General features: G+C 42.4%; 49 protein-coding genes (2 of these 49 cut by a window edge). 33 read left to right on the top strand and 16 right to left on the bottom strand.

Going from position 1 to position 57,671, the window contains the following annotated elements; translation table 11 throughout:
* The 5 genes from WFY05_RS17165 to WFY05_RS17145 all read left to right on the top strand — a co-directional run.
* On the top strand, positions 1-2,684 hold the 3' portion of the coding sequence (locus WFY05_RS17165; RefSeq protein WP_340114141.1) for a WD40/YVTN/BNR-like repeat-containing protein. It extends 457 nt beyond the left edge of the window; only the last 2,684 of its 3,141 coding nucleotides appear in the window; its start codon lies off the left edge, out of view; its stop codon occupies positions 2,682-2,684.
* Positions 2,685-3,056: 372 nt separating this feature from the next.
* Positions 3,057-5,318 carry an aconitate hydratase gene (locus WFY05_RS17160; protein ID WP_340114140.1) on the top strand — a complete coding sequence of 754 codons (2,262 nt, stop codon included), beginning with the start codon at positions 3,057-3,059 and terminating at the stop codon, positions 5,316-5,318.
* 309 nt (positions 5,319-5,627) lie between these two features.
* On the top strand, positions 5,628-6,854 hold the full coding sequence (locus tag WFY05_RS17155) for an NADP-dependent isocitrate dehydrogenase (protein ID WP_340114139.1): 1,227 nt from the start codon (positions 5,628-5,630) through the stop codon (positions 6,852-6,854).
* A gap of 144 nt (positions 6,855-6,998) precedes the next feature.
* Complete coding sequence (gene icd / locus WFY05_RS17150; RefSeq protein WP_340114138.1) at positions 6,999-8,264, top strand: NADP-dependent isocitrate dehydrogenase; 1,266 nt, start codon at positions 6,999-7,001, stop codon at positions 8,262-8,264.
* Between the two features lie 32 nt (positions 8,265-8,296).
* Positions 8,297-9,616: a citrate (Si)-synthase gene (locus WFY05_RS17145; RefSeq protein WP_340114137.1), complete on the top strand. Its 1,320-nt coding sequence runs from the start codon at positions 8,297-8,299 to the stop codon at positions 9,614-9,616.
* A 73-nt stretch (positions 9,617-9,689) separates the two neighbouring features.
* Here WFY05_RS17145 and WFY05_RS17140 read toward each other — a convergent pair whose 3' ends face one another.
* The 5 genes from WFY05_RS17140 to WFY05_RS17120 form a co-directional block, all read right to left on the bottom strand.
* Positions 9,690-10,271 carry a nitroreductase family protein gene (locus WFY05_RS17140; protein ID WP_340114136.1) on the bottom strand — a complete coding sequence of 194 codons (582 nt, stop codon included), beginning with the start codon at positions 10,269-10,271 and terminating at the stop codon, positions 9,690-9,692.
* 2 nt (positions 10,272-10,273) lie between these two features.
* Positions 10,274-10,993, bottom strand: a complete 720-nt coding sequence (locus WFY05_RS17135; RefSeq protein WP_340114135.1) for a pirin family protein — start codon at positions 10,991-10,993, stop codon at positions 10,274-10,276.
* Positions 10,994-11,054: 61 nt separating this feature from the next.
* Positions 11,055-11,222 (bottom strand): hypothetical protein, encoded by a 168-nt coding sequence (locus WFY05_RS17130; protein WP_340114134.1) that lies wholly within the window; start codon positions 11,220-11,222, stop codon positions 11,055-11,057.
* Positions 11,223-11,259: 37 nt separating this feature from the next.
* Positions 11,260-11,868 carry a YceI family protein gene (locus WFY05_RS17125; protein WP_340114133.1) on the bottom strand — a complete coding sequence of 203 codons (609 nt, stop codon included), beginning with the start codon at positions 11,866-11,868 and terminating at the stop codon, positions 11,260-11,262.
* 94 nt (positions 11,869-11,962) lie between these two features.
* Complete coding sequence (locus WFY05_RS17120; RefSeq protein WP_340114132.1) at positions 11,963-12,535, bottom strand: Crp/Fnr family transcriptional regulator; 573 nt, start codon at positions 12,533-12,535, stop codon at positions 11,963-11,965.
* Between the two features lie 297 nt (positions 12,536-12,832).
* Here WFY05_RS17120 and WFY05_RS17115 point away from each other — a divergent pair, with 297 nt between their 5' ends.
* From WFY05_RS17115 to WFY05_RS17060, 12 genes are all read left to right on the top strand, one after another.
* Positions 12,833-15,073, top strand: a complete 2,241-nt coding sequence (locus WFY05_RS17115; RefSeq protein WP_340114131.1) for a GH92 family glycosyl hydrolase — start codon at positions 12,833-12,835, stop codon at positions 15,071-15,073.
* 29 nt (positions 15,074-15,102) lie between these two features.
* Complete coding sequence (locus tag WFY05_RS17110) at positions 15,103-17,352, top strand: GH92 family glycosyl hydrolase (protein ID WP_340114130.1); 2,250 nt, start codon at positions 15,103-15,105, stop codon at positions 17,350-17,352.
* Positions 17,353-17,421: 69 nt separating this feature from the next.
* A complete protein-coding gene (gene ilvA, locus WFY05_RS17105) occupies positions 17,422-18,681 on the top strand; it encodes a threonine ammonia-lyase (RefSeq protein ID WP_340114129.1) in 1,260 nt (419 codons plus the stop codon).
* A 13-nt stretch (positions 18,682-18,694) separates the two neighbouring features.
* A complete protein-coding gene (locus tag WFY05_RS17100; RefSeq protein ID WP_340114128.1) occupies positions 18,695-20,236 on the top strand; it encodes a T9SS type A sorting domain-containing protein in 1,542 nt (513 codons plus the stop codon).
* A 74-nt stretch (positions 20,237-20,310) separates the two neighbouring features.
* The gene (locus WFY05_RS17095; RefSeq protein ID WP_340114127.1) at positions 20,311-20,937 is read left to right on the top strand and encodes a hypothetical protein; all 627 of its coding nucleotides are present in this window, start codon (positions 20,311-20,313) and stop codon (positions 20,935-20,937) included.
* Positions 20,938-21,004: 67 nt separating this feature from the next.
* Positions 21,005-21,301: a winged helix-turn-helix domain-containing protein gene (locus tag WFY05_RS17090; RefSeq protein WP_340114126.1), complete on the top strand. Its 297-nt coding sequence runs from the start codon at positions 21,005-21,007 to the stop codon at positions 21,299-21,301.
* 45 nt (positions 21,302-21,346) lie between these two features.
* Positions 21,347-22,669: a cell envelope integrity protein CreD gene (gene creD / locus WFY05_RS17085; RefSeq protein WP_340114125.1), complete on the top strand. Its 1,323-nt coding sequence runs from the start codon at positions 21,347-21,349 to the stop codon at positions 22,667-22,669.
* 262 nt (positions 22,670-22,931) lie between these two features.
* A complete protein-coding gene (gene rpsF, locus WFY05_RS17080) occupies positions 22,932-23,288 on the top strand; it encodes a 30S ribosomal protein S6 (RefSeq protein ID WP_340114124.1) in 357 nt (118 codons plus the stop codon).
* Between the two features lie 3 nt (positions 23,289-23,291).
* Positions 23,292-23,561, top strand: a complete 270-nt coding sequence (gene rpsR / locus WFY05_RS17075) for a 30S ribosomal protein S18 (protein ID WP_340114123.1) — start codon at positions 23,292-23,294, stop codon at positions 23,559-23,561.
* 12 nt (positions 23,562-23,573) lie between these two features.
* Positions 23,574-24,020, top strand: a complete 447-nt coding sequence (gene rplI, locus WFY05_RS17070; RefSeq protein WP_340114122.1) for a 50S ribosomal protein L9 — start codon at positions 23,574-23,576, stop codon at positions 24,018-24,020.
* A 676-nt stretch (positions 24,021-24,696) separates the two neighbouring features.
* Positions 24,697-25,458, top strand: coding sequence for a hypothetical protein (locus tag WFY05_RS17065; RefSeq protein WP_340114121.1), 762 nt, complete (start codon positions 24,697-24,699; stop codon positions 25,456-25,458).
* Positions 25,459-25,573: 115 nt separating this feature from the next.
* The gene (locus tag WFY05_RS17060) at positions 25,574-26,983 is read left to right on the top strand and encodes a capsule assembly Wzi family protein (RefSeq protein ID WP_340114120.1); all 1,410 of its coding nucleotides are present in this window, start codon (positions 25,574-25,576) and stop codon (positions 26,981-26,983) included.
* 159 nt (positions 26,984-27,142) lie between these two features.
* Here the strand turns inward: WFY05_RS17060 and WFY05_RS17055 are convergent, their stop codons facing one another.
* The 5 genes from WFY05_RS17055 to WFY05_RS17035 all read right to left on the bottom strand — a co-directional run bounded on the left by WFY05_RS17055 (position 27,143) and on the right by WFY05_RS17035 (position 32,428).
* The gene (locus tag WFY05_RS17055; RefSeq protein WP_340114119.1) at positions 27,143-27,952 is read right to left on the bottom strand and encodes a hypothetical protein; all 810 of its coding nucleotides are present in this window, start codon (positions 27,950-27,952) and stop codon (positions 27,143-27,145) included.
* Between the two features lie 199 nt (positions 27,953-28,151).
* Positions 28,152-28,430, bottom strand: a complete 279-nt coding sequence (locus WFY05_RS17050; RefSeq protein WP_340114118.1) for a hypothetical protein — start codon at positions 28,428-28,430, stop codon at positions 28,152-28,154.
* Between the two features lie 20 nt (positions 28,431-28,450).
* A complete protein-coding gene (locus WFY05_RS17045; protein WP_340114117.1) occupies positions 28,451-29,563 on the bottom strand; it encodes a glycerate kinase in 1,113 nt (370 codons plus the stop codon).
* Between the two features lie 19 nt (positions 29,564-29,582).
* The gene (locus WFY05_RS17040) at positions 29,583-31,769 is read right to left on the bottom strand and encodes a RelA/SpoT family protein (protein WP_340114116.1); all 2,187 of its coding nucleotides are present in this window, start codon (positions 31,767-31,769) and stop codon (positions 29,583-29,585) included.
* A gap of 146 nt (positions 31,770-31,915) precedes the next feature.
* The gene (locus WFY05_RS17035) at positions 31,916-32,428 is read right to left on the bottom strand and encodes a ferritin (RefSeq protein ID WP_340114115.1); all 513 of its coding nucleotides are present in this window, start codon (positions 32,426-32,428) and stop codon (positions 31,916-31,918) included.
* Positions 32,429-32,812: 384 nt separating this feature from the next.
* Here WFY05_RS17035 and WFY05_RS17030 point away from each other — a divergent pair, with 384 nt between their 5' ends.
* The 6 genes from WFY05_RS17030 (at position 32,813) to WFY05_RS17005 (ending at position 38,927) form a co-directional block, all read left to right on the top strand.
* Positions 32,813-34,123 (top strand): acetyl-CoA hydrolase/transferase family protein, encoded by a 1,311-nt coding sequence (locus tag WFY05_RS17030; RefSeq protein WP_340114114.1) that lies wholly within the window; start codon positions 32,813-32,815, stop codon positions 34,121-34,123.
* A gap of 211 nt (positions 34,124-34,334) precedes the next feature.
* Entirely contained in the window at positions 34,335-34,736 is a 402-nt protein-coding gene (gene mce, locus WFY05_RS17025) for a methylmalonyl-CoA epimerase (RefSeq protein ID WP_340114113.1), read from the top strand.
* 32 nt (positions 34,737-34,768) lie between these two features.
* Positions 34,769-36,328, top strand: a complete 1,560-nt coding sequence (locus WFY05_RS17020; RefSeq protein WP_340114112.1) for an acyl-CoA carboxylase subunit beta — start codon at positions 34,769-34,771, stop codon at positions 36,326-36,328.
* Between the two features lie 9 nt (positions 36,329-36,337).
* Positions 36,338-36,712, top strand: a complete 375-nt coding sequence (locus tag WFY05_RS17015; RefSeq protein ID WP_340114111.1) for an OadG family protein — start codon at positions 36,338-36,340, stop codon at positions 36,710-36,712.
* 132 nt (positions 36,713-36,844) lie between these two features.
* On the top strand, positions 36,845-37,270 hold the full coding sequence (locus tag WFY05_RS17010) for a biotin/lipoyl-containing protein (RefSeq protein WP_340114110.1): 426 nt from the start codon (positions 36,845-36,847) through the stop codon (positions 37,268-37,270).
* 16 nt (positions 37,271-37,286) lie between these two features.
* The gene (locus WFY05_RS17005; protein WP_340114109.1) at positions 37,287-38,927 is read left to right on the top strand and encodes a sodium ion-translocating decarboxylase subunit beta; all 1,641 of its coding nucleotides are present in this window, start codon (positions 37,287-37,289) and stop codon (positions 38,925-38,927) included.
* An 82-nt stretch (positions 38,928-39,009) separates the two neighbouring features.
* Here WFY05_RS17005 and WFY05_RS17000 read toward each other — a convergent pair whose 3' ends face one another.
* Both WFY05_RS17000 and WFY05_RS16995 read right to left on the bottom strand, forming a co-directional pair.
* Entirely contained in the window at positions 39,010-40,908 is a 1,899-nt protein-coding gene (locus WFY05_RS17000) for a CocE/NonD family hydrolase (protein ID WP_340114108.1), read from the bottom strand.
* 607 nt (positions 40,909-41,515) lie between these two features.
* Positions 41,516-42,556, bottom strand: coding sequence for a GMP reductase (locus tag WFY05_RS16995; RefSeq protein ID WP_340114107.1), 1,041 nt, complete (start codon positions 42,554-42,556; stop codon positions 41,516-41,518).
* A gap of 174 nt (positions 42,557-42,730) precedes the next feature.
* On the opposite strand from WFY05_RS16995, the gene WFY05_RS16990 reads away from it, so the two are divergent.
* Entirely contained in the window at positions 42,731-43,333 is a 603-nt protein-coding gene (locus WFY05_RS16990) for a short chain dehydrogenase (protein WP_340114106.1), read from the top strand.
* A 75-nt stretch (positions 43,334-43,408) separates the two neighbouring features.
* Here WFY05_RS16990 and rimO read toward each other — a convergent pair whose 3' ends face one another.
* On the bottom strand, positions 43,409-44,704 hold the full coding sequence (gene rimO / locus WFY05_RS16985) for a 30S ribosomal protein S12 methylthiotransferase RimO (RefSeq protein ID WP_340114105.1): 1,296 nt from the start codon (positions 44,702-44,704) through the stop codon (positions 43,409-43,411).
* Between the two features lie 208 nt (positions 44,705-44,912).
* On the opposite strand from rimO, the gene WFY05_RS16980 reads away from it, so the two are divergent.
* The 7 genes from WFY05_RS16980 (at position 44,913) to WFY05_RS16950 (ending at position 52,485) form a co-directional block, all read left to right on the top strand.
* Positions 44,913-45,449 (top strand): DUF2975 domain-containing protein, encoded by a 537-nt coding sequence (locus WFY05_RS16980; RefSeq protein ID WP_340114104.1) that lies wholly within the window; start codon positions 44,913-44,915, stop codon positions 45,447-45,449.
* A gap of 3 nt (positions 45,450-45,452) precedes the next feature.
* Entirely contained in the window at positions 45,453-45,659 is a 207-nt protein-coding gene (locus tag WFY05_RS16975) for a helix-turn-helix domain-containing protein (protein WP_340114103.1), read from the top strand.
* 146 nt (positions 45,660-45,805) lie between these two features.
* Complete coding sequence (locus WFY05_RS16970) at positions 45,806-47,092, top strand: glycosyltransferase family protein (protein WP_340114102.1); 1,287 nt, start codon at positions 45,806-45,808, stop codon at positions 47,090-47,092.
* The gene (locus WFY05_RS16965; RefSeq protein WP_340114101.1) at positions 47,049-47,966 is read left to right on the top strand and encodes an HAD family hydrolase; all 918 of its coding nucleotides are present in this window, start codon (positions 47,049-47,051) and stop codon (positions 47,964-47,966) included. The genes WFY05_RS16970 and WFY05_RS16965 overlap by 44 nt, the downstream gene beginning before the upstream one ends.
* On the top strand, positions 47,963-49,417 hold the full coding sequence (locus WFY05_RS16960) for a glycosyltransferase family protein (RefSeq protein WP_340114100.1): 1,455 nt from the start codon (positions 47,963-47,965) through the stop codon (positions 49,415-49,417). The genes WFY05_RS16965 and WFY05_RS16960 overlap by 4 nt, the downstream gene beginning before the upstream one ends.
* A gap of 139 nt (positions 49,418-49,556) precedes the next feature.
* Entirely contained in the window at positions 49,557-50,774 is a 1,218-nt protein-coding gene (locus tag WFY05_RS16955) for a glycosyltransferase family protein (RefSeq protein ID WP_340114099.1), read from the top strand.
* 13 nt (positions 50,775-50,787) lie between these two features.
* Positions 50,788-52,485, top strand: a complete 1,698-nt coding sequence (locus WFY05_RS16950; protein ID WP_340114098.1) for a sugar phosphorylase — start codon at positions 50,788-50,790, stop codon at positions 52,483-52,485.
* Between the two features lie 518 nt (positions 52,486-53,003).
* Here WFY05_RS16950 and WFY05_RS16945 read toward each other — a convergent pair.
* From WFY05_RS16945 to WFY05_RS16935, 3 genes are all read right to left on the bottom strand, one after another.
* Positions 53,004-54,674, bottom strand: a complete 1,671-nt coding sequence (locus WFY05_RS16945) for a ribulokinase (protein ID WP_340114097.1) — start codon at positions 54,672-54,674, stop codon at positions 53,004-53,006.
* Positions 54,675-54,771: 97 nt separating this feature from the next.
* Complete coding sequence (gene araD, locus WFY05_RS16940; RefSeq protein WP_340114096.1) at positions 54,772-55,455, bottom strand: L-ribulose-5-phosphate 4-epimerase; 684 nt, start codon at positions 55,453-55,455, stop codon at positions 54,772-54,774.
* Between the two features lie 280 nt (positions 55,456-55,735).
* Positions 55,736-56,188 carry an Hsp20/alpha crystallin family protein gene (locus WFY05_RS16935; protein ID WP_340114095.1) on the bottom strand — a complete coding sequence of 151 codons (453 nt, stop codon included), beginning with the start codon at positions 56,186-56,188 and terminating at the stop codon, positions 55,736-55,738.
* A 253-nt stretch (positions 56,189-56,441) separates the two neighbouring features.
* On the opposite strand from WFY05_RS16935, the gene trmD reads away from it, so the two are divergent.
* Positions 56,442-57,134 carry a tRNA (guanosine(37)-N1)-methyltransferase TrmD gene (gene trmD / locus WFY05_RS16930; protein ID WP_340114094.1) on the top strand — a complete coding sequence of 231 codons (693 nt, stop codon included), beginning with the start codon at positions 56,442-56,444 and terminating at the stop codon, positions 57,132-57,134.
* A gap of 4 nt (positions 57,135-57,138) precedes the next feature.
* Positions 57,139-57,671 carry the 5' portion of a DUF2817 domain-containing protein gene (locus WFY05_RS16925; RefSeq protein ID WP_340114093.1) on the top strand. The gene runs 109 nt beyond the window's last position, so only the first 533 of its 642 coding nucleotides appear in the window; its start codon is at positions 57,139-57,141; the stop codon falls past the right edge of the window.

Genomic DNA, 57,671 nt, shown 5'->3' with positions numbered 1-57,671 from the left:
CGCGGATCAGGATACATCCAAATAATCCCGACCTCGTTTATGCTGCAGTTCTGGGGCATGTTTTTGGCCCTAACGAAGAGCGCGGCGTTTACCGTTCGAAGGATGGTGGCGACAACTGGGAAAGGATTTTGTTTGTGAGTAAAGATGCCGGTGCCGTTGATCTGATCATTGATCCATTCAATCCGCTGGTTCTTTATGCTTCCACCTGGAAAGTACGGAGAACTCCATACAGTTTGGAAAGCGGTGGTGAAGGATCTGACCTCTGGAAAAGTAGAGACGGTGGCGACAACTGGGAAAAAATAAGCGGGAATAAAGGGCTGCCAAAAGGCACACTGGGAATTATCGGGGTGACATCTTCACCTATAAAACGAAACCGCTTATGGGCCATTGTTGAAGCTGAAAATGGTGGTGTTTTTCGTTCTGACGATGCCGGTAAAAGCTGGATAAAAGTCAACGACGACCGAAACCTGCGCCAGCGTGCATGGTATTACACCCGAATTTATGCCGATACACAAAATGAAGATATAGTCTATGTACTGAATGTACAATTCTGGAAATCGAAAGATGGCGGGAAATCGTTTGAATCGATAAGAACTCCGCACAGCGACCATCACGATTTATGGATCTCACCTTCCGACAATACACATATGATTGTTGCTGACGACGGAGGTGGCCAGGTAACGCTCGACGGAGGCCATAACTGGTCGACCATGATGAACCAGCCAACGGCACAGTTTTACCGCGTAACCACGGACAATCATTTCCCTTACCGTATTTATGCAGCTCAGCAGGATAACTCAACTGTTCGCATTCCACACCGAAGTTTGTCATCGGGTATTTCTGAAGACGACTGGGAACCCACTGCAGGAGGCGAAAGTGGTTTTATAGCACCCGATCCCAAAAATCCTGATATTGTTTACGGAGGGTCATACGGTGGTTACCTCGTTCGGCAAAATCATAAAACCGGAGAAGCCCGGATGATAAATGTTTGGCCCGATAATCCGATGGGTTGGGCAGCAAAAGATTTAAAATACAGGTTTCAGTGGAACTACCCGATCTTCTTCTCCGGCCACGACGAAAATACCTTGTATTGCGCTGCCAATGTATTGTTCAAAACAACAAACGAAGGCCAAAGCTGGACACAGATCAGTCCCGATCTGACCCGAAGCGACACAACAAAAATGGGAGCATCAGGTGGCCCGATCACCAAAGACAATACCAGCGTTGAATACTACGGAACCATTTTTGCCGCTTGCGAATCGGCACTCGAACCCGGAATTATCTGGGCCGGCAGCGACGACGGATTGATTCATGTTACCCGCGACGGTGGCGAGAATTGGGAAAATGTTACACCACCATCTTCGATCATGCACGAATGGACCATGATCAACAGTATCGAAGCTCATCCTTTTGAGAAGGGTGGATTATACGTAGCGGCTACTTCGTATAAAAATAATGATTTCACTCCTTATCTATATAAAACTACGGACTATGGTCGTACCTGGACAACAATCACAAACGGAATTGCGAAAGACCATTTTACAAGGGTGATTCGTGCCGATAAAAATAAAGCCGGTTTGTTATTTGCCGGAACTGAGAGCGGCATGTACATTTCGTTTAACGACGGTGAACTGTGGCAAGCTTTTCAATTGAATTTACCGGTTGTCCCGATTACTGATCTCACCATTAAAAATAACGATTTAATCGTAGCCACTCAAGGTCGAAGTTTATGGATCCTCGATGACATAACTACACTTCATCAACTCAGTAAAGAAACCTTGGATAAGGATTTTGCACTTCTCGATCAAAGTGACTCGTATCGAATTTTAGCAGGACGGGGTGGAAACAACCTTGGAAAAAATCCGCCGGCAGGTGCTGTTATCGATTTTTGGCTAAAAGAAAAAACAGATTCCACAAAAGTTGCACTCGAGATTTTGGATGAAAACAAGGCACTGATCAAAACATTCAGAAATGATGCAAGCGATAAGGAAATAAAAGACAACCCGGCTTTGAGCAAACTGGATGTATCCAAAGGAATTAACCGTTTTGCATGGAACCTGAGTTACCCGGGAGCCAAAGGATTTCCGGGTTTGATTATGTGGAGCGGCGGTTTGGGAGGTCCTGTTGCTGCTCCCGGGACGTATTATGCCAAACTTAGTGTTGATTCCGTTTCCATTGAAAAGCCGTTCGAAATATTAGCTGTACCTACCTATAGCAGCACACCCGAAGATTACCAGCTTCAATTTGATTTTTTGACGGAAGTTCGCGATAAGCTTACCGAAACGCATCAATGCATTCTGGATATCAGAACGGCAAAAGAACAGCTGAATTCAACCAAAGAAAAAATCGACGCTAAAGAGAATCAGGAAATAGTGGATCAAATCAAGTTGCTCACTGAAAAAATGGATACCATCGAAAAATCACTTTATCAGACCAAAAATAAAAGCCGGCAGGATCCGCTGAACTTTCCGATTCGCCTCAACGATAAACTGGCCGGTGTCGCTTCTGTTGTTGCCTGGAGCGACGCACGCCCCACTGATCAGGCAGTGGAAGTTAAAGATGATTTGATTGCAGCTATCGACAAACAACTAAATGCCTTCAAAAAAATAAAGGAGGAAGATATTCCCCAGCTGAATAAATTGATCTGGGAAGCCAAAATTCCGGCCATTCAAATTGAGGATTAAGTTTTCACTTTAAACGATTGGCTGCAATTTGAAAAGAATTATTGCTTTTTGATTTTTTATTTTCGATTTTGTGACACCCTGTTGCAGGTTCAATTTTGGATCACGTAGAACTACGCTAAATCGCCAGATTTTACTATCTTATGCAGCTGTTTTTAGCAGTATTTTGTATGTTATGCAACCATAATGAAATTATGTGATTAATGTTACAAACATAATGTGCTGAAAACGCTTTTTTTATGAAACCAATAAATCGATTAATTTGAACCAAAAGTGTTAAAATCTATCGCGATTGCTTCAACTTTTCAATGAATTTGTTGTTACAAATTGCGACTATTATTGCTTTAGCGACATTCAAAAAAATTATAATACCATATGTTTGATTTAGATCTCATCAAAAAAGTTTACTCGGAACTTCCGGGAAAAGTAAAAAAGGCCAAACAATTATTGAACCGGCCAATGACGTATGCCGAAAAGATTTTGTATGCTCATCTTTTTGAATCACAAGAGTTAGAATCGTTTAAACGTGGTGCCGATTATGTGGATTTTGCACCCGACCGCGTGGCCATGCAGGACGCTACTGCACAAATGGCTCTTTTACAATTTATAAATTCAGGGAAAGCCCGAACAGCTGTTCCTTCAACCGTTCACTGCGATCACCTTATACAGGCGCATGTCGATGGCAAAACCGACCTTACCGTTTCGAAAGGTGCCAACAAAGAGGTATTCGACTTTTTGGAATCAGTTTCAAATAAATACGGAATTGGGTTCTGGAAACCCGGTGCAGGAATTATTCACCAGGTGGTACTCGAAAATTATGCATTTCCGGGAGGAATGATGATTGGTACCGACTCGCACACGGTAAATGCCGGTGGACTCGGAATGGTAGCCATTGGAGTTGGAGGTGCCGATGCCGTGGATGTAATGGCAGGAATGGCCTGGGAGCTGAAAATGCCTAAAATGATCGGTGTTAAACTTACCGGAAAGCTGAATGGCTGGACAGCCCCGAAAGATATTATATTAAAGGTAGCCGGCATTCTAACGGTAAAAGGTGGAACAGGTGCCATTATCGAATATTTTGGTGAAGGTGCCAAATCGCTTTCAGCAACGGGAAAAGGAACCATTTGTAATATGGGTGCTGAAGTAGGTGCAACCACCAGTATTTTTGCATACGACGAAAGTATGGAACGTTACTTGAAAGCCACAGGACGTGCTGATGTTGCAGAATTGGCAAGCGAAATTAAAGAAGATCTGGATTCAGATGCTGAAGTTTATACTAATCCTGAAAAATATTACGATCAGTTGATTGAAATCGACTTGTCGAAACTTGAGCCACATATTAACGGGCCGTTTACGCCTGACAAAGCAACTCCGGTTTCGGAGATGAAAAAAGTAGCCAAAGAAAACGGATGGCCAATGGAAGTTTCAGTAGGTCTGATCGGAAGTTGCACCAATTCTTCATACGAAGATATTTCGCGTGCGGCATCAATTGCCAAGCAGGCCCAAGAAAAAGGCTTGATCACAAAAGCTGATTTTACCATTACGCCGGGTTCAGAGCAGGTACGTTATACCATCGAGCGTGATGGATTCATCGATACTTTTGAGAAAATTGGCGGTCGTGTATTTGCCAATGCCTGCGGACCATGTATTGGTCAGTGGGCGCGAGAAGGAGCCGACAAACAAGAGAAAAATACCATTGTACACTCGTTTAACCGGAACTTTTCGAAACGTGCCGACGGAAATCCAAATACCCACGCTTTTGTGACATCACCCGAGTTGGTAACAGCACTGGCTATTGCAGGTACACTCGATTTTAATCCATTGACCGACACTTTAACCAATAAAGAAGGTGCTGAAGTGAAACTGGATGAACCAAGTGGTTATGAGTTACCAACCAAAGGCTTCGACGTAAAAGATCCGGGATTTCAGGCTCCGGCAGCCGATGGTTCAAGTGTTGTCGTCAATGTGGCCGATGATTCGAACCGACTTCAGTTGCTGACTCCTTTTGCCCCCTGGGATGGAGAGAACATCAGCGGTGCCAAATTGCTGATAAAAGCATCCGGAAAATGTACTACCGACCACATTTCAATGGCCGGTCCCTGGTTACGTTATCGTGGGCACCTCGACAACATTTCGAATAACATGCTGATTGGTGCCGCTAACGCTTTTATTGACGAAACCAACTCGGTTAAAAATCAACTTACAGGCGAATACGACGAAGTACCAAAAGTGCAGCGTCAGTATAAAGAAAAAGGAATCCCGACCGTAGTTGTTGGCGACCATAATTATGGCGAAGGATCATCGCGTGAACATGCCGCGATGGAACCTCGCCATCTTGGAGTAAGAGCTGTGATTGTTAAATCGTTTGCCCGTATCCACGAAACCAACCTCAAAAAGCAAGGTATGCTCGGATTGACTTTCGATAACGAAAATGATTACGATCTCATTCAGGAAGACGATACCTTTAACTTTATCGATCTGGTTGATTTTGCTCCGAACAAACAACTAACGGTTGAAGTGGTGCACGGCGATGGTTCAAAAGATACCGTTAAAGTAAATCACACTTACAATCAGCAACAAATTGAGTGGTTTAAAGCGGGTTCTGCATTAAACCTGATCAAAAAGCAAAACGCATGATAACCATTAAAATGAAAACTTCAGCGTTGTTTCACAAATTTGAAATCCTCACTTACTACAGTAAGTTCCGGTATTCAAATCTGTTCACGCCTTGAATTTTCCTATCTTAATGATTATCGAATAATTGGAAAAAATTCTGAAAAGATTAAACATAAATAACCCCGGGCTTCAGCCCGGGGAACAACTAAAAAGAAAAAGGCGCATCCACGTCGGTAGATTGAAAATCTCACGCAACCATGCGCCGCAAGTATAAAGTAGGATTGAAACGCAATCAAAAATTAAATAACCAGTAAATTAATTAAGTAGACCATGCAAAAAATTAAGGTACAAAATCCCGTTGTAGAACTCGACGGTGATGAGATGACCCGGGTAATCTGGGATTTTATTAAACAAAAACTGATCCTTCCCTACCTCGACATTGAATTGAAATATTACGATTTGGGAATGGAAAGTCGTGATGCTACCGACGACCAGATTACCGTTGATGCAGCAAATGCAATCCATAAATATGGTGTTGGTGTAAAATGCGCCACCATTACACCCGACGAAGCCAGGGTTGAGGAATTTGGCTTAAAGAAAATGTGGAGATCACCCAATGGTACAATTCGTAACATATTGGGCGGTACTGTTTTCCGTGAGCCCATTATGATTAATAATGTGCCTCGTTTGGTCCCGGGATGGAAACAACCTATTTGTATTGGCCGTCACGCGTTTGGCGATCAGTATAAAGCCACTGATTTTGTGACCAAAGGAAAAGGAAAATTAACCATTACATTTACTCCGGAAGACGGTAGCGAACCCATTTCGCATGAAGTATACGATTTTGAAGGCGACGGCGTAGCCATGTCAATGTACAACACCGACGAGTCTATTCGTGGTTTTGCCCGTTCATGTATGAATATGGCACTCGAAAAGAAATGGCCACTTTACATGTCGACAAAGAATACCATCCTGAAAGCTTATGACGGAAGGTTCAAAGATATTTTCCAGGAAGTGTATGAAACTCAATTCAAAGAACATTTTGAAGAGGCAGGTATTACCTACGAACATCGTTTGATCGATGATATGGTTGCTGCTGCTCTGAAATGGGAAGGTGGCTTTGTCTGGGCCTGTAAAAACTACGATGGCGATGTACAGAGCGACACAGTTGCCCAAGGATTTGGTTCGCTTGGTTTGATGACTTCAACTTTGGTTACACCTGATGGACACACCATGGAAGCTGAAGCTGCGCATGGAACAGTAACACGTCACTATCGTCAGCACCAGCAGGGAAAACCAACATCAACGAATCCTATTGCTTCAATTTTTGCATGGACCAGAGGACTGGCTTTCCGTGGAAAACTTGATGAGAACCAGGAATTAATTGATTTTGCTCATGCGCTCGAGACGGTTTGCATTGAAACTGTGGAATCAGGAAAAATGACCAAGGACCTGGCACTGATCATCCATGGTAAAGACCTGAAAGAAGAACATTATTTAACTACAGAACAATTTCTGGAGGCACTGGATGAAAATCTTCAGGCTAAACTGAATTAGAAATTCTGAGAGTTCACCTGGAAATGCTGCCAGCTTAATCAGCTTAGCAGGAGGTAGTAGTAGAAAAAATAGTATCTTAAAAGCAAAAAGTAAGTAATTTATAGAATCTGCGGTTATCCGCGGAATTTGCGAGTAAGAAGAAATATGTCAGATAAGATAAAAATAGTAAATGGTAAATTGATCGTTCCCGACAATCCCATCATCCCTTTTATTGAGGGGGATGGAATCGGTAAGGACATTACCATGCCTTCGCAACGGGTGATCGACGCCGCTGTTGAAAAAGCCTATGGCGGTGCGAGAAAGATCGATTGGAAGGAGGTACTGGCGGGAGAAAAAGCTTACAAGAAAACAGGAGAATACCTTCCGGCAGCAACCCTTGAAGCTTTTAAAGAATACCATGTTGGAATAAAAGGACCGTTACAGACTCCTGTTGGTGAAGGGATTAGATCGTTAAATGTGGCACTTCGCCAAACACTCGATCTTTATGTTTGCCTTCGTCCGGTGCGTTGGTTCAAAGGGGTTCCCTCTCCCATTCGTTATCCTTCGATGGTTGATATGCACATTTTTCGCGAAAACACCGAGGATATTTACGCCGGTATTGAATACCAGACCGGAGATGAGAAAAACAAGAAGTTTCGCGATTTCCTCATCAACGAAATGGGTGTGGATAAAATCCGTTTCCCGGAATCCTCATCGTTTGGAATTAAACCAATTTCGAAAGACGGTTCTGAACGATTGACAAAAGCAGCTATCGAGTATGCGATTCAACGAAAGTTGCCATCAGTTACAATTGTTCATAAAGGCAACATCATGAAATACACCGAAGGAGCTTTCAAAAACTGGAGTTACGACCTAGTGGAAAAAGATTTTGCTGATGATACTTTTACCTGGCGGCAGTATGAAAACCTGAAACAGGCCAAAGGACAGCTTGATGCTGATAAAGCACTGGAAGCAGCAAAAAAATCGGGAAAGGTGATCGTAAAAGATTGCATTACCGATGCTTTTTTACAGGAATCACTGCTTCATCCTTGGGATCATTCGGTAATTGCAACCATGAATCTGAATGGCGATTATGTATCAGACCAGTTGGCCGCAATGGTTGGCGGTATAGGAATTTCTCCGGGAGCCAATATCAATTACAGCAGTGGTTATGCCATTTTTGAAGCTACCCATGGTACGGCCCCGAATATTGCCGGCACCGGAAAAGCTAATCCCGGTTCTTTAATTCTATCGGGAGTGATGATGCTGGAATACCTTGGATGGGATAAAGCGGCAGAACATGTTTACGATGCCATGGAGCACGTTTTCGCAAAACGGAGGGTAACTTCTGATTTGCACGCCCAAATGGAAGGTGCAACCTTATTATCAACTTCAGAATTTGCCGACGAAATCATAAAATACATGCACTAATCTTTAACGAATAAACTAATAAATAAAAACAGATGGAATATATTAAGTACAGATTTTATCAGAAAGCCAACAAGTGCGCTACAGAGTTCCAACGCCTTAAAAAGGAACACGCTGACGTGGTTCTTGGAGAAGTAACACTTGGCCAGGTATTGACGGGCATGAAAGGCATCCCCCTACTGGTAACCGACACGTCGAAACTGGATCCCGAAGAAGGTATTCGTTTCAAAGGATACTCGATTCCTGAATTGCAGGAAAAACTTCCTAAACTTCATCCCGACGGAGAACCACTTCCTGAAGGTTTGTTATACCTGATGCTGATTGGTGAAATCCCAAATCAGGAAGACATGTTGAACCTATCGAAAGACCTGGCAACCAGAGCGCACGTTCCGCAGCATACTTTTGATGTGATTGATGCGATGCCCAAAACGGCAAAACCGATGACTCAGTTCAGTGCGGCAATCTTGTCCATGGCCACCGAATCGATTTTCCAAAAAGCTTACCGGGCAGGAGTAGGAAAAAAATTCTACTGGGATGCCACCTATGAGGATGTGATGAACCTGATCGCACGTCTGCCAAGAATTGCAGCCTATATTTATCGAAGGATGTTCCATGGCGATCAGCACATCGATCCGAATCCACGTCTCGACTGGGCAGGAAACCTGGCTCACATGATGGGCTTTGATTCCGAAGATATTCGTCGTCTGTTCAGAATGTACATGTTGATTCATGCCGACCATGAAGGAGGTAACGTTTCGGCACACACTGCTCACCTTGTTGGTTCAGCTCTAAGTAATCCATATTATGCTTATGCTGCAGCAATGACAGGTCTGGCCGGTCCCTTACATGGTTTCGCTAACCAGGATGTCATATTCTGGATCTTTGAAATGATTGAGCAGCTGGATACAGATACGCCAACCGACGAACAGGTTGCCGAATACTGTAAAAAGACTTTGGAAAGTGGCCGGGTAATTCCGGGGTACGGACATGCCGTTCTCAGAAAAACCGACCCGCGTTTTACCGCTCAGCAGAAATTTGCTGATAAATACGTTAAGGACGATAAAATGGTGAATATTGCAAACCAGTTGTATCGCGTGGTTCCACCAATTTTAGGATCGGTTGGTAAAATCAAGAATCCATGGCCAAATGTTGATGCCTATAGTGGTTCACTGTTGTATCATTATGGCATAAAGGAATATACATTCTACACCGTGATGTTCGGCGTTTCGCGTGCATTAGGAGTTCTGGCATCGCTGGTAAACGACCGTATTTACGGTATGCCTATCGAACGACCAACATCACATCCATTGAGTTGGTTTAAACAACAAGCCGAAGGCACGCCGGGAGAATGCTAAAAGCTGTTAACAACGATAAAAGAAAAGGCTGGTCGAATGACCAGCCTTTCTCATTTTCATGGCGTATATTTTCTCAGAGCTTTTGTACAAACTCCTCCAAATCTTTCCGTGTTCTTATTGCTTGTTCCCTCGAACGATAAGGTTCTTCCAGCTTTTCCGGGTCTCCGATATAACCAAGTACACCCATACAAAAAGGCACCTGCTCATCCGACAACTCCAATGTTTCAATTAATTTGTCGGCGTCAAATCCGCCAAGAATATGCCCGTAAACCTCCTGTGATGCAGCCTGAAGAAGCAACTGCGCATTAGCCATTCCCAGATCGTGTTGAGCATTGCGGTTAAGCCTACCGTTTCGTTCGTAGAATTTATTATAAAGCGCTACAAAAAGTACGGGTGCATTTTTTGTCCAGGGCTGGTTTCCCGGCATCAAACAGTTCCAAAGCCGGTCAAATTCAGGCGTTCCTTGTTCAGCATAAATGTATTTCCAAGGTTGTTCGTTCATGGCACTTGGTGCCCACGAGGCAGCCGTGAAAATACCGTTCAAAGTTTCTTCCGAAATGGCTTGTCTTGCGAAAGCCCTTGGACTCCAGCGTTTTTTGATCAGTGGGTGAATAGTAGTATCGGTTAAAGGTGTTTTAATTTCCAGTGTTTCCATTTTCAGTTTTTTATTTCCATGGGGACCTCCATTAACAGAAGCCTCGCATTGGTGTTACAAACGACATTTAGTTCTTCAACATCCCAAATGCCTAATCCATCTCTCTTTTTCAGTGGCTTGTCATTTACAGTCACTTCTCCTTCAATCACAAAAGCATATACACCATTTTCAGCTCGTTTCAATTGGTAAGTAGCTTCCTTTCCCGCTTCACATTTCCCAAGGCTAAACCATGCATCCTGATGAATCCAAACACCCTGATCTTTCGAATCTGGTGAAAGGATCTGGTAAAATTCATTGTCGCGTTTAATGTCTTCCAGCGAGATCTGATCGTAACGGGGCTTCACATTTTTCTTATTGGGGAAAACCCAGATCTGAAGAAGTTGAACAGCCTTATCCGAATTCGGATTGAATTCGCTGTGATATACTCCAGTTCCGGCACTCATGACCTGCACATCTCCTTCCCTGATGATTTCCTGATTTCCCATATTATCTTTATGCTGCAGGTCACCTTCAAGGGGAATCGTGATAATTTCCATGTTGTCGTGCGGATGCATACCAAAACCTTTGCCGGCTGCGACATAATCGTCGTTCAACACCCTCAAGGTTCCAAAATGAACTCGCTCGGGATCGTAGTAATTGGCAAAACTAAATGTATGATACGTTTTCAACCAACCATGATCAGCGCTTCCTCTTGTCTCTGCTTTGTGAAAAATTGTTTTCATATGATTATAATTGTTTACTTCTATCGCATCATATGTAATTCGTCCCGACCAAAGTCAGGACTCATTTCATGACTGTTTCCTCTGTCTTTTGTTCTTTCTGTTTATGTGTTTCAGAGGCTGAATTAGCAAAAACTCCATCGGTGCAGCGCAGCATGATTATTGCAAACGCGATTGCACCGATGAAGAAAGCCTTGCGGCTTTGTTTCCCTCCTACCGGTAAACGTTTCATACCGGATCTGATCATTGTTTAATGCTTTCCTGTGTTTTTATAATGAAGTCAGTTCTTCTGCTGATTTGGCTACCAGATCGAATTTAATCTCGAAATTGTCATAGATCAAATTGTCACCCAGATCAGAAAAGAATTTACCCGAACGGAAACGAATGTCCCATTTTGTACGATCCAGTGTTGCCGTTCCATTGGCGGTAAGAGTACCGTCAACCATTTTGGTTTCAACCGGGAACTCCACTTCATGAGTAATTCCTTTAATGGTTAAATCTCCTTTTACAACACCGGCAGTACTTACCGACTTAACTTTAAATGTGGCAACCGGATGTTTTTCTACCGAAAAGAAATCATCGGATTTCAGGTGACCATCCAGTTTATCTTTCCACTCCCCTTGCATATCGGTACTTTCAATGGTACTCATGTCCATTTTCACCTCTGCATCGTGAATTTTTCCGTCTTTAACTATAACCGAACCGGCCTCTATCATCACATAACCGGTGTGTTCACCTGTTACTTTCTTTCCTGTCCAGTAAACTTTGCTCGCTTTGGTATCCACTTTCAATTCTGATTTCTCGTTCGAGTTAACTGATGCGAATGCCACCGAGGCACTTAAAACTGCTGCTCCTGCTAATGCAAATAACTTTTTCATTGTTTTCAATTTTTAGTTTTACAATTAATTTTAATGCAAACATACGGCAGGGACAAATCGAAAAAAATAAACTAGTTTAATAAATTCAGACTATTTAGTCTTTTTTTGCGCGTTTGGCTAAAATTTTACTTAAAAAGACGGGAGTAACACCGAGGTAAGATGAAATTTGATACTGCGGCAATCGCTGAATGAGTTCGGGATGCTCGCTTACCAATTCTTCATAATTTTCCTCGGCAGTTTTCGACAGAATAGAAACAAATCGTTTTTGCAGAAAAACATACGACTTGCGAATGTAGTTGGCTAAACTAATGTACCGTTTATACAGCACATGAAAATCATCTTCGGCAATGGAGTATACAACACTGTTCTCGACAGTTTCAACAAAATACGGGGTTTCTGCAGGAGTTCCAAGATCACCGATCCACTGACGTTCGCGGGCAAAAAGGATATTAAATTCTTTTCCGTTCTGATCGATGATATACAGGCGTAGCAAGCCTTTCTCAACATAGTAATGTTTGGTGTTGGCCTCGCCGGCACTCATCAAAAGCGTTTTCTTTTTATAGATTCGCTTGCCAAAATAAGAGGTGATCTCCTTAATTTCGGCTTCTTCAAGCGGGGCACCTTTTATATGTTTGAAGTAAGAAAGTAAAACCTCGTAATTTTCCATATTCCAAAATCGTTGCCTAAAAATAAGAAATTGCCAAAGTTCTGGAAAGAAATTCGTCGCAAACAGAATCTATTTTTTGAGCGGTTAGTAGATCGTACTAACTTAAAGTTTAAATGATTCCTTGCACCTCCATCTTAAAAAGATTTAGGATTGCGATTAGGTTTTGAATCATTTTACTTTCCGGTTGAAAGGAGTATAATATTCAGTCGTTTAAATTAACAGGATATAATTATGATTTTTATGAGGTATATATAACTATATTTGTACTTTATAAAATTTTTTAGAAACTTCGGCACTATGAAATTAAGAGGAGTAACCATCATACTTCTAGCAAGTTGCTTTATCCTGGAAGTTTTTTCGGCTTACAGTCAGTCGCCTCTACAATGGGTAAATCCGTTTATTGGTACCACCAATTACGGCACCACAAATCCGGGGGCGGTGGTTCCTCGCGGAATGGTTTCGGTAGTTCCGTTTAACGTTTCGGGTAATTCGGAACTGAACAAACGCGACAAAGACAATGGTTGGTGGTCGACACCTTATGCCTGGGAGAATAAATATTTTACCGGTTATTCGCATGTCAACCTCAGCGGTGTTGGATGCCCCGAATTGGGTGTGATCCTTTTGATGCCAACAACCGGTGAAATTAATGCCGATATCAGGGAATATGGTTCTGAAATGAGCAATCAAATTGCACATCCCGGCTATTATTCCACCTTCCTGACTAAATATAAAATACAAACTGAAGTTACTGCCAGTACACGAACCGGAGTAAGTCGATTTACCTTTCCGGCCGGGAAATCAAATATTCTGATCGATCTCGGAAACGGTCTGACCAATGAGAGCGGTGCATCGATAAAAATTATAAATGACCGGGAAATTGAAGGCTGGCGGATGACAGGCACGTTTTGTTACAACGATGGTACCGAACGCCCTGTTTATTTTGTGGCCCGTTTCAGCAAAGCAGCCCTGGAATACGGTGTTTGGAAAAAAATGCCAAAATTGGGCAGCGAAGCTGCCTGGTCATCAACCAGTGGCGAATTCAAATACTACAAAAATTACAGGGCAGAAATGGCCGGTGACAGCATCGGCAGTTGGTTTACCTTCGATACAAAAGCCAACGAACAGATTATTGTTGAACTTGGGGTTTCGTATGTAAGCATCGATAATGCCCGGCAGAATTTGAATGCCGAATCGAACAATTTTGATTTTGAAGCTATAAAAAAGCAAGCCGAAGTCAAATGGAATGAAGCACTTTCAACCATTACGGTTAAAGGCGGAACAGAGGATCAGAAAACTGTTTTTTATACAGCTTTGTACCACATGCAAATCCATCCCAATATTTTGAGCGATGTAAACGGTCAGTACCCGGCCATGGAGTCGTTCGAAATAAAAACACGCGAAGATGGTGAACGCTACACGGTTTTCTCACTCTGGGATACTTACCGGAATGTGCATCCGTTTCTCAGTCTGGCTTTTCCCGAGCAACAGTTGAACATGGTGACCTCGATGATAGAGATGTACGACGAAAGCGGCTGGCTTCCCCGCTGGGAGCTAAACAGCACTGAAACGCACGTGATGGAAGGTGATCCTGCTATACCTGTTATTGTCGATACATGGTTCCGCGGCATCAGAGATTTCGATGTGGAAAAAGCTTACGAAGCCATGTTTAAATCTGCAACTACTGCTGGGGCAAAAAACAAAATTCGCCCTGACATCGATTTTTATCTTTCACACGGCTACGTGCCTCTCAAAGCACCATACGATAATTCGGTTTCGCACGCATTGGAATATTACATTGCCGACTGGAACCTGGCCCAACTCTCCAAATATCTTGGTAAAGATGCCGATTACAAGCGCTTTCTGAAACAATCACAAGGCTGGAAAAATTATTACGATACTGAATTTGGTATCATCCGTCCGAAGCTGGAAAGTGGTGAATTTATGCCCGATTTTGATCCAAAACAAGGAGAAAACTTCGAGCCCAGCCCCGGATTTCACGAAGGAAATGCATATCAGTACACTTTTGCCACCCACCATGATATGGAAGGAACAGTCCATTTAAATGGTGGTAAAAAACAATTTGTTAAGAAATTGCAGGCCATTTTCGATGACGGCCATTTCGATATGGCCAACGAACCGGATATTCATTATCCATGGTTGTTCAATTATGTGAAAGGAGAAGAATGGCGTTCGCAAAAGGAAGTAAATCTGTTAATGGCAGAATATTTCAAAAATGCACCGGACGGTTTGCCCGGGAATGATGATACAGGAACCATGTCGACATGGATCGCCTATGCCATGATGGGGATTTATCCTGTTCTTCCGGGCGATATGAATTACGCCGTCTCCTCCCCTGTTTTTGATGAAGTAAGAATTCAACTCGATCAGAATTTTTATCCGGGCAACGAAATCATCATCAAAAAATCAGGTGATTCGGATCTAATCAGCAACATAAAACTCAACGGGAAAAAACTAAAGCGTTATTTTGTCAATCACGCCGATCTGGTAAAAGGTGGAACGCTTGAAATAATCCATTAATTTTGAAATAACAAAAAATCATACGAACCATGAAACGACTTTCAATTCTAATTTTACTGGCCTCTGCTGTTGCATTCAGCGCATGCAATCGGGAAACCACCACAACCAGTGTAATTACTGATTATACAACCTTTGTCGATCCGATGATTGGCAGCGATTACCACGGGCACGTATTTGTTGGTGCCAGCACACCTTTTGGTGCTGTTCAACTGGGGCTAAATAATCCAACGCAAGGCTGGGACTGGTGCTCAGGATACCACTATTCCGATTCACTACTAATTGGTTTTGCACACACACACCTTAGTGGTACCGGTATAGGAGACCTGGGTGATATTCTTTTTATGCCGGTCTCGGGAGATTATACTCCAAATATCACTGAAGAAAATCCTTACGACTGGCAAGCTAAATACACTCACGATGACGAAGAAGTGGAACCGGGATTTTATTCCATCAAAATAAAACGCTACAACATAAAAGCCGAACTTACAGCCACTGATCGGGTTGGTTTTCATAAATACGAATACAATGGAAACGGAAATTCCAAAGTACTCGTCGATCTGAAATATGGCACAGGCTGGGACCGCATTACAAAAGGTCAATTAAAACAGGTGAACAACAACAGCATTGAAGGATATCGTTTTTCAAAAGGCTGGGCGGCCGATCAGCGTGTATTTTTCTACACCGAATTCTCGAAAGATATCATCAACTTCGAAATTATAAGAAGTAATGATGAAATAGGCGAAATTACTGCTTTGATCGAGTTTGAAGGCAATGGCGAATTGATGGCAAAAACAGCCCTTTCGCCGGTTAGTACCGAAGGAGCTCACAATAACATGCTGGCAGAAATTGATGAAGAAATTGGCGTTTGGAATTTCGACGGAGTATGGGAAATGGCCAAAACAAAATGGAATACCGAACTGGGTAAAATCCGAATTGAAACGACTAACGCAGCCGATAAAACAACTTTTTATACCTCGCTGTATCACACCATGATCGCTCCGAACTTATTCAACGATGTAAATGGCGATTATCGCGGAACAGACAAAGAAATTTATGCCGATCCCGGGTTTGATAATTACACCGTTTTCTCGTTATGGGATACTTATCGCGCTGCGCATCCATTATTCACACTAGTTCAACCGAACCGGGTAAATGATTTTGTGAATTCCTTACTGGCAGCCTACGATCAACAAGGGAAGTTGCCTGTTTGGCACCTTCAGGGAAATGAAACCAATACCATGGTTGGCTATCACTCAGTTCCTGTAATTGCGGATGCCTGGTTAAAAGGCTTCAGAGGTTTTGATGCCGAACGTGCATTCGACGCTATGAAAACATCGGCTTTACTCGACGAACGAGGTCTAGACTACGTAAAAGAACTCGGTTATATCCCGGCCGATAAAACCGTAGAATCAGTAGCCATGGGACTGGAATATGCCATCGATGACTGGTGCATTGCCGCAATGGCAAAAGATCTGGGAAAAACCGAAGATTATGAGTTGTTCTCGAATCGTGCCAACTATTACAAACAGTATTTCGATACCAACATCAAATTTATGAGGGGTAAACTTTCCGACGGAAGTTGGAGAACGCCATTTAGCCCTATTTATTCGGCACACCGCGAAGATGATTTTTGCGAAGGGAACAGCTGGCAATACACCTGGCTGGTTCCTCAAGATCCTGAAGGCTTGATTGAATTGCACGGAGGAGAAGATGCTTTTAACACCAAACTCGACAGCTTGTTTTCCATTTCATCGGAGCAGGTTGAAACGGCTTCGAGCGACATTTCCGGACTTATCGGACAATATGCACACGGCAACGAACCCAGTCACCACACCACCTACATGTACGCTTATGCAGGCACCCAGTGGAAAACCGCTGAAAAAGTACGCGAAATTTGTACCACCATGTACACCGACCAGCCCGATGGATTGTGCGGGAATGAAGATTGTGGCCAGATGTCGGCCTGGTATGTACTGTCATCTATAGGCATTTACCCGGTTAATCCGGCTAACGGCGCCTATGTATTTGGCAGTCCATTGTTCGATGTGGCTGAAATCGGGCTACCTCAGGGAAAAGTATTTACCATTGTTGCCGAAGATAACAGCGATGAAAATCTATACATTCAATCAGTAACATTGAACGGCGAGCCCTACACAAAATCATTCATTACGCACAAGCAAATTCGTGCGGGTGGAAAACTGGTTTTTAAAATGGGAGATACACCGAATAAAGACTTTGGGAAAAATGCGGAGGATCGTCCAAAATCGGTAGTTTATTAAATAATTATCCAACATTCCCGTCGATATCAATTGCCGGATTTGTTGCTTACCTTTGCAGAAAAATAAAACATGCCAGCTGATAACTACTTTCCGCAATTAGAAGATATAACCCGGGCGAAAATCAGGTTAAAGGATGTTACGCTTCATACTCCTTTGCAAAAAAACCTGAACCTTTCGGAAGAGTTTCATGCCAATATTTTATTGAAACGGGAAGACCTGCAGGTAGTACGTTCTTACAAGTTACGTGGTGCTTACAATAAAATCGCTCAACTTTCGGATGCCGATCGTAAAAAAGGCGTAGTTTGTGCAAGCGCCGGAAATCACGCTCAGGGATTTGCCTATTCGTGTCGCGAATTAAAGATCCAGGGAAAAATATACATGCCTGCAACCACGCCAAAACAAAAAATACGCCAGGTTGAGATGTTTGGGAAAGACAATGTGGTGGTTTTGCTGGCCGGCGATACCTTCGATGATTCCAACAGACTGGCGATGGAAGACTGCCAAAAAACCGGGATGATCTTTGTTCATCCTTTTGATGATCCGCAGATTATTGAAGGACAGGCCACAGTTGGCTCCGAAATTCTGGAAGACACGAAGGATCAAATCGATTACCTGTTTATTCCGATTGGCGGAGGAGGATTGGCCGCTGGAGTAGGTGCCTATTTAAAACAGGTTAGTCCTTCCACAAAAATAATTGGCGTTGAACCGGCAGGCGCACCTTCCATGCAAAGTTCGGTTGAAGCAGGGAAAGTGGTACGACTGGAAAAAATCGACAAGTTTGTTGACGGTGCAGCCGTTCAGCAGGTTGGCAATTATACCTTTGAAGTTTGCCGGCAGGTGATCGACAAATTTCAGCCGGTGCCTGAAGGAAAGATATGCACTAAAATTCTGGAATTGTACAACCGCGATGCCATTGTTATTGAACCGGCCGGAGCACTTTCGATTGCTGCCCTTGATTTTTTCAGAGATGAAATCAAAGGGAAAAATGTAGTTTGTATTGTAAGTGGCAGCAACAACGACATTACCCGCACGGAAGAAATAAAAGAACGTTCGCTTTTATACGAGGGATTGAAGCATTATTTCATCGTGCGTTTCCCGCAACGGGCCGGTGCACTTCGCACCTTCGTTGATATTGTACTTGGCCCGAAAGACGATATCACCCATTTTGAATATTCGAAAAAAACCAACCGCGAAAAAGGTCCTGCTGTCATTGGTATCGAAGTCCAGACAAAAGAAGACTTTAAAGGGCTGGTCGAGCGTATGGAGGAGAACGGATTTATATTTGAATACCTGAACGATCGCCCTGATCTGTTTCAGTTCTTGATTTAAATGTCAGTGTCGTTTGAAATTCACTCATAACATATTCATACTTTTGCTGATCGGCCTTGCCTTTCAAGCTGTGGGTCAGGAATTTCGTTACACCAAAAAGATTTTTGGGGAAATCGATACACTCAAGAATGTTGAATACGCACAGGCCGAATGGTTGAATAATCCGATTGGTCTTTTAGCCGATTATAACATTCACGACGGAGAACAATCAACCGAGCTCAGACCACTTTTCATGGACCTGTTTCTGCCGAAAAATGATACGGTTGCAAAGAGGCCGGTCATTATCTTTTCGCACAGCGGGGCTTTTCTGACGGGATCGAGACTGGCCGATGACATTGTGGCTTTCTGCGACTCGTTTGCCCGACAGGGTTATGTTACAGCAACAATCGATTACCGATTGGGAATGGGAGCCGATGTAACCCGTTTTCTGGGCGTAATAGTGGGACTTAGTGTTAGCGAAGAAAACGCCTATCGGGCGGCGTACCGTGCAACACAGGACGGCAGAGCAGCTATTGGCTACCTTAAGCAAAATGCCGACTTCTATGGCATCGATTCATCTCGGGTATTTTTGGCAGGAAGCAGTGCCGGTGCTATTCAGGATTTATCCGTTTTATACCTCGACCAGGAGCAAGAAATCCCTGAGAATACACAAAATGCCCCACCGCTTGGAAGTTTGGATGAAATCGGACCTTCCGGATCGTATGCCTCACCGGATGCTGTTGTAGCCATGTGGGGAGCAACCTGGAATACAAGTTACATTGAAAATAAGCAAACACCACTGCTTTTAATGCACGGCGAAAACGATAACATTGTTCCTTTCAAAAAAGGCATACCACTCGTAGGCAGCGTCCCCGATAATCCTCTGGTTAAATTTAAAATGCCTGAAACCTATGGAAGTTACTGCATTGATACAGCGCTTACAAACCGTGGAATTCCCCATGAAACCTATTTTGTAACAGACAAAGGCCATGAATTTTATGGTGTTGATACAGGAATCTTCCCGCCTGAAGGTCCTAATGAATATTGGGACACCGTGCATCATAAGATTTCCGAGTTTTTGTTCCAACAGATAAAGCCTGTTGCTGATTTCGACTTTATACTAAATGAAAATTCATTGACTACTTTCAACCATTCGTCGGACGATTACCTTATTGAATGGGATTTTGGTGATGATACCTCCTCAAGTTCGTGGGAACCTGAACACGTGTATGATCAAAAAGGGCGATACAAGGTTTCGCTGAAAGTTTGCAATGCTATTATGGCTTGCGATACCATTTCAAAACTTGTAAATGTCGATTTCCTGTCAGGTGCAGCGGTTTACAATGCTAACGAAATCAACATTTACCCTAATCCCGTTTCCGATCGATTAACTATTTCAGGCATCGACTCTTCTTTTGATTTTCGCATTGTTGATCTGACGGGCAGAACGCGACGAAGACTTGAGCAATTAAAGGACAGCCAAATTGACCTGAGTTTATTACGTCCGGGAATTTATATTTTGGAAATCAATTTCGGACAAATCAGTTTGATCAAGAAGATCAGCAAAATCAAATAAGAGAAAAAATTATTCCTCCCCTATTGCAGATTATATTTTAAATTCATTACTTTGTATTTCAAAGTACTTTTAATATGGAGAATTCAGAAAAATATTTATCCGAGATCAAAGAGATCCGGAAAATGATGGAAGAATCGAGTCGATTTCTTTCTTTAAGTGGACTATCGGGAATTCTGGTTGGAATTTATGCAATGTTTGGTGCAGCACTTACCTATTATTTAGTCTATTCCGGAAATGTTGATTCAAATTTCTTCTATAACCCAGTGGCTCCAAAAGTAGCATTAATTGCATTTATTGTTTTAGTATTGTCTTTGGCAACGGTGATAATACTTACGATCCGGCGCGTCAGAAAAGCCGGAAAAAAGTTTTGGAACCCGGGTACGCGACTCATGCTGATTAATCTTGCACTGCCACTGGTTTCGGGAGGTATTTTTATTATGGTTCTGACATCCGACGGAATATACGGGATTGTGGCGGCGGCCTGCCTGATCTTTTATGGACTGGCACTAACCACCGCAGCTAAATTTACCCGTCAGGAAATTTTCTATCTGGGCATTTTTCAAATTGTATTAGGCATTATTGCTGCATTATTACCATCGCTGGGACTTTTGTTCTGGGCACTTGGTTTTGGTGTGCTCCATATTATTTATGGAATTCTTATGTATTACAGATATGAGTATAACAAAGCCCCAAAGTCATGAAATGAGCCCCGACTTTTATCGGGACAAATTCCATGTGTTTCCATTAAAAGCAAATAACTATTGACACATGAAAAGCAGTTTTCAAAATCTAAATAAGGCTTTCGAGAATAAGATCCGGTTGGGAATCATGTCGGTGCTTTCGGTAAATGCACGTGCCTCATTTAACGACTTAAAAGAGATGCTCGAACTCACCGACGGGAACCTGGCAAGCCACCTAAAAACGCTTGAACATGCCGGATACATTGCTGTAATTAAAACATTTGTTGACCGAAAGCCCAATACAAAATATGAGATTACTGACACCGGCGCGGCTGCTTTCGAAAGCCATATAAAAGCGCTGGAAGAAATTTTAAAACAGATCTAATTTTTTTATACATCCACTTTGAATTTCAAAGTAAAAATAAAACATATGGAAACAAAAGAAATCATTCGCGATGCGCAAAAGTCGATCAACTGGCAGATTACTTTTAAAGTCTTTATTATCGGCTTTATAGCATTGGTACTACTCATCCCAAAATTTATGATCATCGACTTGATCGGTGAACGCCAGAAAACGGCAGAACTCACCAACCAAGAGGTCATGCAAACTTGGTCACTGGCACAAACCGTTCGCGGACCGGTGCTTATGCTCCCCTATATCGAACGCAGTTTTGATGCCAGCGGGAAGGAAATCAGCGAAACTTCCAAGTCGTGTTACCTGCTTCCCCAAACTTTAAATATTGACAGTGAGGTTTTCCCGGAAAAACGAAAACGCAGTATTTACGAAACGGTAGTTTATGAATCGGCGATAAAAGTTAAAGGGAACTTTCAGCAACCAAATCTTGAAGCATTAAAAATTTCGCCCGAAGATGTACTCTGGGAAAAAGCAACACTAATGGTCGCTATCACCGACCTGCGTGGTATCAGCGACAAAGTTTCGCTATCCTGGAACGGAACTGAACATGAATTCATGCCAGGAATGGAAAACCCGCTGATCGGAGTCAATGGCATTTCATTGCCGATGCGTGAATTGTCGTTGAAAAACTTTCCGGCCAATTTCGAATTCATGCTCCACTTAAAAGGTTCAGAATCTTTAAGTTTTGCTCCCCTCGGCGAAACCACCGAAGTCAAACTTCAATCCGCGTGGAACGATCCCGGATTCGAAGGAAGCTTTCTTCCTGCCGATCACGATATCGATAATAGCGGTTTTATCGCCAGCTGGAAAGTACTGAACTTTAACCGCAACTTTCCGCAGATGTGGAAAAATGCGGAGTATCGTGTTACTGACGCCGATTTTGGTGTACGGCTGGTGCAGGTTGCCGACCACTACCAGAAAAGTTCGCGGGCGGCCAAATACGGAATCATGGTCATACTCTTTGTTTTTCTGGCATTCTTTTTAAATGAAATTATTACCAAACAGCGGGTTCATCCCTTCCAATATATTTTGGTTGGTTTTGCCGTGCTTACCTTTTACCTGCTGCTACTTTCCATTTCGGAGCAAATCGGGTTTAACCTTGCTTACCTTATCTCGGCGCTGGCGGTATTAGTGATGGTTTTACTTTATTCGCGCTCGTTCTTAAAAACCTGGGGAAACGCACTCATACAAACACTGATTCTAACTTTTTCGTTCGGATTTATATTTGTGTTGATGCAGTTGGAGACACTGGCACTATTGGTTGGTAGCATTGGTTTGTTTGTGGTGCTAGCACTAACAATGTTCTTTACTCGGAAAATTAACTGGTACGGAGAGTGAGTTAAGTGTTCAGAGTTTAACGTTAAGCTCGTGACTAAAGCTCAACTGTTCAATACTTTGCTAACGTATCTTTACTCCCAAGCTGACCTGAAGTCAGCAGGTGAAAACTGAGAGCCGAGGAATCCGATCTGTTTTAAAGAGATCGGATTCTTAATTGAAGCCTTAAAAATCAGTAAAGTGTTTGATAAATAACAATTTATTTCTATTTTTGCGCGTCAAAAAACTGGATAAATAGTTTTAATAATTTAAAAATTAGATGTTTATGTTGAATCAGTATGAAACCGTTTTCATTTGTACTCCCGTTTTATCTGAGCCACAGGTAAAGGAAGCGGTAAAAAAATTCAGAGACATCATCACCGAAAACGGAGGTGAGATGGTCCATGAAGAAGATTGGGGAATGAAAAAACTGGCTTACCCCATCCAAAAGAAATCTACTGGCTTTTATCACTTGTTTGAATTTAAAGCCGATCCTGCACTTATTACTAAGTATGAAACTGAATTCCGTCGTGATGAGCGCGTAATTCGTTTTATGACAGTGAAACTCGACAAATATGCTGTTGCATATAGCGAGAAGAGAAGAAAGCTTCAGAAAGAAAAAACAGAAAAGAAGGAGGATTAAACCATGGCCCAGAATTCAAGTGAAATCAGATACCTGACTCCACCGTCAGTAGAGATTAAAAAGAAAAAATATTGCCGTTTCAAGAAAAACGGAATCAAATATGTGGATTACAAAGACCCTGAGTTTTTGAAAAAATTCCTGAACGAACAAGGTAAAATCTTACCACGTCGTATCACTGGAACTTCACTGAAATATCAACGTAAAGTTGGACAGGCCATTAAACGTGCCCGCCAGATTGCTTTGCTGCCATTTGTAACCGACATGATGAAATAAGGAGGACTTGGAATGGAAATTATATTAACACAAGATGTAGATCGACTGGGAAGCAAGGATGATATTGTAAACGTTAAAGACGGTTTTGCACGAAACTTCCTGATCCCACAGAAAAAAGCGATTGTTGCCACCGAATCGGCTAAAAAAATTCTGGCTGAGAACACCAAACAGCGTGCGCATAAAGAAGCGAAGCTGAAGGAAGAAGCTCAGAAAATTGCTGATCAGATTGTAAACAAGAAAATTAGCATTGGAGCTAAAACAAGCTCTTCAGGCAAAATTTTTGGTTCGGTTAACACCATTCAGCTGGCTGAAGCGATCAATAAAAAAGGATTTGAGATCGACCGCAAGCAGATCACAATTCCTGAAGACAGTATTAAAGAGGTAGGTACTCATAAAGCGATCATTAAACTGCACAAAGAAGTGAAAGTTGAGATCGAATTTGAAGTTGTAGCTGAATAAGCAGATATTACCAGATAAAACATGAAGGGTTTCCGGTTTCGGAAGCCCTTTTTATTTAGCGAACGTTATACAAAGCATACCCTGATATTTTTACTTAACAACAATAATTAAATCCTATCTCTTATTCATTATGTTGCCTTATCAGGCAGATTTTACTCGTTGTCTTGACACAACGAGTAAACAGGAAAGTCAAGGCTTCGTGCGCTTCGCTCGGAAAAACGAAGCAATGCCTGCTAAAATTACTGAACTCGTCATTCCTCCTCAAACAACAATAATTTATTTACGCATTCACTTATTGTTTTCCGGCTCACCGCCCGATGCTGTCGCGCCTATGCGAAAGCCTACATTCGATGAACTGTGGCCTCTTTTGGTCAAGTGCTTCATCAAAACCTTACATTAGTGAGTACGGGAAGCTCTGAAGGTATGAGGAGATCACCCGTCCGAAGTTAGGTAAGGTGAAGATATGGAGCGAAGATCAAAAGCAGCCTTGATTTTTCTGCATACTCTTTGGATTAAGCCAAAGAGTTTGGCCTCCTGCAGAATAAAATGAATTCATCGCAATTCTGAAGTTTTTTAAATGACTGGATTTACAGATAATGCAATAAAACCCATCATGCAATTATTACGTAAATGCAAAAGCAACATTTTAAAATTCAACGTAGTAAAAATCACAGCCATGGAAAATCATTTTTACCTTGTAGCCACTCCCGAATCTTTGATTAGCTCGCATCTTAATCCTTTCGATTTTGGAAATTATATGGCCGTTGGCACCAAAAAGAACCTAAAATCGCAATCGGTATTTTTTGAAGTTGATCCCGACAAACTGAATCTGCCGATGGATTATATCAGGGAAAAACTTGTTGCCTACCCCGACGGTGAGCCCAAACGATCGGTTTACCTGTCGATTTATCGGGTGTTTGAACAAACACCGCTTGAGGCGCTGAAAAATCTTTACCTGGTTACTGACGACGGTAAGGTGCTTGAAATTGCGGCTTCTGAATATTCAGAGTCAAATAAAGAAATTCATTTGTACCAGCAATACAATCCCTTTAAAACCCGGGTAGCCAGCAAACTAAGTCCACCTGAATTTGTACGCTTCCTTACCGATACTGCCAAACCGGTTTCCGTTCCCACTTTATTTTTTGTGGAGTTGCAATTGAATGAACTGGCAAAAAATCCAAATGCTCCGCTTAATAACCTACCTTACAGGAATCCGGCACATTTGCGCGAATGTTTGATCAAACTGCATCAATCAAAAGAAAGATTAACAAAAACCGTATTACGGGAAGAAAAATCGGAACTCCCCTATCGTACAATAAAAACCGGCTTTTTTATCGGTTCGAAACAGAATTTCAAATTCTATCCCTTTCCATTGCACGAAGAATTGGAATCAAGTTACTTCTCGTGGTGGAGGTCAGCCCTGGTACAGCACTTTTAAACAACAAGTAAAAATCACTTCACAACTAATAATAGTTAAACTCATTAGCCATAGGAATCTAGATGTTTTTCGGGATTTGCTTATCTTGCCAACCAAAATTTCAAATCCATTCACAATGTCCAGATTTTGGGTGCTGATTTTTAGTATTATTTTAAGCTGGAGCAGTTATGCTCAAATTTTGCAAGTTGAATCGCACACTCTGGCAGGATCGAACCAACAACTTCCATTTTGGCTGTGGGCCAACCAACTTGGCCGCTATGACCGCACCAACAACTTTATTCAACATTTTGGATTAAGTGGCCAATACCAATCGAATATTAAAGATTCGGACTTTGCATATGAATTGAGGAGCAATCTGGATTTACTTTTGGGTAAAAACAGTTCCATCCGATTTACAGAATGGTATGGTCGACTTGACTGGAGAATTTTTGAGTTAAATGCCGGTGCATTTGCTGAAAATGAAAAATATAACGGACTTTCAGCCTCAAATGGCAATTTGGCTGATACAAGAAATGCACGTCCACACCCCAAAATCAGATTGGGTTTTAATCGTTTTGTGCCTATAGGCGTAAAATGGTTCTCCATTTATGGATTCTATGAGGAGGGAATGTTAAATGATGATCGATATGTCAGTGACACTCACCTTCATCGTAAAGCATTTTACTTCAGATTTGGTACTCTCGATAACTTTAATTTTACGGGTGGCCTGGAGCATTATGTAATGTGGGGAGGAAACCATCCAACTTATGGAGAATTGCCCAGCTGGGAATCGTATTTCGATTATATTCTCAGTAGAAGTGGCGGAAGTAATGCCTTACCTACAGATCAGGCCAATATTATGGGTAACCAGTTTGGTACTTACCAGGTGGAAATTAGCAAGCAGTGGAATCAATACAGAAGTAAGTTTTACATTAGCCATCCCTACGACGACCGATCCGGACTGGAACTGGAAAATTATCAGGATAATTTGTACGGTATTTTTATTGAAGTAAAACATAAATATCCACTCATTAAAAGCATTCTGCTGGAGTATTACTATACGAAAAACCAGAGCGGTCCTTTCCATCTCGTCCCACAGGGCGATGGCACCGATTCGGGACGGGGAAGAGATAATTATTTCAACCATGGAATTTACCAATCAGGTGTCAGCTACCAGAAATATGGAATGGTAAGTCCGTTCTTCTCACCTGTTATCATACATAATGATATTAGTATGGGCTTTGAAAGCACGCGTTTTTCGGGATTTCATGCAGGCTTAAACGGTTATATTTCAGAATCGTGGCATTGGAAAGCTATGTTAAGCGATATACGCCATTTTGGACAATATGATAAATACGGAGAAGATACTTTTCAACCTGCGAAAAAGCAACTGTCCGGACAACTCAGTTTGACCTGGGAACCACCTCATATGCCTATAACTGCTGGCATTACTTTTGCGGCCGACAGAAATAAATTATTTGAGAAAGCAAATATGTTTGGTGCTCTGCTTCAATTCTCTTGGAGGATTGTCCAAAATGAGGGTTAGGTTGAATAATGTTTGGCCGTCGATTACAGCCGGAACTCTGATTCCATTCTGATCAGCATTTTCTGACCCGTTTAAAATTGAACTCCACAATTGCAGGCAAAAAAAGCCCTCCGTCAACCGACGGAAGGCTCAATATTTTAAATTTGCAATTTTAGCAGATTACATCGCTGCTTTACATGCTTCGATCAGCTTTTGTGCATTGGCGTTTGAAGCATCAAGCTTTGCAGCTGTCTCCAGTACTTCAAGTGCTGCAGCAAATTCTTTTTTTGCTTTTGCCACTTCAGCGGTATAGGCATCATCCGCAGTTGACATTGCACCTTCGTTTACCTTTGTATTTGCGGCATTGATAATATCAACACCCGCCTTGTACAAACGGTTTCCTTCTTTTACATAAGCATTAGCCAGTTCTTCTACCAGCAAGGCTTTATTATCCTCGCAAACTTTTACATCATCAACGCTTGTTTTACCTTCGGAAGCAAGTTGTTCAGCGACCTTTTTTAAGGAAGCACTTTTGTACTTCGCCGATTTCTCTACATCGAAATTAAACTCCTTTTCTGCCATTCTAAAACACATGGCTGCAGTTAAGAAATCATCGGCTTTATAGCTTATAATGCCCTCGTTGTAAAAACTTTTACCTGCCAGTTCGGTAACACCTGCATCAGGATAATCCTGTGCTGCAGCTTTATAAAGTTCCACAGCTTTTTGATATTCCTTATTATCCAGGGCTGTTTTTGCTTCGTCCTTAGCAACAACCGGCTTTAACTGATCAAGAACTTTAGTAATCGTTTCTACATCCTGTCCATGGTCTGGGATAGCCAGAGCCGCTTCAAATAATTCCACAGCCTTTGCATAATCCTTTGCTTCGATGGCTGCATTTCCTTTGGTTACCAGTTCACTTGCGTTTTGATCCTGTGCATAAGAAAATACAGCAAAACAAACTGCGACTACTAACAATACTACTTTCTTCATTTTTTTCGGTTTCTTTATTATAAATACAATTAAAATTTTTCCATTTTTTATCGACGAGCCTCAAAAATAACAATTCTCTTTTAAAAACCTAAAAAGCTGTCAGATAGAAAATTGACCGATTTAACATTTCTGTTTCCCATTATCTTTTAATATTCTGATCAAAAAACGGCTAAGAACGGAATAATTATTTCACAAGGCTCTAAGGATTAAACATATCGGGGTTCCAGAAGTTCAAAATATTTTTTATCAGATGAAGGTTGTTTTTTGCCTCAGTATGCTCAGGATCCAATTCTAAAACTTTGTTAAAGGCATTTATAGCCTCCCCCCAGTGCTGAAATTTTTGCTCGATTTTGCCTTTTAGCAGAAAATATTCCGCCGTATTTTCGGGTTCAAGTTTTTGAAAAGCAAGTTCAGCTTCACGGGCTTTCCCGGTATCGAGTAAATGCCGTACCGCAGCTATTTCTTTATTCTGATTCATGAAAAATAATAGAATACAGTTCAAAAATTGCCTAACGATTTTATTGTTTTGGCCAGTTGGATGGCACAGTTATATAGTAATCGCTTTGAGTTTTTCATGGCCAACTCCAGTTCCATCGGTCCGTTAACGAGTGTGTAGATTCCATCGAACACATCCGATGCATCTTGTTCCACCTTTCCCCCAATTGCAATAACCGGCTTATTAAATTGTTTTGCCGCCTTTGCCACAGCAAATGGTGCTTTGTTGTTTAAGGTCTGGCTGTCGATTTTACCTTCACCGGTGATGACCACATCGGTCCATTGAACCTGCTCACTAAAACCAAGCTGATCCAGAACAAAGTCGGCACCTGGAACAATTTCCGCATCAAAAAAAGCGACAAGCGGTAATGAGATCCCTCCTGCTGCTCCCATGCCTGAGATGTTCCTCAACTCCATTCCCGATCTATCTTCAAGCAGATTGGCCCAGTTTTTCAATCCAGCTTCCAGCTTTATCACCCCATCAGTACTTGCGCCCTTTTGAGGACCAAAGACAGCAGCTGCTCCTTTTTTACCCAACAACGAATTATCCACATCGCAAATAATATTGATTTTTACACTTTGCCGAATATCCTTTTTTTCAATTGACTTAATTTTGGCCAGGTTTACACCGTTACCTTTCAATTTGGAATTTTCCCGATCAAAAAAACGAAACCCAAGGGCTTCCATCATCCCCATTCCACCATCGACAGTGGCACTGCCACCGATGGCCAGAAAGATTTCGTTACACCCTTTATCAATAGCGTCAAGTATCAGTTGACCGGTCCCAAAAGAGCTTGCGATCATTGGATCTAACTCATCAGTCGAAACCAGTTTCATTCCCGATGCGTCGGCCATTTCAATTATTGCTTTTTTCCCGGAAATAGCGTATTTCGATGTTACCATTTTCCCTAATGGACCGACCACTTCAATACTGACTTCTTTTGCATTTAGATTTTTAGCCAGAACCTGTCCAGTAAAATCACCACCATCGGCTACGGGTAGCTTTCTAAGCTCAAAATCTTTGGAAACCGAAAGAAATGCTTCTTCCACAATATCTGCAAAATCAAAAGCATCGAGGCTTCCCTTCATCGAATTTGGTGCTATCAGTACTTTCATTAAAAACTATTAAAATGATTTATTTGTCTCCACGGGTAACCGCGGTTACGCCTTTAACGGTTTGAAGTCGCTGTATTAAAAAATCGAGGTGCTCGATATCGTTAACAAAGATCTGCATCCTCCCCTCAAAATGTCCTTTGTCCGATTCAATATTGATCGAACGCATATGACTACCAATATCTTTTGAAATGATATGAGAAATTTCGCTTACTATTCCGATCTCGTCGGTGCCGGATATATGTAGCGTTGTCAGGAATGACTTTCTGTTTGAGGTTTCCCGCCATTTTGCTTTAATCACCCGGTATGGGTAACGTTCTGTCATGTCTTTTGCATTCGGACAGTTTTCACGGTGTATTTTTATGCCCTGTTTTATTGTCACAAAACCAAATATCCGATCGCCAAAAACAGGATTACAACATTTTGCCAGGGTATAATTTAAATTCTTCAGGTTGTTATCAATCAGTAAAAAATCGTCGCTGCTGTCGTAACTAAAATCCTTGATTTCTTTTGTTGGAAGAAGTTCTTCGATGGTCTTTTTGGCTGTATCCTCCTCTTTAGCAACAAACAGGGCTTTTGCTTCCAGTAGATCGATTTTCCCTGTAGCGATATCGAAATAGAGATCGGCAGCCAGTTTATAATTAAAATGCTTTAGAATCTGGCGAATAGCATCGTCATTCAATTCCAGTTTCCAGTTTTTGAATTTCCGCAAGAGGGTTTCCCTGCCTTCTGCCGCCTGGGTATTTCGTTCTTCGTTTAAACTGGCTTTTACCCGGTTCCTGGCTTTCGATGTAACAGCAAAGTCCAGCCAGTCCATTTTTGGTTTCTGGTTGTTCGATGTTTCAATGGAGATCTGGTCGCCGTTTTTGAGTTTGTACTTCAGGTTCACCTTTTTCCCGTTTACAAGCCCGCCAACGCAGGTATCACCAAGCTTTGAATGTATTTCGTAAGCAAAATCGAGCATCGTGGCTCCATGTGGCAATTTCTTCAGATCGCCTCTTGGAGTAAAAACAAAAATTTCGTCGCTGTATACATTCGAACGAAAATGATCGATAAAATCCACCACGTTCATCTCCGGATTTTCCAGCACATCGCGAATTCCGGTCAGCCACTCATCAAAACCCGACGACTTTCCGCCTTTGTATTTCCAGTGCGCTGCTAAACCCTTTTCTGCAATTTCGTCCATTCGCTTTGTGCGGATCTGAATCTCGACCCATTTCTGGTGCGGCCCCATAACCGTGGTATGCAACGATTCGTAACCGTTTGATTTTGGAATGGTGATCCAGTCGCGCAAACGATTAGGATTGGTTTGGTACTCTTCGGTCACGATGGAATACACCATCCAGCAGTCGGTTTTCTCATCTTCAGGGCTCGAATCCAGAATAACACGAATCGCAAATAAGTCCATCACTTCATCAAAAGACACTTTCTTCTTTTGCATTTTAGTGTGAATGGATGAAATGGATTTGGTACGCGCTTTCATCGAAAACTCCAATCCTCGCTTTTTGAGTTTAGCCTCGATGGGTTTCACAAATTCAGCCACAAAATTGGCCCGCTCGTTTTCTGTTTCTTTTAAACGTGTTTCAATATAATTGTAGTCCTTTGGTTTCTGATACTTCAGATTCAGATCCAGCATTTCAGAGTTAATGTTGTACAACCCAAGCCGGTGTGCCAGCGGAGCATACAGGTAAATCGTTTCATTCAAAAGCTTTTTCCGCCGATCTTCTTCATACAAATCCAAGGTGCGCATCACCTGTAAGCGGTCGGCAATTTTAATCAGGATGACCCGCACATCGCCGGCCAATGCCAGCATTAGTTTTCGGTAGTTTTCGGCATGCAAGTCGATGGTATCGGTGCCCAAAGCATTGATTTTGGCCATACCTTCCAGAATTCCAAAAATGTGGGTACCAAAATGTTCGTTGATCTCATCGTGCGATGCTTTGTCCTTTAAATGCTCGTACCTTACATTGTGCAACAGACCGGTAATTACCGAATCAGGTTCCAACCCGATTTCCATGGCAATGATCGATGCCACATCAAGTGAATGGCCGAGAATAACTTCACCATGTGAGAACCTGTGCTCCCCAAGAATTTGAAAGGCAAACTCGAATGCATTGTCCAACTTTATTATGGATGCATCGTCCCAGGTGAGTTGACAAAACTCCTTTAGCTGCTCATAACGGGTGGATATTTCCTGTTGTAATTTCATAAATAAGGACTCTTATCATTCCGCTTCGTAAATGAAAGATTATTAATCATCTTCAGCGCCAATTAATTTTGAAGTTGTAAAATATACAAACAAAAAAGAGGCTACTAACACAGCAACCTCTTTTATCAAAATATTCTGTAATATTTTTATTCCGTTACTGTGTCGTCAACAAAGGTTCTGCCACGCATCTCACGATCCAGCATAAATATGCCGTTGCCCTGGCCATCAATGAGTTTCAGGTTATCGAGGATCTCTGTAACGTTTGCCTCTTCTTCTACCTGCTCATCAACAAACCACTGCAGGAAACTCTGTGTGGCATGATCTTTCACCTCGATGGCAATATCTACCAGATTATTAATAAGTTCGGTCACATGCTGTTCATGTTTCAATGTGGCTTCATAGATATCAATAATACCTTCCCACTCCACCGGCATTTGTTTAATGGCTTTTAATTCCGGTTTCTCACCGCGTTCTACCACGTAATTAAACAACTTGTTGGCGTGGGTCAATTCTTCCTGGTACTGAATGTACATCCAGTTGGCAAAACCGGGCAGTCCTTTATCATGAAACCAGGCCGACATGGATAAATATAAGAAGGCTGAATATTGTTCAGCATTTATTTGTTCATTAATGGCGTTTAACATTTTTTCTTTTAGCATGATCTTATGTTTTATGTTTCTGCCTTAAAAATAGCAAAAAGAGGGCAAACAGGGAAAAGCATCAGGCAATATTCCCGCAAAATTTCATAATCATTTTCAATGACACATTATTTTTTTTGATTAAGGTCGTGGAAATGAGGTCGTGAAATTGATCTAAAAATAAAAGTTGTTCATGTAAACAGATTTCACTCAGTAAGTAATATGATCATCTGTTTGGAATAACTCATTTTAAATCCACTATTTCATACCTGCAGGTCTTCTTTAACACTAAGTTTACAAAAACATTCGAACGTGTCGAAATAATATTCGAAATTGACCCAAAATGATAGTTTTCTTACCTTTGCGACCAGTAACCATTACCGATTTTATAATATCCAATAAAGCATGAAGAATATTAAATTCATTTCACCTGCCGAGGCAGTTAAAGTAGTTAAATCCAACGACAGGGTACATCTTCATAGTGTGGCCGCAACGCCGCACCCACTTATTAAAGCTCTTGTTGAACGCGGAAAAAACAAAGAATTCAGAAACGTACGCATCCAGCACATCCACACCGAAGGTCCGGCTCCATATGCCGATCAGGAACTGGAAGGAATTTTTCAGCTGGAATCGTTTTTTGTAGGGCATAATGTGCGTAAGCAAACACAGGCCGGTTATGCTGATTACATTCCGGTTTTCCTCCAGGAAACGCAACGTTTGATTCGCGAAGGTTATTTGAAAGTGAATGTGGCCATGATCCAGGTTTCACCTCCCGATAAACATGGTTATGTTTCTTTGGGAACATCGGTTGATGCCACACTGGCTGCCGTTGAAAATGCCGATACAACGATTGCTATTGTTAACCCGAATGTGCCGCGTGCATTTGGCGATGCCATGATCCATATCAACGACATTGATCTTTTCGTAGAAGATGACAGTGAACTGATTGCTGCCGAACCGGGCCCCATTTCGGAAACCGACCGCAAAATTGGTCGTTACGTAGCCGAACTGGTGGAAGACGGAGCAACACTGCAAATGGGTATCGGTGCTATCCCAAATGCAGTACTCAGCATGTTGGGTAACCACAAAGACCTTGGTGTTCACTCCGAAATGTTCGCCGACGGTATTTTGCCGCTGGTAGATAAAGGTGTGGTGAATGGAAGAAACAAAAAAATCGACAAAGGTAAAATGGTAGCCACTTTCCTGATGGGCTCGAAAAATCTTTACGATTATATCCACGATAATCCAGGAGTAGCCATGCAGGATGTAAGGTATACCAACCGTGTTTCGATTATTGCCAAAAACCCAAAGGTAACCGCCATTAACTCAGCGCTGCAGGTTGATATTACCGGACAGGTTTGTGCCGATTCAATTGGTACAACGCACTATTCCGGTGTAGGTGGTCAGATCGACTTCCTTCGTGGTGCATCATTAAGTAAAGGCGGGAAGCCAATTTTGGCCATGCCTTCGGTAACCAATAAAGGAATCAGCAAAATTGCGCCAATTTTAACTCCCGGTGCCGGTGTTGTTAGCACACGTGCCAATATTCACTGGGTAGTTACCGAATTTGGTGCAGTTAATTTATACGGAAGAACACTTCAGGATCGGGCAAAACTGCTCATCTCGATTGCTCACCCCGACCATCAGGAAAATCTGGATAAAAACGCTTTCGAAAGATTCGGTCCGCACTTCCATTTTGTATGGGACCAGGACTAACAAAGATATAGAAAAGCAGGCAGATGTCTGCTTTTTTTTTATGAAGAAAATCATGCTTTTGACCGGCATACAAAACAAATATTAAGGATATCTGAAATTCGGGATTCATTTGATCAGATTTTCCTGACAATTTGAATCCGGCATGGTAGAAGCCGTAACTTTATAGCTATAAATTTTTGACTATTAACATTTTATAAACATTCTAAATAAGATGAACATTTCACATATAGAACACATTGGAATTGCCGTTAACAGTTTAGACGAAGCCATTCCATACTACGAGAACATGTTGGGACTTAAATGCTACGCCATTGAGGAAGTAGCAGACCAAAAAGTAAAAACCGCTTTTTTTAAGGTAGGCGACACCAAAATCGAATTACTGGAGTCGACCGATCCGGAGGGACCTATCGGTAAATTCATTGAGAAAAAAGGACCGGGCGTACACCACCTGGCTTTTGCTGTCGACGACGTCAACAAATCGTTGGGAGAACTGGAAGAAAAAGGAGTTCGCCTGATCGACAAAGCATCGCGCAAAGGCGCTGAAGGCCTGAACATCGGTTTCCTTCACCCAAAATCAACCCTGGGTGTGTTGACCGAGCTGTGCGGCAAATAAGAACAGAAAACCAAAAACAACCGATTTTTTATATGAGTAACCAGGATAAAATTAAGAAACTGATTGACCTCCGTGCAGAAGCAAAATTAGGCGGAGGCATCAAACGCATTGAATCCCAGCATAAGAAAGGGAAATTCACTGCCCGCGAACGTATTGAACTGCTGCTTGACGAAGGCAGCTTCGAAGAGTTCGACATGTTTGTAACGCACCGCTGCTCTAACTTTGGTATCGAGAAAACCAAGTTTCTGGGCGACGGCGTTGTTACCGGCCACGGAACCATCGACGGTCGCGTGGTGTATGTATTCTCGCAGGATTTTACGGTATTTGGAGGTTCGCTTTCAGAAACCTTTGCACAGAAGATCTGCAAAGTAATGGATATGGCCATGAAAGTGGGAGCACCGGTGATCGGGATCAACGATTCAGGTGGTGCCCGCATCCAGGAAGGTGTTAACTCGCTGGCCGGTTATGCCGAAATTTTCGAGCGTAACATTTTGGCTTCAGGCGTAATACCTCAGATCTCTGCCATATTCGGGCCTTGTGCCGGCGGTGCTGTTTATTCACCTGCACTTACCGACTTTATCATGATGACCGAGCAAAATTCCTACATGTTTGTTACCGGACCGAAAGTTGTAAAAACGGTAACCGGCGAAGACATTTCGGTAGAAGACCTTGGAGGCGGTAAAGTACACGCTTCAAAATCGGGTGTGGCGCAGTTTCTTGTTGAAAACGAAAAAGAAGGTCTGATGATCCTTCGTAAACTTATCTCTTACCTGCCGCAGAATAACCTCGAGGATCCTGTTGTCACTGAGAATACCGATCCGATCGATCGTTTAGATGATGACCTGAACGAAATCATTCCCGAGAATCCGAACCAGCCTTACGATGTAAAAGATGTTATTCATACCATTGTTGACTATGGCGAATTCCTGGAAATTCACCGCAACTATGCAAAGAACATTATTGTAGGTTTTGCTAAGTTCGACGGGCAACCGGTTGGTTTGGTTGCCAACCAGCCAAATTACCTGGCAGGAGTACTTGATATTAATGCCTCGATAAAAGCAGCACGATTTGTACGTTTCTGCGATTCATTCAATATTCCAATCATTACATTGGTTGATGTTCCCGGATTCCTGCCCGGGAGTAAGCAGGAATACGGCGGTATTATTACCCACGGTGCAAAACTGATGTTTGCCTATGGTGAAGCCACGATTCCAAAGATCACGATTACCCTGCGTAAATCGTACGGAGGAGCACACGATGTGATGTCGAGCAAGCAATTACGCGGTGACCTGAACTACGCCTGGCCAAGTGCCGAGATTGCAGTGATGGGAGCGGCCGGTGCTGTTGAAGTGCTTCACGGACGTAAACTTCGCGACATTGAAGACGCCGAAGAACGTGCCAAATTCCTGGCAGAACACGAAGAAGAATACAACGAGAAATTTGCCAATCCATACATGGCGGCATCTTTTGGTTACATCGACGACGTAATTGAACCACGCAACACCAGGTTCCGTATTATCCGCGGGCTGCAAAGTCTGGCCACCAAAAAGCTGGTAAATCCGCCGAAGAAACATTCGAACATCCCATTATAAGAAATCACTATGGAAGCATTATTTATCTTGCTGGCTAATTCAGTCGAATTTGGGATGACGGTGGCGATTGTAGGATTCCTGATCGTGTTTTTTTCGCTTACAATTTTGGTTATTGTGTTTACGAGGCTGCCTAAAATCATTAAAAGGCTGGTTCATAAACGCGACAAAACCAAACGGAGAAGAAGCCGAAAACAGGAGGATCCTGCCGAAGACGACTATGATATTGAGGGGAACGTAACAGCCGCTTTAAGCCTTGCGCTTCATCTGTATTTTAACGAATTGCACGATGAAGAAAGCAATGTAGTAACCATTAAAAAGGTTAAAAAGGCTTATTCGCCCTGGAGTTCGAAGATATACAGTGTCAATCAAAACTGGCCCAAATAAAAATAGATGTTGCCGCTTGATTTTCCTTTAGTGTTTGGAAACAACACATCACCGTTTTAAAATCCGAACAATCTAAATATCAGGGAGAAAACGCAGTTGCAACATATTAATTGATGAATAAAAACGCAAAAAATGAAAAAATATAAATTCACAATCAGGGGTAACGATTACGACGTTCATTTAAAAGATATTGAAGACAATATTGCTGAACTGGATGTAAACGGCACCATTTACGAAGTGGAAATCAAAAGTGAGATCAAAGCTTCGAAAACTCCAAAACTGATCCGGAAACCGGTAGAGAAAATGCCCGGTGAAGGACAGATCAGGAAAGCGGTATCGACCGGTACCCATAAGGTTACAGCTCCGCTGCCCGGAACCATTCTGAAAATAAATGTAACAGTTGGCGATGTGGTTACCGAAGGACAAAACCTGATGGTTATGGAAGCCATGAAAATGGAAAACCAGGTACAAACTACAAAAGCCGGCGAAGTTACTGCCATAAAAGTAAATGTTGGCGACAGTGTTTTACAGGACGATGTATTAATCGAAATCGGCTAACCTTAACCGCGTTATGATGAGAAAATTATTTCAACTACTACTGCTGCTGATTTTCGCGAGCCAGGTGGTCTTTGCTGCCGACGGGGCTCAGGAGATCAAGGAGCAACTTACTTCGGGGAAGTGGATCGACTATTCTGACGGATACGTCCCGGTTCCTACCTACAAGGCCGATGAAGCAACAGAGAAAGCTCCAAAAACCGTTAAGCGCTTTAAAACGCTTTCATTTGAAGAGAACGGCACTTTTATTCTCGATTCGGCCAAGCAACGCTACACCGGTCATTATCTTCTTGATGGGAACAAGATCAATATGGAGTTTAACAAGGTCCAGGTTACACAATTAAGAACCAATACCGATCCGAATAAACAAAGCGGATACGACATTAAAACTCCAATGGTCAAATTACCAAACCGAACGCTTCAGCTTTCGCAGGAAGAGCTGAGGGGTGACGGAGCGGTCTATAAAAATTACAACGGAGCGATTGCCGGATTATTTAACTTTTACGAGTTTTCGGGCTTTGCCAATGTTTCGTGGGGAAACATCATTATGATGTTTGTTGGTTTTGTGTTCATCTTCCTGGCCATACGATACGACTTTGAACCGATGTTGCTGATTCCTATTGGTTTTGGTATTCTTATCGGGAATATTCCCATGTTCCAGGTGGCCGATTTCAACCTGAAGCTCGGTGTTTACGAACCGGGATCGGTAATGAATATTTTATACCAGGGCGTGGTTCAGGGATGGTATCCACCACTTATTTTCCTGGGTATCGGTGCCATGACCGACTTTTCATCCTTAATCTCGAATCCAAAACTGATGCTTCTGGGAGCTGCTGCCCAAATCGGTATTTTCCTGACCTTCCTCGGAGCTATTTTCCTTGGATTTGCACCACCCGAAGCCGGTGCGATTGGAATTATCGGGGGAGCTGATGGTCCGACGGCAATCTTTATTTCTTCGAAACTGGCTAACGGAATGAATGTGCTGGCCGACGGGACCACGGTTAAAAACCTGATCGGGCCAATCGCTATTGCAGCCTATTCGTATATGGCTTTGGTACCTGTAATTCAACCACCGGTCATTAAACTGATGACAACACGAAAAGAACGCCTGATTCGAATGAAACCACCGCGTGCGGTATCGAAACTGGAAAAGGTGCTCTTCCCTATTGTTGGTCTGATTTTAACCGCATACATTGCGCCATCGGCATTGCCGCTTATTGGTATGTTATTCTTTGGTAACCTGCTGAAAGAATCGGGTGTGACCAAACGTTTGGCCAATACAGCTGCAAATCCTTTAATCGATGTAATTACCATTCTGCTGGGGATCACGGTGGGTGCTTCAACACAGGCCGATGTATTCCTGACACCGGCTTCTATCAAGATCTTTGCCCTAGGTGCCGGCTCGTTTGTAATTGCTACTGCGGGAGGAGTTGCCGGAGCTAAGATCATGAACCTGTTCCTGAAAAAGGAAAATAAAATAAACCCGATGATCGGCGCCAGCGGAGTTTCTGCGGTTCCCGACAGTGCCAGGGTCGTTCAAACTATGGGAGTGAAAGAAGATCCTACCAACCACTTACTGATGCACGCCATGGCACCAAACGTTGCCGGCGTTATCGGTTCGGCAGTTGCTGCGGGTATTTTATTGAGTTTCCTGATGTAAGTTACATTGGCTATATTAAAAAAAGGATTTCAGAAGTCATGTGACGGCTGAAATCCTTTTTTTTGTGTGCCACTAATTCACCTTAGTTCAAAGCCGGCAATGTTACAAACGGCAGATCACCTCCCGCCTGCACTGTTGAACTTCCGTACACACGAATGGTTGATTTGATAAAATCTTCTTCGTCAGCCTTGTAAATATTGTCGACATATTTCTGTGGATTCCGGTCGATATACGGAAACCAGGTACTGTGGATCTGGATCATAATGCGATGTCCTTGTTTGAAAGTGTGCAGAATGTCCTGCAACGGCACGGTAACATGGCTTGGAACACCCGGTTCAAAGGGCTCGGGATGTTCGTAACTGTTTCTGAACCGACCACGGAAAACCTCGTGACGCACCAACTGCTGGTAACCGCCCATTCTGATGTTTTCCGGATTGTGTTCATAATCTTCATGATCATTGGGGTAAACATCGATCAGTTTTACAATAAAATCGGCATCTGTCCCGGTCATCGAAACCACAAGGTCGGCAAGAATTTCTCCGGCGATAGTCACATCCTTATCAAGCGTATCGGTTTTAAAGGTCAGTACATCAGGGCGGCGCGAAGCCTGACGCTGATCGTCGGTGATAAAATTTCGCGGAGTAAAAGTTAATCCCTCGGTAGTGGAGCGGTAAGGAACCGGCTTTGCAGGATCACTGATGTAGTCGAATGAAACATCCGGATCAACCGGCTGATCCATCAGTAATTTTCCATCCTCGCGAAAAGTAAACGTAATGGGTTTTACATTTTTGGGAGGCCATTCGTCGTATTTTTCCCACTGTTTGAGGCCGGTATCAAAAACATAAGCTTCCGGCAGGTTCATTTCCCCTTCATCTTTCAAATAATAATCGAAAAATACTTTCTCCATATTTTTCTGAAAGAACGTTGAGATGCTGTCGCCGAAGTAAATGTGATTCACCGTTTGCTTCCCGCGTTCGCGCGCCCAGCCACCGTGTGTCCACGGTCCCATAACAATGGTACTTTTCGCCGACGGATCGTTGTGTTCAATGGTTTTATGAATACTCAGCGGACCGTAAAGATCTTCGGCATCGTACCAACCGCCAACAACCATTACCGCAGGTTTAATATCTTTTAAATGAGGCAGCAGATTACGCTTTTGCCAGAATTCATCGTAATTGGGATGTTCGACCACTTGCTGCCAGAAAAAGTTATCGTAATGGTATTTATCGGTGGCATTTTTCAGCGGTCCCAATTCCAGGTTAAAGTCATAGCCATCAACGACGCGTTGACCGAAGAAACGCATCATCTCTTCACCAAACCATGTCCTTTTTGTCAGCGAATCTTTCTGATAGCCAAAGACTGCAAAAGCCGGCAGATAACTCTGCAGAAAAGCTCCGTGGTGATGAAAATCGTCGAAAAAGAAATCGGCAATCGGAGCCTGCGGAGAAACCGCTTTTAGCGCCGGATGAGCATCTGGCAAAGATGCTGCGCTGTAAAATCCGGGATAGGAAATGCCATATATCCCTACCCTGCCGTTATTGTTTTTGATGTTTTTAACCAACCAATCAACCGTGTCATAAGTATCCGAACTTTCATCGATATCTTTTTTGTTCTTTGGGTTATTACCCGAAATATTTGGCCGCATGTTATCAAAAGTTCCCTCCGACATGTAACGTCCGCGAACATCCTGATAAACCAGAATATAACCGGCCTCGATCAGATAAGGATTAGGTGTTCGGAGCTTAAAATCATTAAAACCCTGCACGTTGTAACAGGTGCGGTTCATCAGCATCGGATAGCTTTTCGAAGCATCTTTTGGCGTGTATACGATGGTGTACAATTTAACTCCGTCACGCATTTCAATAAAATATTCCGACTTATCGTAATTCGAGACAACATACAGGGAATCAGCTTTTTGGGCGAAACTGTTAAACGCCATAAACAGCGCCGCCACGGCGACAAAGAATTTCAGTTTTTTCATAAAAGATGTAATAATTAAAATTTTAAACAGCACAGTTTAAACAAACAAAAAACCGCCCGGTTTAAACCGGGCGGTACCAAATATAACTGAAATATAACAAATTAGTGTCGTATCATATCTGAAATGTAGCTTCGTTATTCCGTCCCGATTACTATCGGGCTGTGATCCGTGTATCAGCTTTAAATGCTGAATTGAAAAAATCAATAATGTCGATAAAACAAGGTGGCAAATTAATGATTAGGTCTGTTGGTTTCGGCGCAAAATACCTTCCGATGCTGATCGGAGCCGCAATTTGCGCCGATTTACGTGTTAATTCTTTACCCGGGGCCTTGCCCCGGGCTATTAAGCTTTGGCCCCTTCAGGGCTATGAAAAATTCGGATTATGCACCGGCCTCCGCAAGCGCAACCTTGAAGTGTTTCTCTGACCTTCAAGGTTTAAAACAAGATCTCCACCGATGGCGCGTCCCGATTACACTCGGGATATGATGCAATTCTCCACCGCTGGCGCTTCCTTATAGCTATCGGGGAATTTCGGAATCTTTTATAAAAAGGAAGATGCTGAAATAAATTCAGCATGACGACCAGGCGAAGTACGTTTGACACAACACTAGTCGTTGTATACCTGATTTTCCTGTTCTTCCACCCGAATAAAAGTGGTGCGTTTGGTAAGTTCTTTAAGCTTCGAGGCCCCAACATAAGTACATGTACTTCTCACACCGCCAAGTATATCAAGCACGGTTTCATCAACCGGACCACGATAAGGCACCCGAACTGTTTTTCCTTCGCTGGCCCGGTAATTGGCCACTCCACCAACGTGCTTATCCATTGCCGTTGCAGAGCTCATTCCGTAAAATTCCCGGTATTTTTTCCCGTTCTTATCAATCAGTTCGCCTCCGCTTTCGTTATGGCCTGCAAACATTCCGCCGAGCATTACAAAATCGGCACCGCCGCCAAATGCTTTAGAAACATCGCCGGGAGTAGTGCAACCGCCATCACTTATAATCTGGCCACCCAATCCGTGAGCTGCATCGGCACATTCTACAACAGCCGATAACTGCGGATAACCAACGCCCGTTTTAATACGTGTAGTACACACCGAGCCGGGCCCGATACCCACCTTCACAATGTCGGCACCGGCCAGCAACAATTCCTCCACCATTTCTCCGGTGACCACATTACCGGCCATAATCACAATCTCGGGATGGCGTTCGCGTGTAGCATTTACATAATGCACAAAATGCTCGGAATAACCATTGGCCACATCAATGCATAAAAATTTTAACTGAGGATGTCGCTTAAAAAGTTCATCCACCTTTTTCGAATCGTTCTCACCCGTTCCCGTGCTCACGGCAATGCTGTCAACGATTTCTTCCGGTGCATTTTGCAAAAATCCCTCCCATTGTTCCAATGAATAATGCTTGTGAATGGCTGTAAACAGTTGGTGTTTCTGAAGCGCCAGTGCCATTTCAAATGTTCCGACGGTATCCATATTCGCTGCCATAACCGGAATACCGGTCCAAGTTTTACCAGTGTGCATAAAGGTAAAAGTACGCTCCATACTCACCATCGACCGGCTTTTTAAAGTCGATCGTTTCGGTCTGAACATCACATCTTTAAATCCCAGCTTTACATCGTATTCTATTCTCATTTCGTATATGCTTTAATTTTTTCCAGCCTTAAATGTACAATCTTTCGGACTTTTATCAAGCAATCTTTAAGTCAAAGCTGCTTCTCGCTAATTTGAACAAATAGCGAATAAAATCCTTTTATTTTGCAGTAAATACGAAGTAAAAAGAAAGTTGAACAATAAGAAATTGTTAGTATGAGAATTCTGGTAGTTGGAGGAAACAGCGGAACAATTGGCAAAACTGTCGCTGCCCGATTGAGCAAAAAACACGAAGTTATAACGGCCGGCAGAAATGGTGGCGATGTCAGGATGGATATGGAAAGTTCCGAATCGATAAAAAAGATGTTCGAGGAAATTGGGAAGCTCGATGCAATAGTAAACTGTGCCGGAGCCACCAAATGGGGACCGTTTGCAGAACTGTCTGAAGAGGACTTTTACGTTGGATTGAAAGGAAAATTAATGGGACAGGTCAACCTTGTACGAATTGGCAGAAACTATTTAAACAAAGGTGGGTCAATCACGCTCACAACGGGTATTTTGGCCGACGATCCGGTTAAAGGAGCCACCAACTCGGCCATGGCAAATGGCGCCATTCACGGTTTTGTAAAGGCCGTTTCGCAGGAGCATATCAATGAATTCAGACTTAATGTTGTTTCTCCGGGACTGGTTGAAGATTCGGCAGAACGACTTGGCGATGCTTTCCCGGGACATATTCCTGTACCGATGGACAAAGTAGCTGCGGCATACGTCAGAAGTGTTGAAGGATTGCGCACGGGAGAAATAATTCGGATTTATTAGTAGTAAGCTTCAAACGGTATAATATTCACCTTGCGACTCTCAGACGAAACTCAGAGTCACCAGGTGATTCAATACTTAAAGCAAATCTCCATAAAGATCATAATCCTCGGCGCCGGTAACTTTCACCATAACCAGCTCGCCTTTGTCGAGTTTCCTTGTTTTTGCGATCAGTACTTCACCATCCACTTCAGGTGAATCAAATTCAGTACGCCCCACAAAAAAATCGCCTTCTTCACGATCAATGATCACCTTAAACTCCTTCCCTATTTTTTGCTGATTGAGTTCGGCCGAAATGTACTGCTGAATTTCCATGATCTCGTCGGCACGCTCCTGTTTGGTTTCCTGATCAAGGCGGTCTTTATATTTTTGAGCCGCATAAGTTCCGTCTTCTTCAGAGTAGGGGAAAACACCCAATCGGCCAAACTTCTGCTCCTCAATAAAAGCTTTCAGTTCTTCAAAATCTTCCTCAGTTTCGCCCGGAAAACCTACCAACATTGTGGTCCGAATTACAACACAGGGAACTTCCTCACGGATTTTGGTCAGCAGTGCCTCCGTTTCTTCACGGGTAACATGACGCAACATATTTTTTAAAACCGGATTAGCAATGTGTTGCAGTGGCATGTCGAGGTAGTTGCACACTTTCGGATTTTCGCGCATCACAGGCAATATGTCCATAGGGAATTTGGTAGGATACAAATAGTGCAGCCTGATCCATTCTATTCCGTCGACTTCCGAAACCTTTTCGATCAACTCGGCCAATCGGTTTTTCCCATAAATATCAATGCCATAATACGACAGATCCTGAGCAATAAGCAGCAATTCTTTCACTCCCTTTTTAGCCAGGTAGCGGGCTTCCATCACCAGACTTTCGATAGTACGTGATTTATGGCGTCCCGTCATTTTAGGAATGGCGCAAAATGAACACGAACGGTTGCAGCCTTCCGAGATTTTCAGGTAGGCAAAATGCGAAGGAGTGGTAATCTTTCGCTCGTAAATGTATTCGGGATGGTAAGCCACTTTCAACTCTTCTACCATCGCCTTCATATCGAATTTACCAAAGTAACGATCCACCTCCGGCAGTTCATCCTCGAGTTCGTGCTGATACCTTTCCGACAAACAGCCCATTACATACAATTTGTCTATCTGTCCGCGTTTTTTGGCCTCGGCATAATCCAGGATCATATCTATTGATTCCTGCTTGGCATCGTGAATAAAACCACAGGTATTGATAAATACCGCATCAAAATCGGTTTCATTCGAATCGTGCATCACTTCAAACTTTCCCTTCTCCAGCTGGCTCAGTAAAACCTCGGAATCAACCAGGTTTTTCGAACAGCCCATCGTCACTACATTTACCCTCTTCTTGCTCATTTATAAAAGTTTGGTGCAAAGTAAAGATAAATTTGTCTGAAATCAGAAGGTATTGACAGCGAAGTAATGCCCCTGGCATTTACTTTCTCACATCAAAACAAATCAATATTTCATGTTTTAAAACAATTATTTATTGTTTTTTATTATATATTTATTGTTTTTCAATAATTATTCTATTTCTTTGTATCAACAATTAATAATTACTACCATGAAAAATAAAGGAAAAACCCAAACAGAGCATGTGCTCATCTTTATGAAAGTTATAGCATGGATAGCCTTTTTCAGTTTTGCTGTAAAAGCAGGAGTTTTAATGTTTTCCTATTTTTCAAGTTTATGGAATCCGGAGAGCGCAAAAAATATTCACGAAGGGCTCAACCTCTTTCAGTTAAGACAGGAAAATTTCACACTATATTCCGTTCTGATGACTACTCAGTTTATCATGTCCATCTTAAAGGCAGTCGTATGGTGGATGGTGGTTAAACTCATTAATAAAATAAAAATATCAAATCCTTTTACACCAATAGTTGCCTATAAACTGGCAAAGATTAGTTACTCCTTATTCGCCATCTGGATACTTGCAGTCACCGCCGGTGGATTTATAGCCTGGTTGGGTGATAAGGCCGGTAACCTGAATAATTCATGGGAACACGGACAATTTTTGTTTATGGCCTGTCTGGTTTTTATTATTTACCAGATTTTCAGGCGAGGTATTGAATTACAATCCGAAAACGAATTAACAGTGTAAGCCATGCCTATAATTGTAAATCTCGATGTAATGATGGCCCGACGGAAGATGTCTTTAAACGAACTATCTGAGAAAGTTAACATCACACTGGCCAACCTTTCAATACTAAAAACAGGCAAAGCCAAAGCCGTTCGGTTTAGCACGCTCGAAGCCATTTGCGAAGCGCTGGATTGCCAGCCGGGTGATATTCTGGAATATTCTGAAGAATAATAAGGATGTGATCTTTGGAGAGTTGATTTTCCTATTCAAAACAATACTTTTTGCATTGAAATTAGTTTTTAGTTAAACTTTATCTAAAAATTGAATGTTCGGATTGTTTTAGCAATGATTTGCTAATTTTAAACCAAACTAAAAATATGCAAATACTAATTGCCCACAGTCATCTTAATCCCGGTGGAGTAACACGGATCATCGAATCGCAGATCGACAGCCTTAAAAATATACCGGTAAAAGTGCTGGTTGGCGTCTGCCCCTATCCGGAAAGCATTACTTCGCGGGGAGCCGAACTGGTCATTATTGAGGAGCTAAATTACCTGGAACGCAAACATTACACAGACGACGAAGCACAGGAACTGCTCGACCGAGTTCAGGAAAAAATCAGGGTGCATCTGACAAAGGATACAGTTTTGCATTTTCATAACCTGAACCTGGGAAAAAACCCGGTGGTGACCTTTGCCGTGTACCAACTTGCCAAAGAAGGAGTCCGGGTATTTAACCACGCACACGATTTTGCCGAAGACCGCCCCAGTAATTATACATTTCTGGAAGATATTATCGGCAATAATTTCTCACACGATTTAACTGAGGTACTGTATCCCGACTTACCAAATTATCAGTTTGGCGTGCTGAATTCATTCGATCTGGAAAGGTTGCAGTCGTTAGGAGTTGATGCTGACCGAATTGAATGGCTGCCTAATCCGGTGACTTTTTCAGGTACCATCGAAAATCCGGATAATGAAACCTTAAAAAAGACGATTTGTAAGGAACTTGATATCAGCGATGAAAAGCTGTTGATCACCTATCCAGTTCGTGTCATCCAGCGAAAAAACATTGGTGAATTCATTCTTTTATCAGCGCTTTTCAACCACATTACCAGTTTTGTAGTTACTCAGCCGCCACAAAATCCGGTGGAAAAAGAAATGTACCGGCAGTGGGTAAAATTCTGCGATGAGCATGAAATTGATGTGATCTTTGAAGCGGGCAATAAAGTAGATTTTGAACAATTACTGTGTGCGACTGATTTTTGCATCACTACAAGTTACCGCGAAGGATTTGGCATGGTTTACCTCGAACCCTGGTTGCTGAATACTCCGGTTGTTGGCCGTGATATTGATTATATCACCAAAGATTTTAAAAACGATGGATTTACATTTCCGACGCTTTATTATAAAATAAATATCCCCGGTATTAAGATCGATTTCAAAGACCTGAACATGAAAATGCAAATGGAAGTGATCTGCGACCTGAAATCGGGAAAAATAGAAAAACAGAAGATTTTTGAACAAAATCCCATTCTCAAAACTTTGTTTAAAAAGGTTGCCGATCAGGTAATCGAACAAAATAAGAATATCATTACTAGCAACTACTCTTTACAAGGATATGGAAGTAAACTTCAGAACCGATATAAAAAGCTGGTTGGATAAGCTGGAAAAGCTCGAGCCTCTGCCCACCACTTTCTGTCCCAACTTAAAAACCGATTCCCCCGATCCGATAAAAGCCGTGATTTTTGATATCTACGGCACGCTCCTGATTTCAGCATCAGGAGACATCGACCAGGCTTCTTTGTCGTCAAAGAATATTAAAACAGCTATGGAAGCCGGCGGTTTTGATCTCGGCAATTGCCATCCATCTACCTGTTCGTTTTTGCTGGAGCAGCTGCAGATTAAAATTAAAGAGCAACATGAAGCCCTAAAAAAACAGGGACATCCCTACCCCGATGTCGATATTTTTAAAGTGTGGACCGAGATGTTCCGCGCAGCCGAAGAAAAAGGGCTAATAAAACTGAACGGGACAGAATCGTGGACCGACACCATTATCGTTTTCGAGCTCCTAAGCAACCGGGTTTATCCGATGCCGGGCATGAAAGAAATCCTACTTTGGATAAAAGAAAAAGGCCTGCCGATGGGCATTGTTTCCAATGCACAATTTTATACGCCCGTTATTATGAATTATTTTCTGAACGGTACTTTTTCGACAAAACAGGAAATCGATTTGTTTGAAGAAAATTTGACAGTATTTTCATTTCAGGTACTTAGGGCAAAACCCGATACTACCCTTTTCGAGAAGTTTCTTCCCACGCTAAAAAGTAAATACGGGATCGAACCAAACGAAGCGATTTTTGTAGGAAACGACATGCTAAAAGACATTGTTACCGCAAAAAAATCGGGTCTACGAACTGTTCTGTTTGCCGGCGACGAGCGCTCACTTCGCCTGCGGGAAGATGATGAACGCGTACGGCGCTTCTTCCCCGATTTTATTATTAACGACTTAGCACAACTAAAAGATATTTTAAAATGAAACTCAGCGAACTCAGAATAGGGATCATCCACTCATTAATTGGTAAGAACGACGGTGTTTCAATCGTGATTGACCAAACCGTTGAAGCCATGTCGGAACACCTGGACATTAACATTGGTAACTTTTTCTTTCTGGCGGCTCACTCATCGCCACGTTTTAATGCCCAAACCAACGATGTGTTCTGGCACAAAAGCGAAGCTCATAAACACATCTTAAACAATTTCAATAATCCCGATACCGAAGGATTGGATGAATTGATTCATGAGAATGCGCTGTACGCCAAAAAAGTAATCCAGGAATGGGTAGACGAAAACGATATTGATCTGATCATCGCTCACAACACCTCGCATCCCTACAATTTTGTAACCGCAGTAGGACTGGGCTATTACATAGAAGAATTGCGTGCCGAAGGAATCATCTGGCCCAAACTAATGGTGTGGTGGCACGATTCTTATTTCGAGCGCTCCATTTTTGCCACCCCAAATGAAGTGATTCAAAAATACCTGAAGTACTTGCCGGGAGTAACTTATGTGAACTCAATCGCATTTATCAATAAGCAACAAATCGAATTGGGCAAACGGCTTTTTGAGCAGCACAACAGCAGCAAGTTGGAGAAATTTTTCAAGCTTCGGACCACTGTGGTTCCAAATACCTGTGAAATTCCATGGGAATGGGAACACCTGAATCCGGATTCTGAAGAATTGCTCTGCCCGCCGCAGGACAATTATAACGATTCGTTTTTAAAAGATATTGGTCTCGAGAAACAAGTAAAAAGTAAAGGATTCTCGGTTGATGACACCGTAATTTTGCTGCAACACACCCGTGTTGTTCCGCGGAAAAAGATCGAACTGGCCATTGATCTGGCATTCAAACTGGATAAGAAATTTACGAAAAACGGGAAACGGAAATGTATCGCACTAATTATTAGCGGACATTCGGGAGACGAACAAAACCAGTACCTGAATAATTTGTACCTCTATTATACCGAACTCTGTAAAAAGAATACCGACAGTAATGTGGTGCTAATCTTTGGAGAAAACAACATCTTATCACATCGCGATATTATAGTGGATAAGAAATTCTATTGCTTTGCCGAGATACCATCTATAGTAGCTGCTCACGGTGGAATCGGAACGTATTTCAGCGACGTAGAAGGTTTTGGCAACAACCTGCTCGAAATGATTTCATTTGCTGTTCCCGCCGTCATTAACAAATATGATATTTACAAGGACGAAATCGAAAAATTTGGTTTTGATCTCCCCTCGATTGAAACCGGTGAACCGGTTAGTGACGAACTGGTTGATGCTGCCTATATGCTGTTAACTAATATTCCCTACCGGAATAAAGTGGTGAAACACAACCTGAAAGTATTGAAAGAAAATCTTGACCATAAAATTATTGCTGAAAAACTTGAGCCAATTATAAAAAGCATGTACATGCGAGAACTGTAAGAAAATAGCCTTGTTTATTAACATTTAGATATTTTTTAGCTCATTTTTTAGATTTTATCCGAAACGACAAAAGGATTAGTTATATTTAGAGACGCATCAACATTATACTAATTTTAACAGATTAAAGAGGAGAATTATTATGGGTGATTTTTATCAGAATGGATTTGTAGCCACTTTGCATAACCTGCGTGCCAGACCCTATGAAGAGCTGGAACAGAAGTTGGAAAAATTCAGCAAAAGGCGACCAATCGGACTGATTATCCCCTCCTTATACTCCGAACTTTCACGACATGCACTAAAAGATATTGTAAGTATATTAAAGGACATTCCTTACATCTCAGAAATTGTTATCGGGCTTGATCAGGCCGATGACTATCAGTATAAAAATGCGCTGGAATATTTTTCCGTGCTGCCACAGCATCACCGCGTGCTATGGAACGACGGACCGCGCATGACCGACCTAAAAAAGAAAATGGCCTCGAAGGGAATTGACACATCAGTTCCGGGAAAAGGACGAAATGTTTGGTTCAGCTTTGGGTACATGATCTCAACCGCCAAATCGGAAGCCATTGCGCTCCACGACGCCGATATTACCACTTACAACCGCGAAATGCTGGCACGCCTGATCTATCCGGTTGCCGATCCGTCTTTTAACTTTAAATATTGTAAAGGATATTATTTCCGCACCGATGAAGACAAGATGCATGGCCGTGCTGTTCGTCTGCTAGTAACTCCCTTGTTAAGAACACTGAAAAAGCTACTGGGACATCATACTTACCTCGAATACCTCGACAGTTTTCGTTATCCGCTGGCCGGTGAGTTTTCGATGCGTGCCGACATTATAAAAACCATTCGTATTCCTTACGACTGGGGACTTGAAATCGGGATTCTTTCGGAAGTAGAGCGCAACAATGCCCTCAACCGGGTGTGCCAGGTTGAAATTGCCGACCGCTACGATCATAAACACCAGTCGCTTTCGGTAGAAGATGCCGAACGCGGGCTTTCGAAAATGAGCCGGGATATTTCGCGCGCCATCTTTGCAAAACTGGCTTCCGACGGTGTTACGCTCAGTCCTGAGTTTTTCAGAACACTGAAAGCCACTTACTGGCGAATTGCACTCGAATTTGTTGAATTGTACAAAGCCGATGCATCGATGAACGGGTTGAGCTACGATTTCCATAAAGAGGAAGAAGTGATCGATCTTTTTGTAAAAAACGTCTATCAATCAGGAATCGATTTTCTGGTCAATCCAGATAATGTGCCCTTGATGCCCAGCTGGAAACGGGTACAAAGTGCCTTCCCCGGTATCCTGGAAGAGCTCAACCAGATTGTAGAGGACGACAATAACATCATTTAAAACCTTCATAAATATGGCCAATCCCGAATCTTTCAGAAAAAATATTGAAAGCCGACTCCGCTGTATCTATCAGCGGGATTATTCGGATAAAGTATTAAATGATCTTGTCGGCGTTCTGGACAAATATGACATAAAAAAGAGTCGTTCAGCAAAGTGGGATGAGAAAGATGTGGTGTTGATCACTTATGGCGACAGCATCAAAACGACCACCGAGCAACCGCTAAAAACCCTACATACTTTTCTGAATGAACAGCTCAAAGAACAGTTGACCGTTGTGCATATCCTACCGTTTTTCCCCTTTAGCAGCGACGATGGCTTTTCGGTGATCGATTTCAGGGAGGTTAATCCGGAATTGGGCGACTGGGACGATATTACCCAACTGAATAAGGATTTTGATTTGATGGCCGATCTGGTGATCAATCACGCATCAAGTAAAAGTGAATGGTTCAAAAACTTTTTGAAACAGGAAGGAACCGGCAAGGAATACTTCATCTGTGAAGATCCGAATAAAGACTTGTCGCAAGTTACCCGCCCGAGAAGTACGCCGCTTCTTACACCCTACAAAACTGCCGATGGAATAAAACACGTTTGGACTACATTTAGCGCCGATCAGGTTGATTTGAATTTTTCCAATCCGGCTTTGCTGGTTGAAATGATGGATGTTCTTTTGGATTACATTTCGAAAGGTTCCCGGATCATCCGGCTCGATGCCATTGCATTTCTTTGGAAAAAAGCAGGAACAACCTGTCTGCACCTGCCGGAAACCCATGAAGTTGTAAAACTAATGCGCGATGTTGCGGAGTACATCGATCCTTCTGTGGTTATTCTTACCGAAACCAATGTACCGAACAAAGAAAACCTGAGTTATTTTGGCGATGACGATGAAGCGCACATGGTTTACCAGTTTAGTTTGCCTCCCTTGCTTTTACATGCTCTGCATACCGGAAATTCAACTTATTTAAATACCTGGGCAAAAAGTTTACCTCAGCTTAAAGGAGATAAAACGTTTTTCAATTTCACGGCTTCGCACGATGGAATTGGTGTTCGCCCGCTCGAAGGACTTTTACCCGACAATGAAAAGACAACGCTGGTGAAGAACATGCAAAAATTTGGTGGAAAAGTGAATTACAAATCGAATCCCGACGGAAGCACCAGCCCGTACGAACTGAACATTACCTATTTTGACGCCTTAAAAGGCACCGACAAAGGCCAAGACGATTTGCACGTTAAACGTTTTCTGGCTTCGCAAACTGTTATGATGAGTTTTGCAGGTGTTCCGGCATTTTACATTCACAGTCTCACTGCTACTCCAAATTATCACGAAGGTGTACAACAAACCGGACACAACCGGACTATTAATCGGCGAAAATGGAACCTGAACGAACTCACAGAGATTCTGAGTTCGGATACTTCGCAGAAAACGGTATTTAATGAATTAAAGCGATTGATCTTTATCCGCAAAAAACAATCGGCTTTTCATCCCAATGCCGGTCAGGAAATTCTGGAATTGGACAAAGGAATATTCGGTTTGATACGAAGTTCAGAAACACAAACCATCGTTGTAATTTGCAACTTAACAGCTGAAAACAGAACAGTAAATTTCAGTCATGAACTGAACGATTTGAGTTATAACTTGATATCCGGGACCAGTAGCAGCAAAAAGCAGTTGACTCCCTATCAGTGTCTGTGGCTAACAGGAGCAGCGATCTAAAACCGCTGAGTATTTCCGGATCACCGTAAAATCCGACAGATCACAATTTTGAAATACCAGTATAAGCACTGTAATTTTCTGCCTGCTGCCGGCCTTCATCCCGAGTACTCGGAAGAGCTTCCCGCTGGCGCGAAGGTTTTACCTTAACTCCGGGAAACGACCAAAAGAGGCCGATCCATTGAAAAGCGGCAACATACCCCCTGGCAACTTCGATAATTATTAAATTACCTGAAAATGAAAAGAAATATGAGTTAAACTCTGTGCGGGCTCGTCAAAAATCCGTCAGTCGGGCTAATGGACTACATTGAAAAAACGCAAAGGTAATTTTTGACAAGATTTTTGCCATCTTTTCATCGAATGAAAAAGAAGGAGCCCGTCAGGCTTGAAGACAAAAGTTACATTAATGAGCGATCATAAAAACTTTTCTCCACTAACCTTTCAAGGTGATCTGTTTTCTGGAGGTTGCAAACCTCCGATCCCGAAAAGAAAAAAGGGGCGCTATTCGCACCCCTTTCTGTTTATGCAGTAAAATCGAATTCTATAAACTTTCCGAATTTCTTGTACTTCTCGTAGAGCTTTTTGTATTTCTCCACATTTTCGGGAATCGGATGATATTCTGTTTCTATACCGCCCCCCATATGCTTTTGAGCTTCAGCAGTGTTGGCATAAATTCCTGCCGCCACCGAAGCAGCCATTGCAGAACCCAGTGCACATGCCTGTTCTGAACGTGCCACTTTAATCGGCATATTCAACACATCGGCTACAATCTGCATCACAAGTGGCGATTTTTTGGCCACTCCGCCTAAAGCAATCACACCATCAATACGAACACCTTCAGAAATAAAGCGATCGTTAATGGCCCGCGAACCAAAGGCTGTAGCTTCAACCAAGGCACGGAAAATACGTGGAGCATCCGAACCCAGATTCAATCCGGCAATAGCGCCTTTCAAAGCCTGATTGGCATCCGGTGTACGGCGGCCATTCATCCAGTCGAGTGCGACTACCCCACTTTCAGCAATCGGAATTTTTGCGGCTTCTGCACTCAACTTCGCAATTATCTTGTCCGAAGTTTCTTCCATTAACTTTTGTTTTGTTGCCTCGTCAATCAATTCGCTTTCAGCCAGAATATTTTTCATCGGCCATTCCAGAACACGTTTAAACCAGGCATAAATATCGCCAAATGCCGATTGACCGGCTTCCAAACCAACCATTCCGGGTACAATTGACCCATCAACCTGACCACAAATACCGGCAACTACATTTTCACCTACTTCATCGGCGGGTGCGATCAACATATCGCAGGTTGAAGTTCCCATCACTTTCGACAGGTAATAAGGTTCAATCTCAGCTCCTACAGCTCCCAGGTGTGCATCAAAAGCACCAACTCCAACAACAACATCGGCCGGAAGCCCCAGTTTATTTGCCCATTCTTCATTTAATGTTCCTGCCGAAACATCGCAGGTGTAGGTTTCTTTAAACAGACGATCGCGCAAACCGGCCAGCATTGGATCCAGAGCAGTCAGAAATTCTTCTGAAGGTAAACCTCCAAATGCTTCATGCCACATAGCTTTGTGCCCGGCAGCACAACGACTTCTTTTTAATGTTTTTGGATTTGCATTTCCTGTAAGAACCGCAGGGATCCAGTCGCAATGTTCTACCCACGAATACGCCGCACGATAAACAGCAGCATCTTCGCGAATAACATGTAACAACTTGGCCCAAAACCATTCCGAAGAATAAATTCCACCCTCATATTTAGTAAAATCGATGTCCCACTTTTTGGCGAGTTCGTTAATTTGATCTGCTTCTTTTACAGCGGTGTGGTCTTTCCACAAAACGAACATCGCATTTGGATTCTCCTCAAAACCTGCTGTTAACGCAAGTGGTGTACCTTTTTCATCAACAGCAACCGGAGTTGAACCGGTAGTATCAACCGAAATACCAACTACATTTTCAGCCACACCTGCCGGCGCTTGTTTTAAAGCCTCAACTATTGTGTATTCCAGTCCTTCGAGATAATCTTTTGGATGTTGACGGAATTGATTTGTCGGAGCGTCGCAGTACATTTGCTTTTGCCAACGCGGGTAATTGAACACCACGCTGGAGATTTCTTCTCCTGTCTCTACATTTACAATTAACGATCGAACCGAATCCGATCCATAATCTAAACCAATCGTGTACTTTGCCATTTTAAGTTTATTTTGATTTTTATTGATTTATTAATTTAGCTACAAGCTACAAGCGTTAAAGCTCGAAACTTTGAACTCTGAGCTTTAAACGACTTCCCTACTGGCCGTAATAGGCATTTTTTCCATGCTTACGCAGGAAGTGCTTATCGAGCAACACCTGATCCATTGTAGTTTCCGGATTTAGCTGAAATGTCCTAAAGGTCATTTTAGCCACTTCTTCCATCACAACCGCATTATGAACCGCATTGTTTGCATCTTTTCCCCATGAAAATGGTCCGTGGTTATTCACCAGAACTCCCGGTACAGAATCCGGATCGAGGTCTTTGAAACGCTCAACAATTACCTTTCCGGTTTCAAGTTCATATTCCTTTTCTATTTCCTCTTTGGTCATTTTTCGGGTGCAGGGAATTTCGCCGTAGAAATAATCAGCCTGCGTGGTTCCAACCGCCGGAATTCCTTTTCCCGCCTGTGCCCAGCTGGTTGCCCACTCCGAATGCGTGTGCACCACACCGCCTATATTCTCAAACTGGCGATACAAAACGAGGTGAGTTGCCGAATCGCTCGAAGGTTTTAATTTTCCTTCTACTACTTGACCGTAAAGGTTGAGCACTACCATATCTTTAGGTCGCATATCGTCGTACGATACTCCACTTGGTTTGATCACAACCAAACCTTTTTCGCGGTCAATTCCGCTAACGTTTCCCCAGGTAAAGATTACCAGACCGTGTGTTACCAGATCGATATTTGCCTGATAAACTTCTTCTTTTAATTTCTCGAGCATGTCTTGTTCTTTTAAGTTGTCCTGATCAGAAAATTGAAAACTACTTTTATATAAGCTCCAATTTTTCTAATCGTTTGAAACAGTGATTATTGATTAGTGACTAACCATCAAAAACTCTGAACTTATTTTAAGCGTAAAAATAACACTTAAAGTCAAAGTACAAAATAAAATTACGATATCATTTAATCAATTTCAAATATTGATTACACATAGCATAAAAAAACCCGTTCAATTAATATTGAACGGGCTTCTGAAATCTACTTATCTAATCAAAATCCAATTATGAAATCTTAATTTCTACCGGAGCCTTTTCTTTTGCTTCCTCCTTTTTCGGCAACAGTAAATTCAAAATACCATTTTCGAACCTGGCCGAAATGTTTTCGCTGTTTACTGATTTTGGCAAACGGTAGCTTTTCTCGAAATTGTATGTTCCAAATTCGCGGTGAGCATACTTAAATTCTTCATGTTTTGCCTCATCCTCTTGTTCTTTGTCAACCTTAACCGTTAACAGGTTATCTTTTTGGATGATCTGAACGTCTTCTTTCGCAAAACCGGGCAACAGCATTTCAATTTTAAATTCTGTTTCTGTTTCGAAAATATTAGCCGCCGGTTTTTTGGCGCAATTCTTTACGTAATCTTCGTGATAATCGTTGTTAAAAAAGTTGTTAAACAATTCGTCAACTAAAACTCTGTTTGCGTTGTAACGTGGTTGATTAAATCTTACTAAATTCATGACTTATTCTCCTTTTTCTTTAATTAATATTTTAAATTTTTTTCATTCACAAATACACGCTCCAATAATCAACTCCTGTTCCAACTCACTATTACAGTCAAAATGTATCAAATTGAACCATCAAGCACTGCCATATTGACTCTATTGCGCAAATACAACTGCCTTTTAGTCATCTTATTGAATTTTTCACATATAAAACAACTACCACATAGTGCCTGAATTTATTTTATCTTTGCGCAAAATCAGAACAAAAATGCGGATCGATATTATTACTGTACTACCTGAAATACTGGAAAGTCCTTTTCAACATTCCATTATAAAACGAGCACAAGAGAAAGGACTGGCAGAAATCCATCTTCACAATCTCAGGGACTACTCAGAAGACAAACACCGAAAGGTGGACGATTACTCTTTTGGAAAAGGTGCAGGAATGGTGATGGCCATCCAGCCCATCGAAAAAGCAATTGAAACGCTGAAAGCACAGCGCGAATACGACGAGATTATTTTCACCACTCCGGACGGAAAACTTCTTGATCAGCGTGAAGCCAATTCGCTTTCGCTGTATAAAAACCTTATGATTCTTTGCGGACATTACAAAGGAATCGATCAACGCATACGCGACACTTACATCACAAAGGAAATCTCGGTAGGCGATTATGTACTCACCGGTGGCGAACTGGCTGCAGCCATCATCACCGACAGTGTAGTTCGCCTGCTACCCGGAGTACTTTCGGATGAAACTTCCGCACTAAGCGATTCCTTCCAGGACTACCTGCTGAGCCCGCCGGTTTACACCCGACCGGCCGAATACAAAGGCATGAAAGTGCCCGAAGTTTTGTTGAGCGGCAATGACAAACTGGTTGACGACTGGAAACACGACCAGGCCATTGAACGCACCAAAACCCTCAGACCCGATCTGTATAAAAAATTTCTAGGAGAAGATTAGTTCCATGCATACGACCTCACTACTGCCCGCTGTTCAACTTATTGAAAGCAAAGGAAGCACTGCCAAGGCCTTAAAGATTTTAATAATTGGTGTTTTTCATGGTGAAGAACCACAGGGCGATTTTATTATCAGAAAATATTTAAAAGAGTCGGATTTATCAAACCACCGGAATCACCTTTATTTTATCCCCTGCCTGAACCCGTGGGGCAAAGCACGAGGTGTAAGGATCAATAAAAATGGTGTTGACCTGAACCGAAATTATCCGACTAAAAACTGGGTAAAAACAGAAAAAGACGAAAATTTTTCGGGCGAAAAGGCTGCATCAGAAGCAGAAACAAGGGCGATGATGGAACTTTTGGATGATCTTCAACCCGATATCATACTAACATTACATGCGCCGTTAATATGTGTGAACTATGATGGTCCGGCCCGCTACCTGGCAGAACAGATTGCAGAATTTTGCGCATATCCGGTTGTTTCCGACCTGGGTTACCCCACTCCGGGTTCGTTTGGCACTTACTGCGGAATTGAGCGCAA

It is taken from the genome of Maribellus mangrovi (assembly GCF_037646455.1).
Taxonomy (GTDB): Bacteria; Bacteroidota; Bacteroidia; order Bacteroidales; family Prolixibacteraceae; genus Draconibacterium; species Draconibacterium mangrovi_A.
The sequence above is the reverse complement of the archived record's forward strand: the minus strand, read 5'-3'. Positions and strand labels throughout refer to the sequence as shown.

Bases quoted from the DNA above. Each gene is read 5' to 3' on its own strand.
- WFY05_RS17160 (WP_340114140.1), top strand. From the start codon at position 3,057: ATGTTTGATTTAGATCTCATCAAAAAAGTTTACTCGGAACTTCCGGGA.
- WFY05_RS17155 (WP_340114139.1), top strand. From the start codon at position 5,628: ATGCAAAAAATTAAGGTACAAAATCCCGTTGTAGAACTCGACGGTGAT.
- icd (WP_340114138.1), top strand. From the start codon at position 6,999: ATGTCAGATAAGATAAAAATAGTAAATGGTAAATTGATCGTTCCCGAC.
- WFY05_RS17145 (WP_340114137.1), top strand. From the start codon at position 8,297: ATGGAATATATTAAGTACAGATTTTATCAGAAAGCCAACAAGTGCGCT.
- WFY05_RS17140 (WP_340114136.1), bottom strand. From the start codon at position 10,271: ATGGAAACACTGGAAATTAAAACACCTTTAACCGATACTACTATTCAC.
- WFY05_RS17135 (WP_340114135.1), bottom strand. From the start codon at position 10,993: ATGAAAACAATTTTTCACAAAGCAGAGACAAGAGGAAGCGCTGATCAT.
- WFY05_RS17130 (WP_340114134.1), bottom strand. From the start codon at position 11,222: ATGAAACGTTTACCGGTAGGAGGGAAACAAAGCCGCAAGGCTTTCTTC.
- WFY05_RS17125 (WP_340114133.1), bottom strand. From the start codon at position 11,868: ATGAAAAAGTTATTTGCATTAGCAGGAGCAGCAGTTTTAAGTGCCTCG.
- WFY05_RS17120 (WP_340114132.1), bottom strand. From the start codon at position 12,535: ATGGAAAATTACGAGGTTTTACTTTCTTACTTCAAACATATAAAAGGT.
- WFY05_RS17115 (WP_340114131.1), top strand. From the start codon at position 12,833: ATGAAATTAAGAGGAGTAACCATCATACTTCTAGCAAGTTGCTTTATC.
- WFY05_RS17110 (WP_340114130.1), top strand. From the start codon at position 15,103: ATGAAACGACTTTCAATTCTAATTTTACTGGCCTCTGCTGTTGCATTC.
- ilvA (WP_340114129.1), top strand. From the start codon at position 17,422: ATGCCAGCTGATAACTACTTTCCGCAATTAGAAGATATAACCCGGGCG.
- WFY05_RS17095 (WP_340114127.1), top strand. From the start codon at position 20,311: ATGGAGAATTCAGAAAAATATTTATCCGAGATCAAAGAGATCCGGAAA.
- WFY05_RS17090 (WP_340114126.1), top strand. From the start codon at position 21,005: ATGAAAAGCAGTTTTCAAAATCTAAATAAGGCTTTCGAGAATAAGATC.
- creD (WP_340114125.1), top strand. From the start codon at position 21,347: ATGGAAACAAAAGAAATCATTCGCGATGCGCAAAAGTCGATCAACTGG.
- rpsF (WP_340114124.1), top strand. From the start codon at position 22,932: ATGTTGAATCAGTATGAAACCGTTTTCATTTGTACTCCCGTTTTATCT.
- rpsR (WP_340114123.1), top strand. From the start codon at position 23,292: ATGGCCCAGAATTCAAGTGAAATCAGATACCTGACTCCACCGTCAGTA.
- rplI (WP_340114122.1), top strand. From the start codon at position 23,574: ATGGAAATTATATTAACACAAGATGTAGATCGACTGGGAAGCAAGGAT.
- WFY05_RS17065 (WP_340114121.1), top strand. From the start codon at position 24,697: ATGGAAAATCATTTTTACCTTGTAGCCACTCCCGAATCTTTGATTAGC.
- WFY05_RS17060 (WP_340114120.1), top strand. From the start codon at position 25,574: ATGTCCAGATTTTGGGTGCTGATTTTTAGTATTATTTTAAGCTGGAGC.
- WFY05_RS17055 (WP_340114119.1), bottom strand. From the start codon at position 27,952: ATGAAGAAAGTAGTATTGTTAGTAGTCGCAGTTTGTTTTGCTGTATTT.
- WFY05_RS17050 (WP_340114118.1), bottom strand. From the start codon at position 28,430: ATGAATCAGAATAAAGAAATAGCTGCGGTACGGCATTTACTCGATACC.
- WFY05_RS17045 (WP_340114117.1), bottom strand. From the start codon at position 29,563: ATGAAAGTACTGATAGCACCAAATTCGATGAAGGGAAGCCTCGATGCT.
- WFY05_RS17040 (WP_340114116.1), bottom strand. From the start codon at position 31,769: ATGAAATTACAACAGGAAATATCCACCCGTTATGAGCAGCTAAAGGAG.
- WFY05_RS17035 (WP_340114115.1), bottom strand. From the start codon at position 32,428: ATGCTAAAAGAAAAAATGTTAAACGCCATTAATGAACAAATAAATGCT.
- WFY05_RS17030 (WP_340114114.1), top strand. From the start codon at position 32,813: ATGAAGAATATTAAATTCATTTCACCTGCCGAGGCAGTTAAAGTAGTT.
- mce (WP_340114113.1), top strand. From the start codon at position 34,335: ATGAACATTTCACATATAGAACACATTGGAATTGCCGTTAACAGTTTA.
- WFY05_RS17020 (WP_340114112.1), top strand. From the start codon at position 34,769: ATGAGTAACCAGGATAAAATTAAGAAACTGATTGACCTCCGTGCAGAA.
- WFY05_RS17015 (WP_340114111.1), top strand. From the start codon at position 36,338: ATGGAAGCATTATTTATCTTGCTGGCTAATTCAGTCGAATTTGGGATG.
- WFY05_RS17010 (WP_340114110.1), top strand. From the start codon at position 36,845: ATGAAAAAATATAAATTCACAATCAGGGGTAACGATTACGACGTTCAT.
- WFY05_RS17005 (WP_340114109.1), top strand. From the start codon at position 37,287: ATGAGAAAATTATTTCAACTACTACTGCTGCTGATTTTCGCGAGCCAG.
- WFY05_RS17000 (WP_340114108.1), bottom strand. From the start codon at position 40,908: ATGAAAAAACTGAAATTCTTTGTCGCCGTGGCGGCGCTGTTTATGGCG.
- WFY05_RS16995 (WP_340114107.1), bottom strand. From the start codon at position 42,556: ATGAGAATAGAATACGATGTAAAGCTGGGATTTAAAGATGTGATGTTC.
- WFY05_RS16990 (WP_340114106.1), top strand. From the start codon at position 42,731: ATGAGAATTCTGGTAGTTGGAGGAAACAGCGGAACAATTGGCAAAACT.
- rimO (WP_340114105.1), bottom strand. From the start codon at position 44,704: ATGAGCAAGAAGAGGGTAAATGTAGTGACGATGGGCTGTTCGAAAAAC.
- WFY05_RS16980 (WP_340114104.1), top strand. From the start codon at position 44,913: ATGAAAAATAAAGGAAAAACCCAAACAGAGCATGTGCTCATCTTTATG.
- WFY05_RS16975 (WP_340114103.1), top strand. From the start codon at position 45,453: ATGCCTATAATTGTAAATCTCGATGTAATGATGGCCCGACGGAAGATG.
- WFY05_RS16970 (WP_340114102.1), top strand. From the start codon at position 45,806: ATGCAAATACTAATTGCCCACAGTCATCTTAATCCCGGTGGAGTAACA.
- WFY05_RS16965 (WP_340114101.1), top strand. From the start codon at position 47,049: ATGGAAGTAAACTTCAGAACCGATATAAAAAGCTGGTTGGATAAGCTG.
- WFY05_RS16960 (WP_340114100.1), top strand. From the start codon at position 47,963: ATGAAACTCAGCGAACTCAGAATAGGGATCATCCACTCATTAATTGGT.
- WFY05_RS16955 (WP_340114099.1), top strand. From the start codon at position 49,557: ATGGGTGATTTTTATCAGAATGGATTTGTAGCCACTTTGCATAACCTG.
- WFY05_RS16950 (WP_340114098.1), top strand. From the start codon at position 50,788: ATGGCCAATCCCGAATCTTTCAGAAAAAATATTGAAAGCCGACTCCGC.
- WFY05_RS16945 (WP_340114097.1), bottom strand. From the start codon at position 54,674: ATGGCAAAGTACACGATTGGTTTAGATTATGGATCGGATTCGGTTCGA.
- araD (WP_340114096.1), bottom strand. From the start codon at position 55,455: ATGCTCGAGAAATTAAAAGAAGAAGTTTATCAGGCAAATATCGATCTG.
- WFY05_RS16935 (WP_340114095.1), bottom strand. From the start codon at position 56,188: ATGAATTTAGTAAGATTTAATCAACCACGTTACAACGCAAACAGAGTT.
- trmD (WP_340114094.1), top strand. From the start codon at position 56,442: ATGCGGATCGATATTATTACTGTACTACCTGAAATACTGGAAAGTCCT.